Origin of the sequence: Mycobacterium sp. MS1601 (assembly GCF_001984215.1) — a bacterium.
Lineage (GTDB): Bacteria > Actinomycetota > Actinomycetes > Mycobacteriales > Mycobacteriaceae > Mycobacterium.
The window spans coordinates 3,297,696-3,355,127 of sequence record NZ_CP019420.1; the positions used below are offsets into that span (position 1 = coordinate 3,297,696).

Here is a 57,432-nt window from a genome sequence, read left to right on the forward strand (position 1 = left end):
CCGCCGGAGCGCTGGCACAGGCCGTCGGCAGCGCCGTCGGATACGAGCGCACCGCCCTGATGTTCCTGGAGCGCAACACCGCCACGCTGTCAGTGGTGGACACCTCCGACGGCTCGATCGTGAGGGTGCAGAGCCACGACCTGCACACCACCGACGCCCTGGCAGAGCTGGCCTCGATGGTGGCCGGACTGGAAACTCTCGAGTCGCCTCCGCAAGGTGTCTTTGTGGTGGGCTCGGGCGTTGCTGTCGGTGCCATTAAACTGCAGCTGGAATCGGCCACGTCACTGCCGGTCAGCGCGCCCGAGGAACCCGAAGTCGCGCTCGCCCGTGGAGCCGCGTTGGCCAGCGCCAATGCGCCCCGTTTTGAAGCATCCACCGTTGGCCTGGCCTACTCCGAAGACGGTGTGGACGGCACCACCGCCGGCGCCGCGCTGGCCGGAATGGCCGCCGCCGACGTCACCCAGGTTGCCGGCATCGGTTACACCGGCGCCCCGGCCGCGCTTGCCTACAGCCAGGCCGATCCCGATTCGCAGGTGTTCCCCGCCTATACCGAAAGCGAGAGGCCCGAACCACCACAGCAGCAGGGAAGCAAGCCGTTCCTGCTTGTCGGCAGCGCGTTGACGTCGATCTTCGTCCTCGGTGTCACCGCTCTGGTGATTTCCCTGGCCGTCAGCATCCGCCCCACCGTCGATCAGCGCCCCAGCCCGGCCGAGAGCGTCATCGTGCCCACTCAGGTGCCCGAAGCGCTGCCGCCCGCACCGGAAGCCGCAGTCCCGCCGCCGCCCGCGCCCGAGACCATCCAGGCTCCCATGCCCGTGGTGCAGCAGGCCCCGCAACCGCAGGCCCCGCCGCGCACCGTGTACGTGGAAGCCCCCGCGGCACCCGCGCCTGCACCGGCTGCTCCGGCGCCGGCTCCAGCACCTGCTGCCCCCGCGCCTGCTCCGGCCCCGGCGGCGCCGCCCGTGGTGGCCCCGGTACTTCCGCCGCCGGTGATCCAGCTGCCCCCGCCGGTGATCCAGCTGCCGAACATCTTCCGGCCGCCGTGGGACCAGCCGCGCAACAACTGGCCGGACTGGAATCCGCCGCGCAACCAGCCCGACGATGATGACGACGTGCCTCGGCCGACGCAAACCCAGACGCCCAGGCCGACCCCGACCCAGACGCCGCGGCCCACGCCGACGCAGGAGCCGCAGCGGCCGGATCCGCCGGTGGTGACGGTGCCCACCGTCCCGCAGGTGCCCGTCGTCGAAGCGCCGTCACGCCCGACGGTTCCGCCGGTGCCGCAGGCACCGTCGATCCAACTGCCTCAGCTGCCGCAATGGCCGGGCTCCGGGGGCTCGCAGAGCTCCGGTGGTTCGGGCAGTTCGAGCTCCGGTCGTGGCTCCGGTGATTCCAGCGGCTCTGGCTCAAGTGGTTCAGGTGGCGGCTCCGGTGGGTCGGGTAGTGGCTCCGGCAGCGGTGGAGGTGGCGGCGGCGAACCGCTGCTGCCCCTGTGGCCCTTCGAGTGACCCACTCGGCATCAGTTGTCACCCCGGGTTCGTGGGGTGCTCAACTCTAGGACGCAGTGACGCCATGGCGTCGGGATAAATTGCCCTGTGCGTTGCACCGTGATCGGTACCGGCTATCTGGGCGCCACCCATGCCGCAGGCATGGCCGAGCTGGGCCATGATGTGCTCGGAGTCGACGTTGACCCGGACAAAATCGCCAAGCTGTCCGCTGGTGAGGTCCCGTTCTACGAGCCTGGACTGCGAAAGATGTTGCGCGACAACATCGAGGCCGGACGGCTGCGCTTCACCACCGACTACGCCGAAGCCGGTGCCTTCGCCGAGCTGCATTTCCTCGGGGTGGGAACCCCGCAGAAGAAGGGCGAATACGGCGCTGATCTGCGGCACGTCTACAGCGTGATCGATGAACTGGTGCCGCGCCTGGCGCAGTCGGCGGTGATCGCCGGCAAGTCGACCGTACCGGTGGGCACGGCCGCCGAACTGGCGCAGCGAGCAAAGAAACTGGCGCCCAACGGAATCGACGTGGAAATCGCCTGGAACCCGGAGTTCCTGCGGGAAGGCCACGCAGTCAAGGACACCCTGCATCCTGACCGCATCGTCATCGGTGTGCAGCCTGGCTCGCAGCGGGCCGAGGGCATGCTGCGGCAGATGTACGCCTCGATGCTCGACGCCGAGACCCCTTTTCTGGTGTCCGATCTGCAGACCGCCGAGCTGGTCAAGGTCTCCGCCAATGCCTTTCTGGCGACCAAGATCTCGTTCATCAACGCCATGGCCGAGGTGTGTGAAGCCGCCGACGCCGACGTCACCGTCCTGGCCGACGCGCTGGGTTACGATGCGCGTATCGGCCGTCGATTCCTCAACGCGGGCTTGGGTTTCGGCGGGGGATGTCTGCCCAAGGACATCCGCGCGTTCATGGCCCGTGCCGGTGAGTTGGGTGCCAACCAGGCGTTGACCTTCCTGCGTGAGGTCGACAGCATCAACATGCGCCGACGCACCCGGATGGTGGAGCTGGCGACCGCTGCGTGCGGCGGCTCGCTGCTGGGCGCCAATGTGGCTGTGCTGGGGGCGGCCTTCAAACCCGAATCCGACGACGTGCGCGACTCACCGGCACTCAATGTCGCCGGCCTGCTGCAACTCAACGGCGCCGCGGTGAACGTCTACGATCCGCAGGCAGTCGACAACTCCCGCAAGCTGTTCCCGACGCTGAACTACGCCACCTCGGTGCTGGAGGCCTGCGAGCGCGCCGACGTGGTGCTGGTGCTCACCGAATGGCAGGAGTTCGTGGACCTCGATCCGGCGACCCTGGCCGACACCGTGCGAGCCAAGGTGATTGTCGACGGCCGCAACTGCCTCGACGACACCCGCTGGCGCGAGGCCGGTTGGCGAATGCACTGCTTGGGTAGGCGCGTAGCCTGACCAGCGTGGATTTCGCTGCGGAGTTTCTGGCCGAGAACCAGGCTTTCGGTTCCCTGATCGCCGCGGGGGATCCCGACGCGGCGGTCCCTACGTGCCCGGGTTGGACGTTGCAACAACTGTTCCGGCATGTTGGCAGGGGAAACCGGTGGGCTGCGCAGATGGTGGCCGACCGCGCCACCGAGAACTTGGACCCGAGACAGGTCCGCGACGGCAAACCTCCGGCCGGCGAAGAGTTGGCCTGGCTGGACGAAGGCGGGCAGCTCCTGGTCTCCGCAGTGGACTCCGCGGACGACGACGTCTGGACGTTTCTGGGGCCGCGACCGGCGTCGTGGTGGCTGCGGCGACGTCTGCACGAGGTGCTGGTGCACGGCGTCGATGCGGCTCTGGCGCTTGGCCAGCCCGTGGCCGTGGAGCCGGAACTGGCCGCCGACGCCATCGGCGAACTGCTGGACATCCTCACCTACTTCGACACGGCCTCGGCGGCGCTGCGGGACGGCCAGTCCATTCATCTGCACTCGACCGATGCCGCCGGTGAGTGGACGGTGACACGCCGCGGGGACGCGGTGTCCTGGAGCGGTGATCATGGCAAGGCCAGCGTTGCGCTGCGGGGCACTGCGACCGATCTGCTGCTGGCCCTGACGCGGCGTCAACCCAGGGAAGAATCCGGGATCGAGACTTTCGGCGACCAGTCGGTCTGGCAGTCGTGGACCGACCGGGTGTCGTTTTAGGACTCGTCGCAAAAGGTAGGTTTTCATCATGAGCACATCCGAGATCGCCACCGTCCTCGCCTGGCACGACGCGCTGAACGCCAAGGACCTCGGCACGCTGGTGGACCTGTCCAGCGACGACATCGAGATCGGCGACGCCAACGGCGCCGCTCAGGGACTCGAAGCCCTGCAGGAATGGGCGCAGGGCTTCGCCGCTGACGCCACCGTGGGCCGGCTCTATGTGCGCGACGGGCACGTGGTGGCCGAGCAGAGCAACGGTGCGACGGCCTACCGCGTTGTCCATGATCAGGTGACGTCGGTGTTCCGGCACCCCGACCTGGCTGCCGCGCTGAAGGCCACCGACCTCACCGAGGACGACCTGGACGCCTGATGCGCGGCATCATCCTCGCCGGCGGCTCAGGCACGCGGCTCTATCCGATCACCCTGGGCACCAGCAAGCAGCTGCTGCCGGTGTACGACAAGCCGCTGATCTACTACCCGCTGTCGACGCTGATGATGGCCGGTATCCGCGACATCCTGGTGATCACCACCACCGCCGACGCACCGGGTTTTCACCGTCTACTCGGGGACGGCTCCGCGTTCGGCATCAACTTGACCTACGCCATCCAGGACACCCCCGACGGCTTGGCGCAGGCATTCGTCATCGGCGCCGATCACATCGGCAACAACTCGGTGGCATTGGCGTTGGGCGACAACATCTTCTACGGTCCGGGGCTGGGCACCAGCCTCAGCCGGTTCGCCGGCGTGGACGGCGGCGCCATTTTTGCCTACTGGGTGGCTGACCCTTCGGCATACGGGGTGGTGGAGTTCAGTGCCGACGGGGTGGCGCTGAACCTGGAAGAGAAGCCGCTGACTCCCAAGTCGCACTATGCGGTACCGGGGCTGTATTTCTACTCCGGCGACGTGGTCGACATCGCCCGATCGCTACGCCCCTCCGCCCGAGGCGAATACGAGATCACCGAGATCAACCAGACCTACCTGAACCAGGGCAGGCTGACCGTCGAGGTGATGGCCCGCGGCACCGCCTGGCTGGACACCGGCACCTTCGATTCCCTGCTGGACGCCAGCGATTACGTGCGCACCATCGAACGGCGCCAGGGACTGAAGATCTCCATCCCCGAAGAGGTGGCTTGGCGGATGGGCTTCATCGACGACGAGCAGTTGGCGCGGCGCGCACAGGGACTCATCAAGTCCGGGTATGGCGGTTACCTGCTGGAGTTGTTGGGGCGCCAGGGGTAGCCAGCACCGCGGCGATGGCGGTGGTCAGCGGCACCGACAACGCCAGGGCGATACCGCCAACGGCGGAGCGGGCAACCTCGATGGCCACGCTCTCACTGGTCAGCACATCCGACAGCGAACGGCCTGCCACGCTGAACAACAGCAGCAAAGGGAGTGAGCTGCCCGCATACGCCAGCACCAGCGTGTAGACGGTACTGGCGATGTGGTCACGGCCCACCCGCATGGCGCCGGTGAACACCGCCCGACGCGAGGTGTTCTCGATCGCGGCCAGCTCGAACGCCGTGGACGCCTGCGTCACCGTGACGTCGTTCAGTACGCCGAGGGAGCCGATGATGAAGCCGGCGAGCAACAGCCCGGTGATCGAGACGTGGCCCAGATATGCGGCCACCTCGTTGTTCTGGTCCTCCGACAGGCCGGTGAGCTGTGCCAGTTCGATTGCCGCCCAACTCAACACCGCGGCCAGCAGCAGCGACGTCAAGGTTCCCAGCAGCGCCGCAGAGGTGCGCAGGCTGACACCGTGGGCCAGGTAGATGACCGCATACAGGATGGCGGCCGAGGCCACCAGTGACACCGGCACCGCGGGTGCGCCGTCGCGTAGGGCGGGCAGCAGGAAGATCACCAGCACCGCGAACGCCACCACGATCCCGACGATGGCCCGCAGTCCACGCCAGCGGGCCACCGCCACGACGATCACGGCGAATGCCAAGGCCAGACCGATCAGCGGCCACGTGCGCTCGTAATCGAAGAACGCGTATGTCGTCGCACCCTGGGCGTCGACTGCCCGGATGATCCGGATGTCTTCGCCCGCGGCCAGATTGGGCTGCCCCGGAGTGAGGGTGAACTCCAGCAGGGTGGTGGCGCCGGCGTTGGGTCCGGAATCGATGGACACCACCGACTGCACACACTCGCCTGAGTCGGGCAGTCCCGGAGCAGGTGATGACGTCAACACCTGCCCGGCTGACGGGCTGCCACACGTGCCCAAAGCCGTCGACACCACGTGGCCGCCCTCGGTGGTGACCGCGCCGCCCGTCGCGTCCTGGAACGGCAGCGGGATGTCCACCTTCTGCTGGCTGGGCCACAGCAGCACCGCACCGGCGACCGTGGCGACGCCGATGATGATCAGCAGACCCACCACCACCTTGGCGGCCAGCGGTCCAAGGGGAGCAGGACCGCTCAGCGAATGCGAATGACCGTGTGCCATCAGCAGTCTGAGGGAGCTGGCTCACCGGCGAACCGGGCCGCCACCCAGTCATTGAGCGGCGCACCGGGATTCAGTTCATGTCCGGCGTCGTCCACCCTGGTGGCCTCGATGGTGTCACCGAGCTCGCAGGCCCGCAGCAAGGCTTCCTCCGTCCACTCCGGCAGCACCAGCTGGTCGTTTCCGCCGTAATACACCGCGATGGGCACCGCGGTGGGCTGTTGTGGCAGAGCGTAGGAGGCCAGCCGGTCGGTGAGGCGGGCGACGGCCTCGGGGGAGGCCTCTTTGGGTTCCACCCCGCCGGGTGTGCACGCTGTCGTCTCGTCGAAGCCCGCGGGGAGGTAGTCGGAGGGCACCACCTCGGGGTCGACGGCGGCCAGGCCCATGACGATCAGTGGAAACACCGTCTTCTGCTGGTCGGTGAGTTGGGTGGGGTTGCCGAGGTGGCTGACGTCCAGTGCCGGGGCAACCGCGGCCGCACCCAGCAGTTGCAGCCCGTCGCCATACTCCTTGCCGTATTCAGCCGCGGCGAACGCCGCCTGCCCGCCTTGGGAGTTGCCGACGGCGACCCATCGATCGGACAGGTCGGGGTCCACAGCGCGGGCCGCACGGACCGCGTCGATGACGTTGAATGCCGCCGATTTCGGCTCCAGGTACGGGTGCACCTGCTTGGGTTCTGCTCCGATCTCGCCCAGGCCCACGTAGTCGGTGTACGCCACGGCGTAACCCTGGTCCAGGATGCCGCCGACGAAGCTGATACTGCCGGCGAGTTCCTTGTCGCCGGTGGGGCCGCAGCCCGTCGACACCCCGGAGGTGAAGTGGGCGTAGCTGACCACCGGCCAGCCACCCGCTGGTGCGTCTCCCGGGGGGACGAAGAACGCCCCGCTGACCACCGTCGGTGCGCCGGTGATGCCGGACGTCGAGCGGTAGACCATCTTGGTGGCCGAGGAGCCCTGCGGCAGCTTGGACATGTCGAAGGACGTCTGGTCGGTGGAGGTGATCACCTGGCCCCGGGCTGCCCAGTCCGGCGGCGCGATGGCCGGCATTTCCCGGGTGTAAGCGATGGGCTGCTGCGCCCGTTCGATCGGAACGTCCGCTGAGAGGGCGGCCGACCCGCTACATCCGGCAGCGACAAGAACCGTTAGCAGTATTGCCGGCAGGATCCGGAAAGGAGAGCGCACCTATTGACGGTAGCTCGCCAGGAAGTTGCCCAGACGTTCGATGGCGTCGGCGAGGTCACGCGACCACGGAAGTGTGACGATTCGGAGGTGATCTGGTGCGGGCCAATTGAATCCTGTGCCCTGCACCACAAGGATCTTCTCCTGTAGAAGCAGATCGAGCACCAGTTGCTCGTCGTCGTGGATGTCGTAGACCTCGGGGTCCAACCGCGGGAACGCATAGAGCGCACCTTGGGGCTTCACACAGGAGACTCCGGGGATCTCATTGAGCTTGTTCCAGGCGACGTCGCGTTGTTCTCGCAGGCGCCCGCCCGGCAACACCAGGTCCTCGATGCTCTGATGCCCGCCTAGTGCCACCTGGATGGCGTGCTGCGCAGGCACATTGGGGCACAGTCGCATGCTGGCCAGCAGGCTGATGCCCTCGAGGAAACTGCTCGCGTGTTCTTTGGGGCCGGTGATGACCAGCCAGCCGGACCGGTAACCGGCCACGCGGTAGGCCTTGGACAGGCCGTTGAACGTCAAAGTGAGCAGATCGGGAGCCAGCGTCGCGAGGCTGGTGTGCTCAGCGTCGTCGTAGAGGATCTTGTCGTAGATCTCGTCGGCCAGCAGCAACAGCTGATGCTTGCGCGCCAGCTCGACCATCTGCTCCAGGATCTCGCGGCTGTACACCGCACCTGTCGGGTTGTTCGGGTTGATCACCACCAGCGCCTTGGTGCGGTCGGTGATCTTGGACTCCAGGTCCGCGATATCGGGATTCCAGCCCTGGGTCTCGTCGCACAGGTAGTGCACCGGGGTGCCGCCGGCCAGTGCCGTCGACGCGGTCCACAGCGGATAGTCGGGGGCCGGGATGAGCACCTGGTCGCCGTTGTCCAACAGCGCCTGCAGGGTCATGGTGATGAGCTCGGAGACACCGTTGCCGAGGTAGACGTCATCGATGTCGAACTTGGGGAACCCGTCTACCAGTTCGTAGCGGGTGAAGACCGCGCGGCGGGCGCTGACGATGCCCTTGGAGTCGGAGTAGCCCTGGGCGTACGGCAGCGACTGGATGATGTCGCGCATGATCACGTCGGGGGCTTCGAAGCCGAACGGCGCGGGGTTGCCGATGTTGAGTTTGAGGATCCGGTGGCCCTCGTTCTCCAGCCGGGTAGCGTGCTCGGCGATCGGCCCGCGGATCTCGTAGAGGACGTCCTGCAGCTTCGTCGACTGAGTGAAGACGCGCTGCCGGGTCCCCTGGCCGGTCTGATGCCAAGGAAGCTGGTGTGTGCTCACGCAGACGAGTCTCCCACGGTTGTCTATGCAATTTTGCGGCCGGACACCATGGGTCGTGCATGCTTGATTGCGATTCGCCTACAGTTCGGACACAGTCTCGCTGATTCCTGGATGACGACTGTTAACTTGCTGCGTCACTATCGGTCGGAAGGCGCAGGGAATGAACAAGCTGACAATCACGGGTGTGCTGGCGACGGTCGCGGCGTCAGCCGTCGTTGCTGGGAGCTTCGCTGCTCCGGCGCTCGCAGAGCCGGCTCCCTTCAACGGCACCTACGTCGGCGGTGACGCCGAGAACTACTGGACCGTCGCCACCGCCTGCGCCACCGAGGGCTGCACGGGCACCGTGTCCAGCAACCAGGGCTGGCAGGTGCCGACCAAGATGGTGGGGGGCCTGTGGCACTTCATCATCACCAAGCCGGACGGCGCCATCTGCGCCGACGGCAGCTACGCCCCCGCCTACATCGAGGTCGAGGTGGACCCGGCTTCACTGAACGGCATCGTCTCGCTCGACGACAACTACAGCTGCCCGGGCGGCACCGTCACGCACTCGCCGTTCAAGCTCACCAAGGTCGGTTAGCTCGATTGGTGAACTCGGCCCACTTCGCTTGGAACTCTTCGGGATTCAGCGTCGTCTCGACATGGGCGCCCACCTGGCGGAACGACGCCGGATCCAGCAGAGCCAGTGCCGTCGACTGATCCCAGAACAGGGTGCGCCCGCCGTAACCGGACTGCTCCCAGGTGTCCAGGGCCCAGCTGTTCGGATGGTTGAGCAGGATCTGCTTGAGGGTGTTGGGTAGCCCCTCGTCGCCCAGTGCGCGCACCATGGCCAGCGTCGGCCCGAACACCGTTGCCACGCAGCCGTCGCGGTTGGGGGTGAGGTCGCAGTCGCCGCGCGGGACGTCGACAAACACGTGATCCAGGCCCGGAAGTTGTTGACGGAAGGCTTGTTCGCAGGACGGCCGGTCGTAGACGCAGTTGAACGATTCGCCGGCTTCGAGTTCGGGATCACCCTCGAGAGGGCGGCCGGTGATGACGACGCGGCCGATTCGGTGGCGCAGGGTGGGGCTGTAGTTCACGAATGAGGTGAACGCGCCGATCACCAACACATCGACCGTCTGGCATCCTGCGGTGGCCTCGGCAACCTCGCGGACGTAGTCGGGCTGGACGGGCGCAGGTGGCAGCGCGGTGGGCAGGAAATTGTTCAGTCGGTTCATCAGGGTGCGGAACACCAGCACGTAATCGCCGAACGTTGCCGCGATATCGGGTTCGGGGCGGTGGACGCCCGCCCCGACGATCACCGGGATCTCGCGCCGGCCCGGTTCGGCGATCAGCCGTTTGACGGCCGAGGCGCCCAGTGCGGGCAGCGTGTAGCCCTCGGTGGTGACGATGGCCGCAACATCCCGGCCGCCGATGACGGCCGGGATGGTCATCAGGTCGTCGATGTCGAAATCGGTGTCGATCACAACGCAGTCGTGCGGCTCTGCGGCGGTGGGGGCTGTCGTGGCACCCGCCATCAGCAGTGCCGCGAGTGCACCCAATGCGAGTCTTCGGATTGGGTGCACTCTCGGCGTAGAGGGCTCAGCGCTTACCGGGGCGGCGGGCACCCTTGGCGATGCCCAGGCCCTTCACCGGCGGCTCGTCACCGACCACGCGGGTTTGGCCGTTGCCGGAGCCGGTGGGCGACGGAGCCGGTTCCTGCGCCGCGGGGGCTTCGGGTTCCGGGGTTGGCTCGGGAGCCGAGGCGGGCTTGGACGCCGGTGCCTTCTTGGCACCGGGGCGACGGGCACCGGGAGCGATACCGAGGCCCTTCACCGGCGGCTCCGGTGTGGCGGGCTCGGGCTCGGCAGCCGGTTCTGGTGCAGCCTCGACGACGGGCGCTTGCGCCTTGGGTGCGGCGGGAGCGGCCTTCTTGGCGCCGGGGCGACGTGCGCCCGCGGCGATGCCCAGACCCTTGACCGGGGGTTCGGCCTTGGGAGTCTCCGGAGCCTCGGCAGGTTCGGCTTCGGGGGCTGACGCCGGTGCCGCCGCGGCCGGGGCGGCCTTCTTTGCACCCGGACGTTTGGCGCCGGCAGCCAAGCCCAGGCCCTTGACGGGCGGAGCTTCGGCTTTGGGTGCCTCCTCGGCCTTGGCCGGTTCGGCCGCCGGTGCTGCGGCAGCCTTCTTGGCGCCTGGGCGTTTTGCGCCGCCTGCGATGCCGAGACCCTTGACCGGTGCGGCTTCGGTTTTGGCTTCGGCGGGAGCGGGAGCGGGGGCGGCCTTCTTGGCGCCGGGACGCTTGGCCCCACCGGCCATACCCAGACCCTTCACCGGGGCCTGTGTCTTGACCTCGGCCGGAGCTTCCTGGACTTCTTCTTCGACTTCGACCTCGGCGGGCGCTTCGGCTTCTGTCTGGGCCAGTGCTTGGGCCTTTTCGGAGGCACGCTTTTCGGCCTCCTCGGCGGCGGTGCCCTTGGCGGGCAACGTCACCGAACTCAGATCCAGCGAGTTCAGCAGCAACTGCGCCACGTCGAGAACTTCGACCTTCTCGATGTCTCGGGTGGCGGCCACGTCGTCGACACCGTCGGTCATCATGACGCGGCAGAACGGGCAGCCGGTCGCGATCTTGGAGGCGCCGGTGTCGATGGCCTCCTCGGTGCGCTCGACGTTCACACGTTTGCCGATGTGCTCTTCCATCCACATCCGGGCGCCGCCGGCACCACAGCACAGGCCCCGATCAGCGTGGCGCGGCATCTCCTTGAGCGTCGCGCCCGAAGCGCCCACCAGATCGCGCGGAGCTTCGTAGACCTTGTTGTGCCGCCCCAGGTAGCAGGGGTCGTGATAGGTGATGTCCTGAGACACGGAGTTCACCGGGATCAGTTTCTTGTCCCGCACCAGTCGGTTGAGCAGCTGCGTGTGGTGCAGCACGGTGTAGTTGGCGCCGACCTGGGAGTACTCCCGGCCCAGGGTGTTGAAACAGTGCGGGCAGGTGACGACGATCTTGCGGTCGACGGTCTCGACGCCCTCGAAGAGGTCGTTGATGGTCTCGATGTTCTGCGCGGCGAGCTGCTGGAACAGGAACTCGTTGCCCGAGCGTCGGGCCGAGTCACCGGTGCACGTCTCACCGTCGCCGAGCACCAGGAACTTCACGCCGGCCACGGCGAGCAACTCGGCGACGGCCTTGGTGGTTCTCTTGGCGCGGTCCTCGTAGGCGCCCGCGCAGCCCACCCAGAAGAGGTATTCGTAGCCGGCGAAGGAGTCGACGTCCTTGCCGTAGACCGGGATGTCGAACTCGACCTCATCGATCCAGGTCAGACGGTCCTTGGCGTTCTGGCCCCAGGGGTTGCCCTTGTTCTCCAGGTTCTTGAACAGCACGCCGAGTTCGGAGGGGAACTCGGATTCCATCAGCACCTGGTAGCGGCGCATGTCGACGATGTGGTCGATGTGCTCGATATCGACGGGGCACTGCTCGACGCAGGCACCACAGGTGGTGCAGGACCACAGCACGTCGGGGTCGATGACGCCGCCCTGCTCCAGGGTGCCCACCAGCGGACGCAGCGCCTGGTCCGGACCGGAGCCCATGATGCGCTCGAAACCGGACTCCGGAACATGCTCGTGCGAATGCTCTTCGGAATGCTTCTCCCCGCGGATCTCCTCGCCCAGCCCACCCTCGGGGGTGTTCTCCAGCGGGGTCTCCTTGTCGCCCAGGATGTAGGGCGCCTTCGCGAACAGGTGGTCGCGCAGGTTCATGATGACGAGCTTGGGAGACAGCGGCTTGCCGGTGTTCCAGGCCGGGCACTGTGACTGGCAGCGGCCGCACTCGGTGCACGTGGTGAAGTCGAGATAACCCTTCCAGGTGAAGTCCTCGATCTTGCCGCGGCCCAGGATGTCGTCCTCGCCCGGATCCTCGAAGTTGATGAGTTTGCCACCGGACTCCATGGGCAGCAGCGGACCCAGGCCGTCGGGCAGCCGCTTGAAGGTGACGTTGATGGGCGCCAGGCCAATGTGCAAGTGCTTGGAATGCAGCACGATCAGCAGGAACACCAGCATGACGCCGATGTGCGCGAGCAGCGCCACCGTCTCGATGACGTGGTTGGCGGTGTGACCCAGCGGCTCCAGCACGATCGCCAGACCGTGGGACAGGAAGGCGCCCCAGCCGTAGGGGAAAGCCTCACCGAGATTGTTGACCGCGGCGGCCCGGAAGATTGCGTAGGTCAGGATGACCAGGAAGATCATGAACAGGATCAGCCAGGCGCCGCCGGTGTGGGAGCCGTAGAACCGCGAGTCGCGGCCGTACTCCTTCGGCTCGGAACGCAGCCGGATGATCGAGAAGACGATGATGCCCAGCAGCACGGCCAGGGCGAAGAAGTCCTGTAGGAAGCCCAGCGCATCCCAGCGGCCCACGAGCGGGATGTGGAACTCGGGGTTGAACAGCACGCCGTAGGCCTCGAGGTACACCGACGCCAGGATGAAGAAGCCCCACATGGTGAAGAAATGGGCGATACCGGGCAGGTTCCACTTGAGCAGTTTCGCCTGACCGAGCACCTCAGTGAACTGCGCTTTGATCCGATCGGGTACGTCGTCCTTGCGCCCGGCGGCGTCGCTGATGGGCTGTCCGGAGCGAATCAAGTTAACGAGCCAGAGCACCCGCTTGACGGCCAGAGCGGCAACCACGGCCGTCGCGAGCAGGCCGATTACCAGCCTGATCCATTCCAAGGTGCCCACAAGTACCTCCCCAATCGAAGTTACTCGAAGGTAACTTATTGGATGTTACCGGTCGGTAACTTAAGCGCGATGCAGCTCATAGTTACATCCCGGCGCAAATGTCCGCTACGGAGGCTTACCTAACTTGGGCGCAAATGTGGTGCGGGTCTCACTGGGAGGGGGTGAGTAGAGCTCGCAACATCGACAGCATCTCCGACCGGGACTCGGCTCCGAGGCGACGCCGTATGCGTGCCACATGGTGCTCGACCGTTTTTGCTGAGATGAACAGCTGAGCACCGATATCGCGGTATGGCATCCCGAGTACCAGAAGCTCGGCGACCTCGCGCTCACGATCCGACAACGGCGACGTCGCGGGCGTGGACTCCACCTTCGGGACGGGGGTCGATGCGCCGTTCTCCTCGGGAGGTTCGGGGGTGCCGGAGGTGAGCTTCAGATCTCGGGCGACCTGCAGCATGGCTCCGGAAACGCGGGGATCGCCCGCTTGGAGAGCGGCCTGCCCGGCAAGCCGGGTGGCGTCCCAGGTCAGGCCGAACTGAGCCAGTCCCCGCGCGGCCGCTGTCACGTCGTCGACGTCGACCTGCCTGGCCAACACTCGCAACCAGGACCGACCCGCCACCGCGAGTGCGCGGGCGAAATCACTGTGCGCACCGGCAGCCGTCAACGCCTGACCGTGCGGGGCCAGCGATTCCGGCGAGTTGGCCAGGATCGCGGCGTGTACGCCGGCCCAGTGCAGGGGTAGCGACCACGCAATCGGATCGCCCAGCGCGCCCAGCACCGAGAAGGCCTGCTCCAGCACCGGGGACAACCGGTCGCCCTGCCGCAGCCGAGCGGCCGCCACCCACAACTCGCCGAGCGGAAGCAGCGAGTAGAGATCGACCGAGAACTCGGTCAGCACGTCCATGGCCGCCGACCACTGCGTCTGCAGTGCTCCGGCATCGCCGTTGCGGCGCGCCAGCCCGGTCCGCAACGCGGCGGCCCACAATGCGTCGCGGCGGTGCAGACCCACTGTGGGTACGGCCGCGGCGTCGGCCGCTGCGCTGGGCAGATGACCGTCCTGCATCTTCACCCACGCCGCCAGCAGGCGATGTCGCTGACTGAACATCGCCGGCTCGGCGGTGCGCACGGCGCGGCCCAGCACACTGCGGGCCCGCACGGCGTCACCGGCGTGCAGTGCCGCCAGGCTCACCAGCGCCGCCGGCGTGTCCGGCAGTGCCTCGGTGCTCGCCTTCTCCGGACCGAGCGCCTGTCCCAGCCGGATCACCGCCGCGGAATACGACTGATCCACCGTCAGCAGAAGACCGTCGGCCAGGCTGCGCGCCGCGCGCGCAGCGGCGGTCGGGGGGCCGATCGGTGTTCCCAGTGCCTCGCGTGCCCCCGCCGGATTTCCGGCGCCGACGAGGGCGACCACCGCGGCCGCGCTGAGCACCGCGTCGTCCTGAGGTCCGATCCAGCCGAACAACTCTGCGGCATGTGCCATGTCGCCGTCGTGCGCGGCCACCGCAGCGGCAACCCGCACCGCCGCCGTCCGCTGCCCGGGATCCGGTGAGGTGAGCAGCTCATCGGCCAACGCGGCGGCGGCCGCGCAGTCGCCGGTGAGGGCCAGCGCATCGGCCAGCGGCACCGTCGGCGCGTCGGCCCCGGCCGCCGCCGCGGCACGCAGCAGCCGCGCCACCACCTCGGGTCGGGCACGCACCCGTGCGGCTTCATCGCCCAGGACCCGCGTCAGGCGGGCATCCCGGACTCCGTGTTCGGCGAGCCGGAGCGCCAAGCTGGTGGACAGCGTGCCCATCTCGAGTTGTGAACGCAGCAGCGCAACTTCGACGTCGTGGTGCCGTGCGGTGCCCACTATTCGGGCCGTCGCGTCGTGCACCGAAGAACGGAAGTGGTCACCGTGACTCGGGTCCAGCAACCCGGTGGCATGCGCCGCCGCGGCCCCGCTGTGGGCGTCATCCGAGCTGATGTCCAGCGCCGCGGCGATGTCCGTCGGACCCAGATCCGGGCTCAGTGACGCGATCAGCAGCGCATGCAGGACGGACTGGTCGGTTCGGCGTAACCGCTCGGTGAGTGTGTTCACCGCGCCGTCGCCCGCCACGCCGTCAGCTCCTACCGCCGGTAGGAGAAACGGCAAACCCGCGGTAGCGGAAGCTATTTCCGCTACCGCGGCCGGTGTCGATCCGGGCAGATGAGCAGCGATCTCGGCCTGGGTCAGACTCCCCAGCACAAGGCGTGGGCGTTCCCGCTCCAGAGCAGCCATCAGCTCACGCAGGCCGGCGTTGTTCTCGCGCGCCTCGGTGGCCACCACCACCGTGCGGCGGGGATCGGCGACCGCGGTGGTGACAGCGGCGAGTTCGACGCCCGACAGCAGGTGGGCGTCGTCGATCACGAGCGCGGCGGCACCGCTGTCCTCTGCGGGGCGGCTGCGGACATCGATCCCGTTGCCACGCAACGTGTCACGAATCTCGGCGAGCGCTGAACTCTTACCTGTGCCGATGCCGCCGGTGATGAGCGCTTTCACCGGCGTGTCGGGGTGGTCCCGGATCGTGGCGAGCAGGGGCGACCACCGGCGAATGTCCGCGGGGCCGACCGGGTTCATCCCGCGTCCGGGAAGGTGGGGATCACCGGATCGTCGGGAACGTCAGGGACGTCAGGAGTGTCAGGGACGTCAGGGGTCACTGGGTCGGGGGTGGTCGGAGGAGGCGTCGTGGGCGGTGTGGTCGCAGGTGTGGTGGGAGGCGTGGTGGACGGCGTCGTGGTCCGCGTCGTCGTCGTGGTGGTAGACGGCGTCGTGGTGGTCGTCGTCGTTGTGGTTGTGGTGGTGGTGGTCGTCGGGGACGTGGTCGTGGTGGTGGTCGGCGGAGTGGTGGTAGGCGGCGGTGGTGGTGGAGGCACCTCGGAGGTGATGATCTGGCCGTTGTCGCCGGTGATGGTGACAGTCTCGGTGGTCAGTGGGACCTCCGGGCTGGGAGCACCGGATTCTGTTGGCAGTGTTGTGGTTTCGGTGACCGGACCGGTGTCGGTACTGGTTCCGGTCAAGGTGATGGCCAAGCCGCCGACAGCCAACAGTGCAGCGGCGGCGGCCGCGCCGAAGAGCACCGGAGGCCGTTTGTACCAGGCCAGCGGCGGCGGTTCCATCACGTAGGTCTCGTCGTCGCTGCGATCGAACTCCACCGCGGGACGCGCGCTGGTGGCCCCCTGCGGGGTGTAGGTGTCGAAGGTGTAGTCCTCGCCGGAGTACGGCACGGGGTCGCTGCCCGATGCGTCGTCGTCGGACCAGGCCAAGGCGCGGAACGTCGCCGAAGGTGAACCGTCGGAGGCTGATTCGGCGGCGGCAGCTCCTGCCGCACCGGCAGCCCAGGCAGCCGGGGCCAGTCCGGTGGGCAGGTCGGCGGCATCCACCGAGGTGGCCATCCCGGTGGGGGAATCGGGAGACGGGCCGGCAGCGGCCAGCAGTGCGGCGCCCACGGCCACCGATGCGGCGGGGTCGGGAGAGGTGATGACGGGAACTCGCAGCTCCTCCGACAGCCGTTGCGTCAGTAGAGGAATGGCTGCACCGCCACCGGTCGTCGCTACCGCGGACAGTGCTGCAGCGGGAATTCGGTTACGCTCCAGCAGATCTCCGAGCGCGTCGAAGAATCCGGCCAATGGCTCGGACAGCAGCCCCTCGAACTCGCTGCGGGTGAGCCGCACGTCAGAGGTGGAAGTGGGCAATTGGACCGGGATCACGGTGGCGGTCTCGGCGGACAGCCGCTCCTTGGCGAGCTTGCACTCTGCCCGCAGGCGGGTCAACGCCCCGACAGCCGCCGTGCCCGCCGTCTCAGCTCCGCCGGCATCAGCCACACCGGCCAGCACATGGCGCAGGATCGCCTGGTCCAGCTGCTCACCCGAGAGGTCCGGGTAGCGAACCACCTCACCGACGGGGGACAACTCGGCACCGGCATCCGCGAGAGCCAGAGTGGTGCCACTGCCGCCGAAGTCGCACAACGCGACGATCCCGGAGTCCGGCAGGCCCTGCTCCGCCTTCAATGCCGCCAAAGCCGCGGCGGCATCGGGAACCAACTCCGGCGGAGCGCCGTCGGAGAACAGGCTGGTCTTGGCACGCAGCGCGCCGCGCAGCGCACCGACCGTGGCCGGCCCCCAGTAGGCGGGCACCGCGATGGCCACCTGTTGCGGGGCAGGCCCGTCAGCCACCGTGCGGGCCATCGCGTCCAGCGCCTCGGCGGCCAGGACATCGCCGCGATGAGAGGAACCGTCCTGCGCCACCAGCGGTACCGGATCGCCGACCCGCTCGACGAATCCCCACATCACCATTCCGGGCTCGCCGAGGTTGGGGTTCTCACTGGGCAGTCCCACCTCCGGGGACCGGTGCTCGAACAGGGTCAGGACCGAACGGCGTACCACTGGTGGCCGGCCCGTGCGGGTCGCCACCAGGTTCGTCGCCCCGATGGACAACCCCAACGAGTCGGTCATGTCGCCTGCCTAATCTCTGGACGTGCCGTGCGTGAAGCCCTGTGCGGACCTCACCATAGCTGCCGGCCCACCGGTTCCCCGCGATGCGGGGCCGCAATCCCCCTATGGGTCCGAATCCCCTATTGGAACACCCCCTAACGGCGGGTCCGGGGTGGTGGGTATCGCACCGATCCGCACGTCGATTCCGCGCCATACGATCGCTCCAGAGTGAACCCATCGGACAACAGAGGAGCGCGGGGGAATGGCCAACGAATTACTGGACTTCGTGATGGGGCTGGTCCGTGATCCGGATGCCGCCGCACGATATGCCGCCGATCCGGCCCAGGCCATCGCCGATGCGCACCTGGCAGATGTCACCAGCGCGGACGTCAACAATCTGATTCCCATGGTGTCGGACTCCTTGTCGATGGCTGCACCGGCCTTCGGCGCCGACACCGCCGTGGGGGAGATGCTCGACGGCAACGTGTGGACCAGCGGTGCCGCCACCGAGGCATTCCAGGCGTTTGACCTGATCGCACCCACTGCCCCGGCTGATGCGGCCGTACAGATCCCGAATGTCATCGACACCGCGGCACCCGAGGTCGCCTCCGCGGTTCCGGACTTCGAACCGCTGGTGGATTCGGTGCTCACCGACGACTCCGCACTGCTGGGCAATACCCTCGCCGATCCCGCGCCGGCCCTGTGGGAACACGCGGACACCGACTCCCAGCCGCTGGATGAAGGGCACACCGCCTTCGACGTGTTCGACTGACTCACCCTGTCGACCCAACGAGGTCGTCTGCCCCGATCGGCACACCGCCGGCAATGCATCCGCATTGCCGGCGGTGTCGTTTTTGCACAGGTCAACGCGGCACAGAACGTGATCCCCTAGTGACCCCCTAATCCCCTAACGGCAGCGGCTACGCCAACCCGGACGACCCCCGTCGAGGCAGGGGTTTGCGCCCCGTTTCCGGGGGGTCGCGGCGCCCATAACGTAGTTCCCATCAGCCCCGGACACTCCGGAGCAAGCAAGCGAAAGGCACTCACATGAACATCATCGACTGGATCCTCGACCTCTTCCGCAGCGAAGACGTGGCTCGTGCCTTTGTCGCTGCACCCGAGCAGACGCTGCGTGACGCGGGCCTGGCCGGCGTCTCTGCCGCCCAGATGTCCACTGTCGCCGCCACCGCCGTCCCCGGCCTGGTGCTCGGCGGCGGCGACCCGGTGGTGGGTCTGCAGCGCGCGGTGTCCAACCACTACGGCTTCGCCCCGGCCACCGACTACTCGCCGTCGAACAGCTTCCTGTCTCCGACCTACGCGCCGTCCCCGACGTTTGCCCCGGAGACCAACACCGACCTGCTCAGCGGCAACAACGTCCCGATCGCCAGCCCCGACCAGAGCGCGGGTGCCAACGCCCAGAACGGTGCCTTCAACCTGGGCTTCGGTGACATCACCTTCGGCAACAAGACCACCAACACGGCCACCGACGGCGGCGTGGTGGTGGACGGCAACAACACCGGAGACATCGTGAGCGGTGACGGTGCTGTGCTCGGCAACGGCAACGATGTCAACAACGGTGACGTCATCGCCGGATCGGGCTCCAACGTGAACATCGGTGAAGGCAACATCGAGGACAACGGCAACACCAACACCGGCAGCGGCAGCATCATCACCGACAACGAGGCCCCCGTGTTTCAGGACGTCGACGCCTCCGGTGGCAACGGCGGCAGCGCCAGCGGTGGCGGCAGCCTGATCGGTATCGGTGGCGGCAACGACGGTGGCAACGCAGGCGGTGGTGGAATCATCTTGGTGGACAACCGAAGTGAAGAGACCAACGTCGGAGGCAACCAGACCGCCATCGAGGGTGACTTCGACAGCAGCACCTCCTCGTCGACCACGGTGATCAGTGACACCGACAGCAGCACCACCGCGATCGACAGTTCCGACCACTCGGACAGCTCACTGATCGACACCAGCCTGGCCAGCAACAACGACACCGCGCTGTCCAACGACCAGTCCTTCAACAACGAGCTGTTCAGCGGCAACGACACGGGGGTCTCGACCGACCTGTTCGCGCACAACGACTCGGCACTCAACGCCGACGCGACGCTGACCAGCGAGCCGCAGACCCACGTCGGGTTCTGACCTGATTGCCAGAAGCGGCGGGGACCGGCCAGGTCCCCGCCGCTTCGCGGCCTAACGTGGAACAGTGGACAGGAGGGTTTTCAGTGACGCAGCCGGCGGACCCGCGCAAAGTCAAGGTGATCGTCGAACTCATCGACCACACCGCCCGCATCGCCGAGCAGAACGATCGGGGGGACCTGCGGCAACGGCTGGCGGCGGCGAAAGAGCGCATCACTGATCCCCAGATTCGCGTGGTGATCGCCGGACAACTCAAGCAGGGCAAGAGCCAACTGCTCAACTCGCTGCTCAACATGCCGGTGGCGCGGGTCGGCGACGACGAGACCACCGCACTGGTGACCATCGTGTCCTACGGTGAGCAGGCCTCGGCGCGTCTGGTGGTTGCGCCGCAGCCAGGGGGCAGTGAACCCGAGGTGATCGAGATCCCGGTCGCCGACATCGCCCGCGATCTGCGCCGCGCCCCCCAGGCCGGTGGCCGGGAAGTGATCCGAGTCGAGGTCAGCGCCCCCAGCCCGCTGCTCAAGAGTGGGCTGGCGTTCGTCGACACGCCCGGTGTCGGCGGGCACGGCCAGCCACACCTGTCGGCCACGCTGGGACTGCTGCCCGACGCCGACGCCATGCTGATGATCTCCGACACCAGCCAGGAATTCACCGAACCCGAGATGCGGTTCATCCGCCAAGCTCACGAGATCTGCCCGGTGGGCGCCGTGGTGGCCACCAAGACCGACCTGTACCCCTACTGGCGTCAGATCGTCGACACCAACACCGGCCACCTGCAGCGCGCCGGGCTGGCCGGCTTGCCGGTGATTCCGGCGTCGTCGCTGCTGCGCAGCCATGCCGTACAGCACAACGACAAGGAACTCAACGAGGAGTCGAACTTCCCGGCCATCGTGAAGTTCCTCTCCGACAAGGTGCTCTCCCGGGAGAACGACCGCGTGCGCGACCAGGTGATCGCCGACATCGCCGCGGCCGCAGAACATCTGACTCTCTCGCTGAGTTCGGAACTGTCGGCCATCAACGACCCCGACGATGTGCGCCGGCTCACCGAGGACCTCGAGCGGCGCAAGGAGGAGGCCCAGGAAGCGCTGGCGCACACCGCGTTGTGGCAACAGGTGCTCAGTGACGGTATCGCCGACCTGACCGCCGACGTGGATCACGATATGCGCTCACGGTTCCGGGCCATCACCCACCACGCCGAGGGCGTCATCGACTCGTGCGATCCCACCGTGCACTGGGCCGAGATCGGTGCCGAGGTGGAGAACGCCGTGGCCACCGCGGTGGGGGACAACTTCGTGTGGGCCTATCAGCGGGCCGAGGCGCTGGCCGAGGAAGTCGCGCGCACCTTCGTCGAAGCCGGTCTGGAAGCGGTGAAGATGCCCGAGGTCAGCGCCCGCGAGATGGGCGCGGGCTTCGACGGACTCAAGTCGTTGACCCGCCTGGAATCCAAACCGATCGGCCTGGGGCACAAGGCCATCACCAGTATGCGAGGCTCCTACGGCGGCATCCTGATGTTCGGCATGCTGACCTCGGTGGCCGGTTTGGGCATGTTCAACCCCCTGTCGCTGGGAGCCGGACTGCTGCTGGGGCGCAAGGCCTACCGGGAGGACATGGAGAACCGGATGCTGCGGGTGCGCAACGAGGCCAAGACCAACCTGCGTCGCTTCGTCGACGACGTGATGTTCGTGGTCAGCAAGGAGTCCCGCGACCGGCTCAAAGGTGTTCAGCGCCAACTGCGTGATCACTACCGCGACATCGCCAACCAGGCCACCCGATCGCTGAACGAGTCGCTGCAGGCAGCGCTGTCGTCAGCGAAAATGGAAGAGGCCGAACGGAATACGCGGGTCAAGGAACTGGAGCGTCAGCTCAACATCCTGCGGCAGGTCAGCGACAACATCGAGAAGCTGCGCGCGCCGCGGATCACGGACTGAGAGTACGAGTCTCGTTGAGACGGGGCCGCTTTCGCGTCGTGGTGGTGGTCTGGTCGTCGTTCTGGCCACCGGGGCGCCGGGTGCTGCGTGTTGTCGATGACTCGCCGGAGCTGGTCTCCGAGCTCTCGGTGGTTGTCGACTCACCGGGAACGCCGATGTCGGTGGTGGACAGCCGCACACTGGTGGGGAACGTCGAGGAATCGTAGGTGGGTGTCGCGATGAAGGGCTCGGTGGTGCGCAGGGTCTGCTGCGTCGTCGGGATGCTGGTGGTCATCACCGTCGGCGTGGGCCTGGTCCACTGATCGGACATCCTGACCACGGTCACCACCAGGCCCGCCACCAGTGCCGCACCCACCACGCCGGCGACGGACACCGCGGTTGTGCTGCGGTACCACGCACCACGGTCTTCCGGGTCGGGTGTCGGGGGAGGAGCCACGGGCGCCGATACTAGCGAGCGATCGGCGGGCGGCAACTCGGGCCGTAGACTCAGGCGTCAATGAGCACGAGTGACCAGGTGCGCGCCATCCTGAACGGAACCATCCGCGCCTACCAGGGCGAGCCTGCCTACCACCAGCGTCCGGACGTGTTCAACGAACTGGACCGAATCGGCCGCCGGCTCAACCAGCCGATCCGGATCGCGCTGGCCGGCACCCTCAAGGCGGGGAAGTCGACGCTGGTCAACGCGTTGGTGGGGGAGACCATCGCGCCCACCGACGCCACCGAGGCCACCAGGATCGTCACCTGGTTCCGGCACGGCCCTACCCCTAAGGTGACCGCCAACCACGTCGGCGGACGCCGCACCAATGTGCCCATCACTCGCGACCCCGATGTGGGCGGCTTGACCTTCGACCTGGGTCGGCTGGACCCCGCCGAGGTCGCGGACTTGGACGTGGAGTGGCCGGCCGCCGAACTGATCGACGCGTCGATCATCGACACCCCCGGCACGTCGTCGCTGTCACGGGACGTCTCCGAACGCACACTGCGGCTGTTGGTACCCGACGACGGGGTGCCCCGAGTGGATGCGGTGGTGTTCCTGCTGCGCACCCTCAACGCCGCGGACATCGCGCTGCTCAAGCAGATCGGCGAACTGGTGGGCGGATCGTCGGGGGCGCTCGGAGTCATCGGTGTGGCCTCCCGCGCCGACGAGATCGGCGCAGGCCGGTTGGACGCCATGTTGTCGGCCAAGGATGTCGCCACGCGCTTCACCACCGAGATGGACAAAACCGGGATCTGTCAGGCCGTCGTGCCCGTGTCGGGGCTGCTGGCGCTGACCGCGCGCACCCTTCGCCAGAGCGAGTTCGTGGCGCTGGAAAAGCTGGCCGGGGTTGATGCAGCAGAGCTCAACAAGGCGATGCTGTCGGTGGACCGCTTCGTCCGTGAGGACAGCACCCTGCCGGTCGACGCCCATATCCGGGCCCAGTTGCTGGACCGGTTCGGCATGTTCGGGATCAGGATCTCGATCGCCGTGCTGCGTGCCGGTGTCACCGACTCCGCGGCGCTGGCCGATCAACTGTTGGAGCGCAGCGGGCTGGTGGCCTTGCGCGACGTGATCGATCAGCAGTTCGCCCAGCGTTCCGAACTGCTGAAAGCGCATACGGCACTGCTGTCGCTGCGGCGGTTCGTCGAGGTCAATCCGATCCGGGCGACGCCGTACATCGTCGCCGACATCGACCCGCTGCTGGCCGACACCCATGCCTTCGAGGAACTGCGGCTGCTGTCAGCGCTGCGGTCGCGGAAAACCACGCTCAACGAGGAGGAGATGGCCTCGCTGCGCAGGATCATCGGCGGCTCGGGAACGGATGCGATGAGCCGGTTGGGGCTACGACCGGAGGAATCTCACGACGGTCCGCGGGCGGCCTTCGCGGCGGCGCAACGCTGGCGCCGCCGCGGCGAGCATCCGCTCAACGATCCGTTCACTGCCAGGGCGTGCCGGGCCGCCGTGCGCTCGGCTGAGGCGATGGTGGCGCAGTTCGGCCTGAGTCCGAGGCTGGCGTGGGGGCACCCCGAGCCAGGTGAAGGAGCTCAGGCCAAGAGACCCGGACAGGCCGGCCGGGCTTAAGCGCCGTCTTCGGGGCCGGCTCGATCGGCGGCGGCTGGGTGACCGTTTCGGTCTGCGTCTCGGTCTCGGTCTGGGTGACTGTGCTGGGCGGGACCGTGGTGGTGGTTGTCGTGGTGGTGGGCGTCGTCGTTGTCGTGGTGGTTGTCGTCGTCGGGGTCGGCGTCGTGGTGGTCGTCGGTGCAGTGGTCTCGGTGGTGGACGGCGGAATGGTGACCGTCTCCGTCTGCCCCGGAACGGGTGCCACCGGTTGTGTGGTCGCCTCCTCGCTGGTGGAGGTCGTGGAGGTGGTCGACGTGTCGGTGGTGCTGGAGGAATCGCCCGTCAGCCCGGTGACCAGGTAGATGATGCCGGCGAGCACGATGACCGCGACCGCGCCCAGGCCCACCAACACCGGAGGCTTCTTGAACCATGGTGTGGGTTCCGGCGCCTGCTCGTAGCCGGTGGGGTAGCCGTAGTCGGTCTGGTTGTACTCCGGGCCCTGGTACTCGCTGTATGCCTGACCACCGGTGCCCCCGGTTCCGCTGTCACCGGTGTAGTTGGCGTACTGCGTCGGGTCCTGATCGGAGTACTCGTTCGGATCGTCGTTACGCGCCACGAGCCGATAGTAACTAGCTAACGCTCCCAGTTCGGGTTGCGGCCCGCGGTCGGGAAATTCTGCGTCGGGCGGTTGTTGCGCGTGCTACTGCCTTGGCCGCCGGGTTCCGGCGCCTGACGAGTCCATGTGCTGCGCGGCCGCTGGGTGTACTGCGGCACATACGTGTTGCGGTTCTCGGCCGACGGCGGCGGTGGAGGAGGGGGTGGTGGAGGCGGCGGGGGTGGCGGAGGTGCGCTGGTGGGAGCCAGGCGCGGTGTCGTGCTCGACGCCGGCGGGGTCGACTCCGCGGTGGGAGCCTCGGAGCTGGGGGCGGGGGCCACGGCTTCGTCCGGTTCGTCGCCGCCGCCACCGGCCAGGAGCAGGGAGCCGGCGACCACCAGGGCGATCACGGCCGCGCCGATGGCGACCAGCGCCAATTTTGCCGACGAGCTGCGATACCAGGCTTCCTCGGGGCGGTAGGCATTCGGGCCGAAGGGGTCGTAGTCGTCGTACGGGGGCGGTGCGACGAACGGCATCCGCATTTTCGGGTCGGTGTCCGCGTCGTCCTGGCCGGAATACCGCGTGGGTTCGGGGTCGGGCCAAGTGACGTCCGCAGGCGCCGATGTGGTGCCGGTGAAGAAGCTGGACGTGGTTTCCGGCTTTGGCTGTGGCGGTGGAGTCGGTTCCGGTTCCGGTTCCGGCTCGGGTTCCGGTTCCGGTTCGGGTTTGGGTTTGGGTTGCGGAAGTGGTGCGTCGGGAACCGCCGGCGCCGAGCCTCCGAAGAATCCTGCGCTGTCATCACCGCGATCGGAGCTGAAGAATCCGTGTTGCCCCTGCTCGGCGGGACGATCGGGCAACTCGCTGCGCCGCGGCGGCGGAGCGCTCTCGGGTGCCGCCTCTTCGGTGTCAGCGCGCCCACCGAAGAACCCGGCCCCCGGCTCGGGTTCGTGTGTAGCCACAGCTACCGAGCTTAACGGCCCCGCCAGCGCTGATGGAGCAGAAGTGCAGTTAGCTCCCCGGTGGCGGCCCTTCCTCGCCCTCGTTCCTCGGGCTCGTCGACCGCTTTAGGCGAACTGCCGGACCACACCGTCGGCGAACAACTCCAGGTGGTCGAGGTCGCTCATGTCCAGCACCTGTGCGTACACCCGCTGCACACCGGCGTCCAGGAAGGGGCCCAGCTTGTCCACGATCTGCGCCGGGCTGCCGATCAGCGGGGTGTTGGTGTGCAGTTCGTCGACCTCGCGGCCGATGGCGTCCGCACGGCGGGCCACCTCGGCGTCGTCGCGGCCGGCACACACCACGAAGCACGCCGAATAGAGCATCGACTCGGGAGCCCGGCCCGCGCCGGCGACCGCTTCCTTGACGCGGTCGAACTGGGTGGTGATCTCCTCCAGCGGGGAGAACGGCACGTTGAACTCGGCGGCGAACTTGGCAGCCAGACCCGGGGTGCGCTTCTTGCCCTTGCCGCCCACGATGATCGGCGGCCCCGACGGCTGCGCGGGCTTGGGCAGTGCAGGCGAATCGGTGATGGAGTAGTAGTTGCCGTTGTAGTCGAAGGTGTCGCCGACCGGTGTACTCCACAGTCCGGTCAAAATGTCGAGCTGCTCCTCCAGGCGATCGAAGCGTTCACCCAGCGGCGGGAACGGGATGGCATAGGCCTGGTGTTCCTTATCGAACCATCCGGCTCCGAGTCCGAAATCGACACGGCCGCCGCTCATTTCGTCGACTTGGGCCACGGAGATGGCCAGCGGGCCGGGGTGGCGGAAGGTGGCGGAGGTGACCATGGTGCCCAGCCGGATGGTCGAGGTCTCACGGGCCAGGGCGCCCAGCGTGACCCAGGAGTCGGTGGGGCCGGGCAGGCCGTCACCGCTCATGGCGATGTAGTGGTCGGAGCGGAAGAAGGCGGAGTAACCGAGGGATTCGGCGGCCCGGGCTACGGCGAGTTGATCGGCGTACGAGGCGCCCTGCTGAGGTTCAACGAATACGCGAAAGTCCACTCGCGCCACCTTAGGCTTTCCGTCTAGAAGGTCTCGACGCCCTGGACGGCGACGAACATCCCGTGGCCAGTGCTGTCATTGGTGAACCGGGTGCCGTCGCTGTCGGCGGCGATGGTCCAACCGGCGGCCTGATAGGTGCGGTAATCGATGGTCACGGTGGGGATGTTGCCCAGATTGCCCAGCACCCACTGAACGCTGCCGTCGGAGGAGATGCTCACGCCATTGGCGGGTGCGCCGTCCACCACGGGGGAGTTTTCGAACGCGGACTCGCAGCCGACGGTCTGGGCGTTGAGTTGGCAGCGCGTCTGGCCGGATTTGGTCTCGATGTAGACGTAGCCCTGCTCGTTGGTGGGGAGTTGTTCAACCTGGGGCGGTGGGGCGGCTGTTGCCGTGGGCAAGGGCGCCGCGGTGGTGGTCGGAGTGGTGGTCGACGGCCGCGGTGTCTGGGATGTGGGTTCGACGTAGGTGCCGGCGCCGTCCGAGGTGGGCTCACCGTCCGTGGTCGACGAGCACCCGGCCAGCACCGACGCGGCCAGCGCACATGCGCTGACCAACGCCCATTTCTTCGGAATCGCCACCATGTCGAGCGTATGCCCGCTGTTACGGATGTTCAGCCTGTGACTCGGTTTCGATTCGCTAACGGGTCGGCATCGGGGAGCCCATAGCCTGCGGTGGATACTCAGCGGACGTTGACGTAGACGGTCTTGACGTTGTCGGGGGCGAATTGGTTGTCGGCGTTGGGGCTGTAGCCGCCTTCGCTGCGGTTGTTGGCGTTGGTGTGCTGGAAGGTCGGGCCTGCACCGACGGAGACGACGCTGGCATCGGCCAACGGGGTGTCCGACAGGCGGTTGACGATCACCTTGTAGCCCTGGTCTTGCAGGCTGGAGATGGTGTCTTGGGCGTTGCCGGCTCCGGTGGGGGCGGCCATCGCGGGGGCAGCCAATCCCAGGAACGTCGCGGTGGCGGCGGTGGCGATGGCGGTGGCGAATCCGAACTTGGTCATGATCTCTGCTTCTCTCTGGGTGGTTCTTCTACGTGGTGTTCGGATCGGGGCGGGAGGGGTTTCTCGTTCCGGTCTGCCAGGCATAACCGCGCACGTCAGCACCCCATTTCCCGGTTGGCAGCCAATACACCAGGCTTGGCAGAAAGTGCTCGGTCAACGCGGAGTCGTCGATGTGGGAAGTCGCCGATCATGACAGTTTGGTCGGAAGGTGAAGTCCAACAAGCTGTCGGAATCCTTGAGCGGCTTGCCCCGATTTCCGGGAGTTGTTCTACAAGGCTTGGGGCGCTGGGCAGCCCACTGTGTTCGGCCGTGGATGGCAGGCATGCCATACGAGCCGGCGGCGTCGAAGCCGACATCCTGGCCTTCAGCTGGACAGTTCCGCCGCCAGAACGCGGTAGCCGGGCATCGGGCTGGCCCCGTCGGCGGTCAGGATCTGCACCCCCACGTGGTCGGCGCCCGCAGCCAGGTGCTCATGTACACGTGCCGCGACGTCCTCGACGGTGCCGTGCGGCGCCAGGTCGTCGATGAGACGGTCGCTGCCCTGGCCGTCGAGATCGGCGTCGGTGTAGCCGTACCGGCGCAGGTTGTTCGTGTAGTTGCTCAAGGTTTCGTGTAGTTGCTCAAGGTGAGGTAGGGGTTGGCGTCGTTGGTCCACATGTTCACGATCGCGGTCGCCACGATGATCGATTCGGTGGCTTCGAGGATTCTCTCGGCGAACGCCAGATCGGTGACGGATGCGGCGCCCAGGCCGAGCCACACCGTGGGATAGCCCAATTCCTCGGCCTCGGCGGCGAACTCGGTGCGTGCGGCGTCGCCGTAGCCGGGATGCAACCAAGCTCCGAACGTGCCGAGGCGGGATCGCAACGGTGTGGTCATGATGCCGCCGGCACGATGCGAAGATCGACGATACGGCCGTCGCGGATGGTGAAGGCGTTGACCAGGTCGACCTCACCGCCGGGGAAGTCGCCCCGTAGATGCAGGGTCACCTCGTAGCGCTGAGTGCCTTCGGCGGCTCCGACCACAGACCACCGTGTCAGCGTGGACGTGTAGTGGAATGTCGTGTCGACGTCTTCGCGCCAGCGGCGGATCTCGGTCATTCCGCGCCGCTGTACGCCCTCGTCGAGCACGGTGGCATCGTCGCTGAAGCACGCGACGGTGGCATCCACGTCACGCTTCTCGGAGGCCGTCAGGTATGCCGAAATCACGGCGGGCAGTGCCGATGGGGAGGCATTCGCGAGTGACCGGTCCATGGGCACCGATCAAACCGTCGCAGAGCTCGCGACGAACCCGCAGAAAGTACCGGTGCTGCGCTCAGTCCAACGAGATATCGCGGAGGTTTCGCCTCGACGAGACTCCGAGCTTGGTCAGGATGTGGCCCATGTGCCATTCCACGGTGCGCGCACTGAGGAACAGCTGACTGGCGATCTCGCCGTTGGTGTAGCCCTCCCGCGCCAGCCGGGCGATGTGCCTTTCCTGGGTGGTGAGCGTCGCGTTGGCCACGACGGCGCGCGCCGGTACCGTTTCGCCGGCGGCTTGCAGTTCGCGCCGCGCGCGGTCGGCGAAACCCGCAGCCCCCATGTTGGAGAACGTCTCATAGGCGGTTCGTAGCTGTTTCCTCGCGTCTGCTTTCCGGCGACGACGGCGCAACCATTCGCCGTAGACCAGCTGCGTGCGTGCGAGATAGACGACGTACCCGTCGCGGAGATGGCTTATCGAGCTCCGGTATTCGTCTTCGGCTCCATCGGTCTCGTCGACTAGGGCCGCGCACCGCGCGGCAAGGCCCAGCCCCAGTGCAGTTCCAGTGGAGGCCCCCAGTTCGGCGACTCGGCTGGCCGCCTCCCTCGCCGTCTGCATCTGGCCGCAGCGGCTCGCGGCCTCCACTGTCTCGACCAAAACGTACCCGTAGTATCCGACCTCGTCGAGCCTTGCGAGGGAGCCGCATGCCTCGAATGCTTCTGTGTACTGTCCTAAGCTGTTGTACAAGACGGCTTTTGCGCACAGGGCGAGGGTGACCTCCCCACCCTCGCCTCGGGACGTCGATTCCTCGACAGCGGATTCCACCAACGTGCGGCACAGCTGTTCCTGGCCCCGGTAGGCGGCAAGTATGGGGCGGATGGAACCGTGGGCGGGAGTTCCGGTTGCGGCGATGAGAGCATCGGCCTCTTCCAGCAACGTCGTCGCCTGGTCGAACCTACCGGCGTACACGCTCAGTCCCGCGCTCTGGAAGAGCGCGCTGGCAAGAACGGTCAGATTTCCTGCTGCACGCAACTTTTGGAGATGCCGCGTCGCCAACGCGGTGCAGGCCCGCGGATCGAAGAGGTCGAGGCTGACGGCATGGCTGACAGCGTGCCAGCGCGGGTCAGACGTGCCCTCGAGGTCCTCGCGGAGGTAGGCGTCCAGGGCCTTTCGCATGGCGGGTGCGGCGGCGGCGTATTCGCCGGTCAGCCGCAGGACAAGGGCGTCCAGGAGAAGATCGATCGCCCGCGGTTGCCATGTCGGACGCGGAGCGCCGCGAGCAGCAGCCGCGATCGCACGCGCCGAGGTGCTCTCGTCCGTTGCCTGATGGCCGACGAAGAGCGCCGCCATGATCGCTTGGAGATAGGTCTCGCGCGCCGCCGAGGCGTCGATCGTGCGCAGACCTTCGGCTGCGGCGAGGAGAAGTCCGGGAGCGTCGCGCCCGCGTCGGCTGCTCAGCGCGAGCCGGGCCCGTAGTAGATCGGTGTGAGCGGAAAGCGATTCGTCGCCTTGTGCGTCGTCGACGCCGTTGGCGAGTGCGATGAATTGCGACGCGGCTGCTGCAGCTCCGGCGTCCAGCGACGCGGCTGCTGCCTCGAGCAACCACCGGCGCCGCTGGTGTTGATCGCGCGTCAGTTCCGCGGCCCTGGCGTGGAATGCGGCCGCGACGGCGGCGCCTCCGCGGACCCGTGCAGGCGCCGCCGCGAGCGCCAATTCCGCCGCGAGTTGCTCGTCAGGGCCGGATGCCGCCTGCGCGCGATGCCATGCGTAGTCCTGTTCGCTCACCCCCGCTACTGCTGCTGAGGACAACGCGGCATGGGCGCGTCGTCGTTCCGAGGCGAGGGCGAAGCGATAGAGGGCTGATCGGACGAGAGGATGGCGAAAGCGAATGCCGTTGTCGAGCCGAATCAACTCAGCTGCCTCGGCGGGTTCGGCCGCGGTGGCGTCGATGCCGAGGCGGAGGGCGGCTGCCCATATCCAATCCGGGTTTCCGGCGGGTTCGGCTGCCGCGATCAACAGCAGTGTTCTTGTCGGCACCGGAAGTTGTTGTAGGCGTTGGTGAAAGCTCATCTCGATACCGGTCGCCCGGGTGGTGGAGTTACCGACGCCGTGGGAGGTGGCCAACTCGGTGAAATGCAGTGACTTCTGAAGTTCGAGAAGTGCCAGGGGATTTCCCCGCGCCTCGGACAGCAGGGTCTCTCGCGTGTATTCGTCGACCAACCACGGCACGGCGGCGTGCAGGAGAGCTTCGGAGTGCGGCCGATCGAGCCCGTGCAACTCCAGCTCGGGCAGGTTCCCCAGGGTGCGTTCGGCACCGTGGTCTCTCATCCCGAACACAACGGCGACATGCTCGGCCAACAGTCGGCGCGCCGCGATCGCGAAGGCCTGCAACGACGGGGCGTCGACCCACTGGGCGTCGTCGACGACGACGAGGGTCGGGCGGCGGCGGCCGGCCTCGGCGAGCAGACTCAGCGTCGCCAACCCGATCAGTAGGGGGTCGGGGGTGGCACCGGCAGGTGTGTCGAGGAGTCCGACGGCGGCCTGCATCGCCCGTCGTTGCGGTGAAGGGAGTTTGAACAGGGAACCGTGCAGCGCTGAGCAGAGCTGCTCCAAACCCGACCAGGTGAGGTCCAGTTCCGACTCCGCGCCGGTGATACGCACGACCTCGAAGTCGGACGCCCTCTCCGACACATCGTTGAGCAGCGTAGTTTTGCCGATACCAGGCTCGCCTCGTACCACCAGAACCCCGCTTCGGCCCGTGCGCGCGCCGTCGAGCAGGTCGATCAGCGTCTGCTGCTCACGATGTCTGCCGAGGAGCGCCTTTGGCCCGGCGTCGCTGGTCACGGGGCATATCGTCGCATGTCCAATCCCATGTGGCGAAGGATGTGAATGTGTCAGTCCGCCGGCATTATCAGGGGCTTGTCCTTGCGTAGAGCGTCGATCGTGGAGCGGCTCAAGTTCAGGGTGGCGCCGACGACGTCGGGCGGTGTCAGCCCGAGCCACTGGTTCGCCGAGACATCGGCGAAGTGGTCGCTGCGGAACAGTTCGAGCATCTGGACGGGTTCGTCGCCGACGTTCTCGAAGTAGTGGCCCATGGCGCTGGGAACGTATCCGACGTCACCGCCGTAAAAGTCAAACGTGCGGGCCTTACCGCTCGATCCGAAGACGGTCATTCGGGCATGCCCTGACACCCAGTACTGCCACTCGTCGTTGTCGGGGTGCCAGTGCATTTCGCGCACGGCGCCAGGTGCGAGTTCCACCCAGGCGGCAGCGATGGTCGAGGCGGCGGGGAAGTTGTTGCTGTCGGCGATGCGCACGCTTCCGCCGGGCACTTCGATGGGGTCTTGGGCCAAGAGTCGATGGCTCATCGGCTCGGCGGTCCCGTGGGGCGACTGCACAGCCGCGATGTCGTCTACCAGAGCCCCCGGCACGTCGCCGGGAAAGATGTAACGGGTGTGGTCGATGTCGCCGGCCTTGGGTATGTCGTCGAACGCCGACTCGGGCACCGCGAAGTTCTTGGCAAGTACGTGCTTCGGGGTGTGCGCGAACCAGTCGGTCACGAGGAAGGTTTCGTTCTCGGAGAAGTTGCCGTCGTCGAACACCAGCAGGAACTCGCAATCCTCGAGCGCCTGGATCGAGTGCGGGAATCCGGCGCGGAAGTTCCACAGATCTCCGCGGCCGATGTCGTCGATGAAGTTGCGACCCTGCGGATCGATGGCGGCGATACGCGCGCTGCCGGCGAGCATGAACGCCCACTCCGCCTCGCGGTGCCAGTGCAGTTCGCGGTAGGCACCCGCTCTCAACCGCATGTTGACGCCGGCCAGCGTGGTTGCGACCGGGAGTTCGCGCACCGTGGTTTCCCGCGCCCAACCTCCACTCAACAACCGATTGTGAGACGCGGCGAACGACCACTTGAGGTTCGGAAGGCTACCGGCATCGGTGTCCGGAGAGCCGGGGTTCTGGGCTCCGATCGCCACGTTGTCGGGTCCCAACACGGTGGCGCCTTCGTCGCCGCGAATGGTTGGCACCGGGTTGTCCTCCAGTGTCGTCATGGTGTTCCTCCGGATCCGTTGGTTGACGACGCTGCACCCGCCGACCTGACGTCCTGTAGTGCCGGTGGCGTCGCGCCGAGCCACCACTGCGGATCGGCGGATCCCTCGGTCGCCGCGCCGTCGGCGCGCATGAAATGACGTTCGTCGCGGCCGGGCTGGTCGAACTCGCCGTCGAGTGCCCGCAGAACCCAATCGGCGCCGAATGCGAAGACCTCGGCCGCCACCCCGCCGAGCGGGTGGAACTGCCCCTCGTACACCCGCATCTCCTTCGGGGCGGTGATGCGTTCGTAGGTCGCGATCGCGTTCTCCACCGGTGTCAGCTCGTCGAACTCGCCGATGCCAAGCAGGACGGGTTTGGTGATGCGGGTAACCAAGTCGCTCAACGGCATCCGCCTCTTGAGCTCCTCGTCGAAGGCATGTTCGTCGGTGTACCCCGCCATGTACATGTAGTTGTTCTTGAAACTGGGCTGGGCAGCCTCGAAGATGGTTTCGAAATCACCGGAGACAGCCTCGAAGGTCGCGGCGGCCCGTAGCTGGGTATCGGGTGAGGCCATCGCCCGCAGCGCCCAGTAACCGCTCATGCTGATGCCGAACATCCCGATGCGCGTTTCGTCGACCTCCGGCAGGCCGGCCAAGTAGGTTGCGTATCTCTCAATGGCCCGCTCGTAGTTGTCCAGGCCGACGGTCAGGCCCAACGACCGTGTCTGTCCCTGGCCCGGGCCTTCGATCGACAACGCCACGATTCCGCGGTTGGTGTAGAAGCGCTCCGCGGCGAGGATGTAGTCCTCCTTGATCATGTCCATCCCCGGGCCGAGGATGACCGCGGGCGCGTGGCGAACCGTCGCCGCGGGCAGGTGCAGAAGCCCGAACAGCGTCTTGCCGTCGAAGTCGAGTTCGACACGCCGCACCCGGTTGTCGCGCAGCTCGGCCAGTCGGGCGACGCAATGGTCGCAACGTTGGCGCAGAGCGGTTTTCCTGGCGTCGCCGCTGTCGAAGATCGAGTACTGCGCCCGTCCGTACATGACCGCCGCGCGCAGATAGAGGTCCGAAGCCGTGCGCCGGAAGCCGTGGGTCTCGTGGTGGTGGGCACGCGCCTGCGCCTGCCCGGCGATCTGTGCCCACGCCTTGGGCAGCATCGCGCCGCTCTGCACCAATGCGAAGACCTTGTCGAAGTCGGTGTGGTCGTGGCCGAGCAGTTCCAGGGTGCCCTTGGCTCCGGGGTGCAGCGCGTTGAATCCGCCTTGGGCCAGGGCGATGTCGAGTGACCAGCTCTGCTGTTCCGAACGCGTCGTCACGGTGGGTCCTTTTCTGGTCTCAAGTGAGGTGGTAGAGGCTCGAGACGTTGTCGTGGAGGTGGCGGGCCAGCGGCGGGTATTCGTAGGGGCCGGTGACGACCTCGATGTAGGCCGCGGTGTGGCCCGCCGCCGCGGTGCTCAATGCCGCGTCGAGTTCACCCAGGGTGGTGACGCGGGCGGTGAACCAACCCTCACAGCCGAGCGCGTGTGGCAGGGTGGCGTAATTCCAAGCAGCGACGTCGTTGTAGGCGATGTCGGGGTCGGTACACAACAAGCGTTCGATGAGATAGCCGGAGTTGTTGAGTACGAGGATGATCGGCCGTAAGCCGAGGCGATGGAACTGGCAGATCTCCTGTGCTGTCACTTGGTGGGAACCGTCACCGGTGAACAACAGGACCCGGCGCCCGGGTTCTGCGACGGCCGCGCCGAGAGCTGCCGGGGTGGCCCAGCCGATCGCACCCCATAGGGCTTGGTTGTAGAACCGCGCCCCGTGCGGTAGCTGATCGAACGCCAGCCCCATGGAGCACGTGCCCGTTTCGGCGATGACGATGTCGTCGGGTGCGATGAAGTTCGCCCACCGTGGGTAGAGCTGTTCGGCGGTGATGGCGTCATCGGCGATGCCGCCGACGGACCCTGCCGTGATCGGTCGAAGCTCTACGGGAGCATGGCGTTTGAGGTCGCGCTCGGCGATCTCGAGGAGTACATCGGCCATTTCGACGTCTTGGAAGACGGTCGCGCCGATACGGGCCGAGTGCAGCTGGATGTCGACGGTTCGGGCCGGGTCCAGATGCGCGGTGAACGCGCCGGTGTTGAAGTCGGTCTGCATCGTCCCGATCGTGACGACCACGTCGGCCGATTCCACGAATTCCCGTACGCTCTGGTCCATCAGGCGGCCGTCGTACATACCGATGTAGTGGGGGTGATCCTCATCGATCACCGACTTGTCGGCGAACATGGTCGCGAACGGCAAAGAGGCTGTTTCGATCAGCTGGATGGCGGCCTCGGTGATGCCGAGCCGGTCGAGCAGTAGTCCGGGCAGTATGCAGGCCGTGTCAGCCCGGTTCAGGGCATCTGCCACGGCGTCGGCCGCGGCAGCCAGTGCTCGTGGGTCGCTGGCGGGTCGGGGCAGGGTCGCCGATGATGCGGCGACCGGTTGGCCGACGACGTCGGACGGGAACGCCAGGTAGACCGGCCGGCGTTCGTACAGTGCTGTGGCAATGAGACGTTCGGTTTCGGCGATGGCGTTGGCGGGGTGATGATGGCCGACGCCGCAGTCACGGTGTCGGCCATCTGCTTGAACAGGTCGAACTCACCGTTGCCCAGGGTGTGGTGGACCAGCGCGCGGTCAGCCTGGGCGCTGCGGTTTGGCATTCCGGTGAGGTGGAAGACCGGTAGCCGCTCGGCGTAGGCGCCGGCCACCGCGCTGATGGCACCGAGTTCGCCGACACCGAACGTCGTGGTCAGCGCGCCCACCCCACGAAGGCGCGCATATCCGTCGGCGGCGAAACCGGCGTTGAGTTCGTTACAGCAGCCGATCCAGTTGATGTCGGGATGCGCGACGATGGCGTCGTGGACCGGAAACGCGTAGTCCCCGGGAACGCCGAAGATATCGGAGACGCCAATTTGATGAAGGCGTCCCAGTACGTACCCAATCACCGTTGGTATTTGCGCCATGGCGGGCTCCCGTCCTAACAGTCGTGGTGAGCCAATCAGCCACCTGGCAGTGTGCGAACCCGTAGAACCCCCGTGTGTTATCCGGATTCGCAGCACGGGTCGAGAGGCCAGGGTGAGAGCGGTGACTGTTCATAGGAAGGTGAGCAAGTCGATGGGGCACTTTGCGCGTACGGCGACCATGGGCGTTCTGTGCAGCGTCCTAGCCGTTGTTCTCATCACGCTGAGCGCCCCTGGCGTGCAGGCTGAACCACCCAGGCTCACTGTTGTTCTGGTGCACGGTGCGTGGGCCGACACGTCCAGCTGGGGTGGTGAGATGACGGCGCTGCAGGCCGAGGGGTACGACGTGCGAGCGATTGCGAACCCGTTGGAGAACTTGACCACCGACGCCGAGACCGTATCGATCTTCGTCGAGACGATCCCTGGTCCTGTTGTGCTGGTGGGACATTCCTACGGCGGTTCGGTGATCACCAATGCCGCCGAAGGCAACCCCAATGTCAAGGCGCTTGTGTACGTCGACGCCGCGGCACCCGACGTCGGGGAGACCAACGGCTCCCTGAGCGGCTCGGATTCGGTTCTGAAGCAGGAGTCCGACGAGGAGCTCTTCGACAAACTGACAGACCCCGGTGCGCCGCCCGGCACGGTCGACCTTTACCTGAAGAAGGACATCTTCGTTTCGCATTTCGGCAGCGACTTGCCTGCGGACGTGGCGGCCCGGCTGTGGGCATCCCAACGGGCGGCGTCCACCGCGGCATTCGACACCCCGTCGCGGTTCGCTGCGTGGAGAACGATCCCGTCGTGGTACTTCATCAGCAGTGGCGATCAGATCATCACCCCGACGTCCGAGCGAGCGATGGCCGCGCGGGCCGGGTCTCACGTGACCGAGTTTGACGGCGGATCTCACTTGACGCTGATCTCGCATCCCGATGCCGTCACGGCGGTCATCCTCGACGCGGCCCGGTCGGTCGGCTGAGCATGTGGGATTCCCGGCGCCGTCGTCCGCAATGGTGAGCCCGCGGCGCCTCCCACGTACCCCGTCGCGCGTCGTCCTGAGGGGTCCTGCCATGTCATGCGCTCCGCACGAGGTCTGCCAATTCATGACGTTCCAGCAGCTAGGCGGCAGTCCGACAAGTCAGCCGGAACCTTGCACCCGGGAACCGGGAACAAAGTCGAGAAGAAGCCCGTTGGTCAGAATGACACTAACTTGAGTGGATCAGACTCAACTCTGGTTTGACAGCAGACGGTCAACGGGAGCAATCTTGAGTCCGGTCCACTCAGACCCCAATGAAAGCTATTCAGGAGGCATCACTATGGCTCGTGCGGTCGGTATCGACCTCGGGACCACCAACTCTGTCGTGGCGGTTCTCGAAGGCGGCGACCCCGTCGTCGTCGCGAACTCTGAGGGCTCCCGCACCACCCCGTCGGTTGTCGCGTTCGCGCGCAACGGTGAGGTGCTGGTCGGTCAGCCCGCCAAGAACCAGGCGGTGACCAACGTCGATCGCACCATCCGGTCCGTCAAGCGCCACATGGGCACGGACTGGACCGTCGCGATCGACGGCAAGGACTACACCCCCCAGGAAATCAGCGCCCGCGTGCTGCAGAAGCTCAAGCGTGACGCCGAGAGCTACCTGGGCGAGGACATCACCGATGCGGTGATCACCGTTCCCGCCTACTTCAACGACGCCCAGCGTCAGGCCACCAAGGAAGCCGGCCAGATCGCCGGCCTCAACGTCCTGCGCATCGTCAACGAGCCCACCGCGGCCGCGTTGGCGTACGGCCTGGACAAGGGCGAGAAGGAACAGACCATCCTGGTCTTCGACCTCGGTGGCGGCACCTTCGACGTCTCGCTGCTCGAGATCGGCGACGGTGTTGTCGAGGTGCGTGCCACCTCCGGCGACAACCACCTCGGTGGTGACGACTGGGACGAGCGCGTGGTGACCTGGCTGGTCGACAAATTCAAGAGCACCTCGGGTATCGACCTGACCAAGGACAAGATGGCCATGCAGCGGCTGCGTGAAGCCGCCGAGAAGGCCAAGATCGAGCTGAGCTCCAGCCAGAGCACGTCGATCAACCTGCCCTACATCACCGTCGACGCCGACAAGAACCCGCTGTTCCTCGACGAGCAGCTGACCCGGGCCGAATTCCAGCGCATCACACAGGATCTGCTGGATCGCACCCGCCAGCCGTTCCAGTCGGTGATCAAGGATGCCGGTATCTCGGTGTCCGACATCGACCACGTGGTGCTCGTCGGTGGCTCCACCCGCATGCCTGCGGTCACCGATCTGGTCAAGGAACTGACCGGCGGCCAGGAGCCCAACAAGGGTGTGAACCCGGACGAGGTGGTTGCCGTCGGCGCCGCCCTGCAGGCCGGCGTGCTCAAGGGTGAGGTGAAAGACGTTCTGCTGCTTGACGTCACCCCGCTGTCCCTCGGTATCGAAACCAAGGGTGGCGTGATGACCAAGCTGATCGAGCGCAACACCACCATTCCCACCAAGCGCAGCGAGACCTTCACCACGGCTGATGACAACCAGCCGTCGGTGCAGATCCAGGTGTTCCAGGGTGAGCGCGAAATTGCTTCGCACAACAAGCTGCTCGGCTCCTTCGAGCTGACCGGTATCCCGCCGGCCCCCCGCGGCGTGCCGCAGATCGAGGTCACCTTCGACATCGACGCCAACGGCATCGTGCACGTCACCGCCAAGGACAAGGGCACCGGCAAAGAGAACACGATCAAGATCCAGGAAGGTTCCGGCCTGTCCAAGGACGAGATCGACCGGATGATCAAGGACGCCGAAGCGCACGCCGACGAGGACCGCAAGCGTCGCGAAGAAGCCGACGTCCGCAACCAGGCCGAGTCGCTGGTGTACCAGACGGAGAAGTTCGTCAAGGAACAGCGCGAAGCCGACGGTGGATCGAAGGTTTCGGAGGAGACGTTGACCAAGGTCGACGCCGCCATCTCCGACGCCAAGTCGGCGCTGGCAGGCACCGACATCTCGGCCATCAAGGCTGCGATGGAGAAGCTGGGCACCGAGAGCCAGGCTCTGGGCCAGGCCATCTATGAGGCCACCCAGGCCGAGCAGGCCGCCGGCGGCGACGCCACGGGTGGTGCAAACAAGTCCAACGACGACGACGTGGTGGATGCCGAGGTCGTCGAAGACGACCAGGAGCGCAAGTGAGCCAGAACGATTCGCAGGAGCCGGTGACAGTCACCGACAAACGGCGCATCGATCCGACCACCGGCGAAGTACGTGAGCCGTCCTCCGGCCCGGCGCCCGGCGCGCCGGAGCCGGAGGCCCCGGCGGCGACAGAGACCGACGAGGTCGCCGATCTGAAGGCGACGTTGCAGCGCGTCAAGGCGGAGTACGACAACTACCGCAAGCGGTCGGTCCGCCAGGAGCAGGCCGCATTGGAGCGGGGTAAGGCGGGCGTCATCCACCAGCTGTTGCCGGTGCTCGACGACCTGGATCGGGCCCGCAGCCACGGCGATCTGGAGACGGGGCCGTTGAAGTCGGTGGCCGACAAGCTGGCCACCGCACTGGACGGCGTGGGCTTGGCGGCCTTCGGCGCCGAAGGAGATTCCTTCGATCCCTCCCTGCACGAAGCTGTGCAGCACGAGGGCGACGGGTCGAATCCGGTGATCGGAACGGTGATGCGGCGGGGATATCGCCTGGGCGAGCAGGTGCTGCGGCACGCGCTCGTCGGTGTGGTGGACGCTCCATCCGAGACATCCACCGCGGATACCGCGCCCGACACGGCCGACAACCCCGGCGCGCCAGCCGATCAGGCTACAGAATAAGGAAGCAGATACGAGGATGCAGACAGGTGAGGAGGTGACGCGGCATGGCCCAACGCGAGTGGGTTGAGAAGGACTTCTACAAGGAGCTCGGCGTCTCCTCTGATGCCAGCCAGGACGAGGTCAAGCGGGCTGCCCGCAAGATACTCGCCGAGAACCATCCGGACCGGAACCCGGGTGACTCTGCAGCTGAAGACCGGTACAAAGCCGCGTCGGAGGCCAAGGAGGTACTCACCGATCCGGCCAAGCGCAAGGAATACGACGAGACTCGCCGCATTTTCGCGGGCGGCGGTTTCGGCCGCCGGTTCAACAACGGCGGCACGCCCGGTGGGGGGTTCCCGGGCGGATTCGGTTCCGACGGTGCGGAGTTCAACCTCGGTGACCTGTTCGACGCCGCCGGCCAGACCGGCGGCACGAACATCGGCGACCTCTTCGGTGGACTCTTCGGGCGCGGCGCGCAACAGCGGCCCACCCGGCCCCGGCGTGGCAACGACCTGGAAACCGAGACCGAACTCGACTTCCTGGAAGCCACCAAGGGTGTGGCGATGCCTCTGCGGCTCACCAGCCCGGCGCCGTGCACCAACTGCCATGGCAGTGGGGCACGTCCGGGTACCAGCCCGAAGGTCTGCCCGAACTGCAACGGCGCCGGCGTCGTCAACCGCAACCAGGGTGCCTTCGGGTTCTCCGAACCATGTACCGAGTGCCGCGGCAGTGGCTCGATCATCGAGAACCCCTGCGACGAGTGCAAGGGCACCGGCGTCACCACGCGGACACGCACCATCAACGTGCGTATCCCACCGGGAGTCGAAGACGGACAGCGGATCCGGCTGGCCGGTCAGGGTGAGGCCGGGCTGCGGGGAGCGCCCTCGGGTGATCTGTACGTCACCGTGCACGTGCGGCCCGACAAGGTGTTCGGACGCGACGGTGACGATCTCACAGTCGCGGTCCCGGTCAGCTTCCACGAGTTGGCATTGGGGACAACGCTTTCCGTGCCGACCCTGGAAGGCAAGGTTGGTGTCCGGGTGCCCAAGGGCACGGCCGACGGCCGAATCCTGCGGGTGCGTGGCAGGGGAGTGCCCAAGCGCAGCGGCGGACACGGTGACCTGCTGGTCACGGTGAAGGTCGCGGTGCCGAAGGACCTCGAAGGTGAAGCCCTGGAGGCGCTGGAGGCCTACGCGGCCGCCGAGCGGGCCAGCGGCTTCGATCCGCGCGCAGGATGGGCGGGTAACCGGCTATGAGCAAGGCAGATGACGCCGCCAGGACATTCCTGATCTCGGTGGCTGCCGAGCTGGCCGGGATGCACGCCCAGACTCTGCGGACCTATGACCGGCTCGGTCTGGTGAGTCCGCAACGCAGTTCGGGTGGTGGCCGCCGGTACTCCCAGCGCGACGTCGACCTGCTCCGTGAAGTTCAGCGGCTCTCGCAGGACGAGGGCGTCAATCTGGCCGGTATCAAACGGATCATCGAGCTGACCAACCAGGTCGAGGCACTGCAGTCGCGACTGGCCGAGATGTCTCAGGAGCTGGAGGCGGCGCGCAACAATCAGCGCCGCGATCCGGTGTCCAAGACCAGTACGGCGCTCGTGGTGTGGCAACCCCGAAGTCGACGATGACGCGCGAAGCTTGCGGAGTGCGGCTGAGGAGACGAGACATCGAGCCCCGCTCGAGGCGCTGAGAACACACGACAACTGCGCGACCGGCCTGCCCGGTCGCGCAGTTGTCGTTTTCACGCCAGCAGCGCTGCGGCCGCCCGCATCTTGGCGTGCATGCCCGCGAACGGAACAGACTGCGGCAGAAGCGCTTTGTGGATCTTGGTGACCGCGCTGTAGTTCACGTCCACCACATTGGCCAGCGGCGACAGACACAGTTGGGAGCACAGTTGGTAGGCGTCCATGGCGCCCAGGCCGTACAGCTCGCGCAGCCAGCGCACCATCTCCACTTGGCTACACCGCCACGCGTCTTCGAGTGGGCGCGCTGAGCCCACCGTGAGCAGGGCGTCATCGTGTTCGAACCGCGGCCACGCCGGCGCACCGCCCTTGATGAGGTCCACGATGAGCATCACGTTCATGGCGCCTTCGAGTGCGGTGCCGCAGGTTTCGCCCTCGCCCTGTCGGTAGTGACCGTCGCCCACCGAGAACACCGCGCCTTCGACGTTGACTCCCAGGTACACCGTGGTGCCTGCCCGCAACTCCGGAGTGTCCATGTTTCCGCCGAAGTAGTCCGGCACCAGCGTGGTGCGGACCTCGCGCAGGGCGGGCGCCACTCCGACGGTCCCGAGCATCGGCGCCAGCGGCACCTCCAACGAGAAGTCGGTTTCGTGGGCGGTGAACGTCGCCGTCGACGCCGCGCGATCCACCGTGTAGATCCAGGTCAGCTCGGGCAGTGGTGCCTGCAACCCCGCGGTGCGATCCGTGCCTGTCAGTGCGCCGAACAGCGGAATGGTGGTGGAGGCGGCCCAGTCTCGAGCCGGTTCCAGCGATACGACGTGCAGGGCCAGTGTGTCGCCTGGTTCGGCGCCGGTGACGTAGAACGGCCCGGTCTGCGGGTTGAGTTCCTTGGGGTTGAGTACCTCACTGGGTTTGTCCGACGACGACGTGACGCGGCCGGCGAAGGCGTCCTCGGTCCACAGCCGCAACGCTGTTCCCGGCGCCACCTCCATGACCGGTTCGGCTCCGCCGAATGTCCAGACGTACTGGTCGGGCGTCGGGGTGAACTCAACGATGCGCACTCAGCACCTCTGTTCTGTTGTCGTTACGGGTTATGCCGAGGACACGGGGCAACAGCACCGCGAACGCCGCGCCCATCACCAGCCAGAGGATGCCCTGGCACACCACGGTGATGATGCGGAAGTCGGCCAGCAGGTCGGCGGGAAAACCGGGGAACACGACGGTGCCGTCCGGTCCGGTGACGGGTTGCGGTGTCTCCCGGTACGACGGCAGCACGGTGATGGCAACGGAGACAGCCACCAGGTAACCCGCGATGCCGGTGGCGGCCGCGGCGTAGCCGCCGATTCGCGGAGCCAGTCGCAGACCGCCCACCCCGGCCAGTGCCGCCAAGACCAGCGATGTGATCAACAGAGCGAGATATGCAGTGGTGCGAGCCCCTGCGGTCTCGGGTTGCCCGACACCGGGCAACGTCGCGGGGTACGCGATCCACGGAACGACGCAGACAGCGATGAAGGCGACTCCGGCCAACACGGCGGCCACGGCGCGGGTATCGAAGGCAATCCGATGACGCCGCAGTGTGGCCAGCGTGATGCTCAGTGCGACGGCGAACAGGGCGCCGGTGATCACTGCGAAGGCGATGGTGCCCACGCCGGCGCCGAGGTTTTCCTGGACGGCGCGGGTGAAGACCTCCTGCTCATGCGAATGTCCGCCGCCTGCAGCCTCTTCGGCGTGAGAGCGGGCCTCCTCGTATTCGATGGCGCCGGCGATCAGTGGCGCCGCCTGGATTCGGGCATAGGCGAAAGAAGCCACGCCGGCGAGCAGTCCGGCGCCGAGGCCGAGGCTGATCAGTCGTTTCTCCATGGTCAGTTCTCTCGGTGTCTCAGTGGCACGGGAAGCCGAGGAGGTGGCGGGCGTCGTGCAGGAACTCGTGGACGTGGGTGTCGGACCCGAAGACCGACACCGCGCCCTGGTCGAAGGCCAGGAAGTAATAGGCGATCAACGCGAGCACCGTGGTGGTGGTGAGCCACAGTGCGGTGCTGGTGGTGCTGTCCGGCAGCTCGACGGCTGTGGTCCGTGAGGTGGCGATAGCTGAATCGGGTGTCGACATCGGGGTTCCCTTCTCGGAGATATTTCCATTGCACAAATATTGTGTGCTGCCGACAGTCTTGGGATCGTCGCAGGTGGTCGTCAACCCGGGGCGGCGTTCTACCTGGCTTGGAAACACAAACTTTACGGACGGAGGAGCTGGGTTAAAGCCATGTAACAGCTGCCTCGGCGGATTGCAAAGCTCCCGATTAGTGCGCATCCTTCCTTTTGGAAGTATTCCGAAGGTGAATCAAAAGATCGGAGGCATGATCAACGATGCATGGTCCGCACGATGTCGGAGGCCGCGACGGACTCGGCCCCATCGCCACGGAGTTCCTGGAACCAGGGATCCCCAACTGGCGGTACCCGTTCGAGGGCCGGATGCACGCGGTCACCGCGATGGCTTTGCAGCAGGGCGTATTCAACCTCGATGAGCAGCGTCACGGCATCGAGTTGATGAAGTGGAGCGACTACACCGACTCCACCTACTACTCGCACTGGCTGTTCTCGGTGGAAAAGTTGCTCAACGACAAAGGCGTGATCTCCCACGAAGAGGTCGATCAGCGGATGAGCGAACTGGGTGCGCCCTCCATGACGCCCCACCCGGCCAAGCCCGAGACACTCTCGAAGCTCGGCGAGAACATGATGGACTTTCTGTGGAACGGCACCCCGCACGACCTGCCCGCCACCACACCGCCCGTCTTCGAACTCGGTGCCACGGTCCGGGTGCGCAACATCCACGAGGTCACCCACAACCGATTGCCCGGCTACCTCAACCGCGCCACCGGCGAGGTGGTCAAGCAGTACGGCGCGTACCGCGATCCGGCGCTCAGCGCACACAAACAGGTGGAGGAGCCACACCAGCTCTACATGGTGAAGTTCAGCTCCACCGAGCTCTGGGGTGACACCGTCACCGAAGAATTCGACCTGTACGCCGACCTTTTCGAGGGCTACCTCGAAGCCGTCGGATCCTGAAAATCAAGAAGGAGTAAGCACAGATGGACTGGCTTTCGATGTCCGACGTCGAGGCGCGCGTCAACGCCCTGGAGTCGCTGATGGTGGAGAAGGGTCTCGCCGAGCACGAGGCCGTCGACGCCGTGGTGGCGTCGTTCGAGAATGACATGGGCCCGGTCAACGGCGCCAAGGTGGTGGCGCGGGCGTGGACGGAGCCGGAGTACAAAGAGTGGCTGTTGACCGATGCCACCGCGGCCATCGCCGACATGGGCTTCACCGGGCTGCAGACCGAACACATGGTGGCGGTGGAGAACACCGCCGACAAGCACAACGTGGTGGTCTGCACGCTGTGCTCCTGCTACCCCTGGACGCTGCTGGGTATCCCGCCGGCGTGGTTCAAGTACCCCCAGTACCGGGCCCGCGTCGTCAGGGAACCGCGCAGTGTGCTCGCGGAATTCGGTGTGACGCTGGACGATGACGTCAAGATCGACATCTGGGACAGCAGCGCCGAGATCCGCTACCTGGTGATTCCGCAGCGGCCCCCAGGCACCGACGGCTTGAGTGCCGAGGAACTGGTACCGCTGATCAGCCGCGACTCGATGGTGGGCACCGCGTTGGTGTCCGGCCCGCAGGGGGCGTGATGTCGGCGCCCACCATCGACCTGACCGACCTCGACGACCTGGGCAGCGACTGGGCGTTGCCGAGGTCCAACGGTGAGCTGGTGTTCGATGCACCCTGGCAGGGACGGCTTTTCGGTTTGGTGGTGCACATGTGCCAGTCCGGGGCCTTCGCCTGGGACGAGTTCAAGACGCACCTGATCGCCGTCATCGATTCCTCCGGCATCGACGACACGTGCGACCCCGCGGTCTACTACCGTCAGTTCGGCGAGGCGTTCAGCCGGCTGATGACCGAAAAGGAATTCGCCACTGCCGCAGCGCTCGACGAGCGCACCGAGGCGGAGGCGCGGCGGCTGTCCCACGCCGACCACGACCACGATCATGACCATGACCATGATCACCACCACTGAGCGGAGGCCGTGATGTCCAAGATGACCGCGCTCTCCATCAGCGTCGGGGTGTTCGGGATGTTGTCGACGCTGATGACGGCCACGGTGTGGCCATTGCCGGTGTGGGTGCTGTTCCTGGCCTGGGCGTCGTTCTTCTTTGTCGGCACCGGTGTGAAGGGTCTCCTGAAGTCGGTGGCGTGCAACTGGACTGGTATTGCCATCGCGACAGCCACCCTGTTGTCGGTACAGGCCAGTAGCAGCGCACTGCTGCTGTCGGTCGCCGTGGGCATCGGCAGTCTGGCCATGGTGCAGGTGTCACGCTTGCCGTGGATCTCTGCGACTCCGGCGATCGTGTTCGGATTCGCGATGACAGTGGGCACCATGGCCGCGACGGGCAACGGCATCACCACCTCGGGGATCTCGCATCCGGCATTGGTGGCAGCGATCACCGCGCTGGTAGGGGCAGGCTTCGGTGTTCTCTCGGAATGGGGCGCCGCGGCTGTTTTCAAGGTATTCGGTTCTCAGACAGCACCGCTCGCGCAGCCCGCGTGAGCAGTGCGTTCGGACCCGCACCGAGTTAGGCTTGCGAAACAACATTTCGCAATGGAAGCGATCATGTCAGGAGCAGGGGTGCCGATCTCGACCAGCATCGAGAGCGTGTCTGAAGTCTTCTTCCGGATCAATCGGTGGTGGACGGATGCGCTGTCGCAGGGACTGCTCGACAACGAAGTGAGCACCATCGAGGGGTGGCGGGTGCTCGGTGCGCTGCGCGGGGGAGACGGGTTCACCATGACGGAGATGTCGACCGCCATGGCGATCCCGCCGCCCACCCTGACACGCATTGTCGACAAGCTGGTGGACGGCGGTTTTGTCCTGCGGCGGGTGGACGCGACCGACCGCAGGCGAGTGTTGACCTATCTGTCGGCGCGGGGCAAGTCGAAGGTCCGCAAGCTGGCCAAGCAGGAGGCCGGGTTGAAGTCCGCACTCATCGACGAGTTCGGCGAGGACACCGCGATACACCTCATTCGCACGTTGGCGCGGGCCAGTGAGCTGCCAATACCCGGTCGCTGAGCCCGATCACTGCCGGATTGCAACTTTTTCACCGCCAGAACAGTTGTGCAATATCGCGGTAACGGGTGGCCGGTAGCGTGCCACTATCCCGGTTCTGGCCGGGCGGCAGGAAGGCGCAACGATGGACGCAAGCGTCGACATCGCGCTGGTGGTTCCCCGCACGGGGTCAGCAGGAATCTACGGCCCCTCGTGTGAGGCGTGCGCGGAACTGGCGATCGCCGATCTGAATGCCACCACCGGTCTGTTCGGCAGGCAGGTGCGGCTGCGGGTGGTGGACGGCAGTCGCGCGCCGGAGGTGGTGGCCGCCGACATCGCACGGCTGCTCGACCAGGGCCTGATCGATGCCGTCACCGGCTGGCACATCTCGCCGGTGCGTCAAGCCATCGCGCGGGTTACCGCCAACCGGGTGCCCTACGTCTACGGGCCACTCTACGAAGGGGGAGAGCACACCCCCGGGCTGTTCCTCACCGGTGAAACCCCGTCGCGTCAACTGCTTCCGGCGATGGACTGGATGCACACCGAGTACGGCATCGACCGGTGGATCCTGATCGGCAACGACTACATCTGGCCCAGGCAGACGGGCTCGGCGGCACGCCTGCACGCGCGTGCGGCGGGCAGGCCACTACTCGACGAGATCTACGTTCCCTTGGGAACACAAGATTTCAGTGCCGCCATCCGGCAGGTCGAAGAGACCGGGGCGGCGGGAGTGGTGCTGCTACTGGTGGGCGGCGACGGCGTGGCGTTCAACCGGCAGTTCGCGGCGACGGGCTTGGGCACGGTGGTTCCCCGGCTCAGCCCGCACGTCGAGGAGAACATGCTGCTGGCCAGCGGAAGTGAAAGCAACAACGGGCTTTTCGCGGCGGCGGGCTACTTCGAGGCGCTCAACACCACGTCGAGTATGGATTTCGCCTCGCACTACTACAGCCACTTCGGTCCGGCGGCGCCGGCGCTCAACAGCATCGGTGAGTCCTGTTACGAGGCGTTGACACTGCTGATCATGCTCGCGAGCCGGGCCGGGTCTCTGGACATCGCCGATCTGACCAGCGCGGCGCAGAACCTCACCTATCTCAGTCCGCGTGGAGAGGTGACCATGCGCGGCAACCACATGGCGCAGGACATCTATGTGGCCGAGGCCGTTGGATTGGATTTCGAAGTGCGAGAAAGGATCTCCGCGGCTTAGACCATGATGGAGAAGGACGCCACCCCCGGGCTTCCCGGCACGGCAGTTCGGTACCCACCCCGGGTCAGGGCGTCGGTGGGGGCGGCCATGGGCTCGAAACAGATCAGATCCTCCGCCGGCGGTGCGAAGATCTGGGCGGCGGGGTAGCCCTCGAGGAACTGCACCTCGATGCGTCGGCCGCCCGCGGACACCGCGAACACCGACCCGTCGCCCACCTGGTCGTAGCCGTCATCAAAGCCTGTGTCGCCCAGAAGCTGCTGCGCCGCGGGTTGACCGGTGGATTCGCCGGTGGGAAGTCCGCGTTCATCAACGGGCAGGTGCCGCAGGGCCGGCGTCTCGACCAGCCATTGCGCGCGGGGAACGCCGGGTATCTGCAGGTACGGATGGAAACCGAAGCACAGCGGCACGGCGACCTCACCAGTGGCGGTGACGGTGGTACGCAGCGTCAGGGTGCGGGCCGCGAGCGTCACCGCGATGTCCAGGGTATGCGGGTACGGGAAGCTGGCCAGCAGTTCAGGATGCGCAGCGAAGTCGAAGCGGGCCAGCAGCTCGCCGGGAGACTCGGTGAGTACCTGCCAGTCCGGGTGAGCGGCCAGCAGCCCGTGGATCGGCAGGCCGTTGGCGTCGGTGCGCACGCCTGCTGCATCCGCGGCGAAGGTGTTGACGCTCAACCGGTTCGCCCACGGATACAACAGCGGTAGGCCCATGGTCTTACCTGCCGAGATGTAGGTGTCGAGGCCGCGGCGCTGGCCCAGCAGTTCGACGCCGTTGTCGGTGAGCGAGATCCCGATCATGCCTGCGCAGGGGACGAACTGCGCCGATACGGGCCCGTCGGTGAGGGTGACGATGTGCACGTTCCTGAGCTTAGTACGGTGACTCGGGCGCTCCTAGCCTCCGAGGGGATCGTGCTGAATACGCTGTGGGGGAGCACCTTTGGCCATCAGCGCGGCACGCGCGCGGGACACCATCGTGGGGCCGCCGGAGATCAGGATCTGGCGGTCGCCCCAACCGCCGTAGCGGGTCACCACATCGGGTAGCAGACCCTTTTGCCGGACGTGCAGGCCGCGGGGCGGCTGCGGGTCCGGGTAGTCGCAGGCCCACGGCGGGTCGGTGTCGTATTCGGAGACCGGGGTGACCGACAGCCACGGGTTGGTGGAGGCGATCTCCCACAGTGTCTTCAGATCGTAGAGCTCACAGGGGTAGCGGGCACCGTAGAACAGGTGCACGCGGGGGTTCACCCCGAATCGGCACAGATCCATGATGATGGCCCGCAGCGGGGCCAGTCCGGTGCTGCCGGCCACCATCAGCACGTCTCCTGCGTCGCGATCGACCTCCATGGCGCCGTGGGGGCTGGACATCCGCCAGCGGGCCCCCGGGCGTGTCTCCTCCACCACTGCGGCGCTGACCATGCCTCCCGAAACTGCCCGAACGTGGAACTCGATGCCGCCGTCGGGCTGCGCGGGAATGGCGGGCGACAGATACCGCCAGCGCCGGGGCCATTGTGGCACTTCGATATTCACGTACTGGCCGGGGTGGTAGTCCATGGGCCGGTCCAGATGGAGCCGGACGACGGCCAGGTCGCGGGAGACGCGGTGGTGTTCCACCACGGTCCCCTCCCACCACGCCGGACCGTCCTCGGCGGCAGCGGCACCGCTCATGACACCGCCGATCAGGTTGATGGCTTGCCGGGCGGCATCCTCGACGGCCGGTGTCCATGCCGAACCGAGCTCACTGCTCAAGGTGGCGTACAGCGCATGGGCCAGCGATTCGTAGTGCTTGGGCGCCACCCCGTACTTGCGGTGGTCACGGCCGAGTTGGGCCAGGAACGCCACGGGCTCCTCGGCGCGTTGGGCGATGAACTCGCCGAGCAGCCAGTGCAGGGCGTGGGTGAAGACCGCACGCTGTCCGGCCATATCCGGTGGGAACATGTCGCGCACCGACTGGTCGATGGCGAACCAGGTGGTGTAGAAGCGGCCGATCATCGTGTCGGATGCAGTCATCGGGTCCACGGCGGCCTGCAGCACGGCGAGTGCTTCGCGATCTTCCAGGCCCACTCGGGCGATTTTAGGCCGTGCGCTGACGGCACCAGCGACCCAGACCGGAACCGCCTTTTCATTTATGGGTGAATTGTTTGGGCAGCGTAGGGGGCGTCGTGGAATATTTTCAACGCATATTGAAATGCTAGCGTGGCAGATATGCCCTCACCTGCCGAGGCAAAGCGACGCGGCCGCCGCCAAGGTGGCCCGGTATCCCGGGAGGCGGTGTTGGCTGCAGCCAAACAGCGCTTCGCCGAACAGGGGTACGACAAGACGACCCTGCGTCAAATCGCCACCGATGCCCACGTGGACGCGTCGATGGTGTTGTACTTGTTCGGCTCCAAGGACCACCTGTTCCGTGAGGCGATGCGGCTGATCATCGACCCACGCAGACTTGTCGATGCCATCGCCGCAGGCTCGCAGGAGGACCTGGGCGCCCGGTTGGTGCGTACCTATTTGGGCATCTGGGAGGACCCGGACACCGGCGCCAGCATGGTCGCGATGCTGGCGTCGGCGACCTCGAATTCCGATGCCAATCAAGCGTTTCGGGACTTCATGCGGGATTACGTGCTGACGACGGTGTCGGGAGCGTTGGGTGGTGGCCCGGACACGAGCCTGCGAGCGGTGCTGGCCGCCACCAACATGATCGGCACGGTCTTCCTGCGCTACATCGTGCGGGTGGGACCGTTGGCTGAGGTCAGTACCGAGGAGGCGGTCCGTATGATCGCTCCCAGCGTTCAGCGCTATCTCACCGCCGACGTCGACGAACTGGAACTACCGGACGGGTATCGGCCCTGAGCCGTCCGTGGCCGAGGTGCCCGACACCTGGCCGTAGTGATGGTGAACCTGGTTTCCACCAGAGTGTTTGGCGATGTACATCGCCACATCGGCGGCACGGATGAGGGCATCCAGAGTGGCCATGTGGGTGTCGGGGGCGCAGCGGTTGAACGGCGCACTGGCGGTGCCGATGCTGGCGGTGATCGGAAACGGAATGTCGGCGATGGCCTGCCGTAGGCGTTCGGCGAGCACCGCCGGATCTCCGACGGCACCGATGTCGACGATGACGAATTCCTCGCCGCCGACACGGCCGATCACCGCGGTCTCGGGACATTGTTCGCGCAGGGCCGTACCCACCGCGGCCAGCGCCTGATCGCCGGCGGCATGGCCGCGGGTGTCGTTGAGGTTCTTGAAGTTGTCCAGGTCGACGAGTAGGACGACGATGCAGGCGCTGCCGTCGCCGTGGTCGCGGACCAGCAGTTCGTAGGCGGTGTGCCCGAAGGCCCGGCGGTTCAGCAGGCCGGTGAGCGGGTCGTGTCCCGAGGTGCGCAAATCAGTGCGCAGTGCGTGCGTCAGCGAGTGGATGCCAAACGGCACCCCGACGTTGAGGCCGAGGACGATGAGCGCCGCCGACGCTGTCATGGCGATATCGCCGGTGTCCGTCAGCAGGCGGAACGCGGAGACAGTGGCGCATGTCATGGCGATGACGAAGTTGAAACTCACCAGGGCAAGAGTGTGAAAGTGCGCGACAAACCCGCCGATGACAGCGAACGTGGTGCAGCCCATCAACGCCGTGTAGGGGTCGGACTGGGCCGAGCATGAAGCGGCGATCGACGCTGACGCAAGGCCGGCGAACGCCGTCGACTGCCGTCGGGTGGGCCACCGTCGCAGCCACAGCAACGCGCCTGCCACGCCCACGACGGAGGCGACCAGGGACATGGTGATGGTGACCGCACTGTTCGGGCCCGCGGGGCTGAGCAACAGGGCCAGCGGTACCGCCGCCAGTGCGAACGTGAAGATGACGGTGGTGGTCCGCCACTGAGTCTGCAACCCGCGGTCGTTGATGTAGGCGGTGAACCAGTCGAACTGGTCGGGGTGCTGCCACCACCGGTGGCTGAGGCGATCCATCGTGGCCTTCTCCAGAAGCACGGCCCCCGCCATCCATTTCTACCGCCGCGACAATAACAGGGGTGTGCCGGCCAGCCGGCTCACAGGCCGTGAATCCCCTTGTAGAGCACCATGACGCCGATCACCACCAGGATGCCCGCCACCAGAACGGCGTTGTACTTCTCCATCCAGGCCTTCACCTGCGCCAGCGCGGGATCCAGCTTCGACCCCCATGCCGCGTACGCCAGGATGGGCAGCGCCACGGTGGACCCGGCCAACACAACGAAAACGACGACGGCAGCAGGGATGCCCGCGCCGAGGCCGGAGGTACCGATCGCCAGGCCCGCGGCCGCACAGATGAACAGCACCTTGGGGTTGACCACTGTGAGCAGGGCGCCGATCACCAATGCCTTGGCCGGTCCGGCCTCGGCGATGTGCCGGGTCCCCGGCATCTCGTGGGGTCTGCTGTGCCGCGTCACCCAGCGGAAGATGCCGAACACGATCAGCGCGGCACCCACCACGATCCGGATCCAGGAGGCCCACGCCGGAGGCTGACCGCCCATTCCGCCGAGCAGGCCGGAAATCCCGACGAACAGCGAGGTCAACACCGCCAAGGCCGCCATCCACCCAGCCAGGAACGCCAGACCGGTGGGTTTCGGCCGGGCCGTGTGCAGCACCAGTACGGCCGGAATGATCGACAGCGGTGACAGCGCCACCACCATCGAGAGCGGAATCAGTTCCGCCAGCGCTGAGCCCCAGCTGTTAGCCACGCCATGAAACTAGCGAATGACGTCGACGTTCGCGCATGACATCGCGGTCCAGTGCGGGAACAGCTGGTGAATCGGTTTGCTGATACGGCACTGCGGAGCATCCCGGGAGTCGGTAGTCTGCGGGCACCGTCGGCAACAGGGGAGTGCTTGTGAGTCAGGTTCATCTCGGCCACATCCTGCACATCGGCGGCAACCCAGCCGTGGACGCTGCGGCCGAGGCCTTGGTCTCCATACCCGATGGTGCTCTGCTGGTCGACGACGACGGCAGGATCACCTTCTGCGGACGGCGTTCCGATCTGCCCGACGATGACGGGCTGGCTCAGGTGCACGATCACCGGCCGGGCTTCCTGCTGCCCGGTTTCGTGGACACCCACATTCACTTCCCGCAGACCTACTCCGGGGACTCCTACGGCGGCGGCCAGCTTCTGGAGTGGCTCAATTCCTGTATTTTCCCCGCGGAGTCCCGCTTCGCCGATCCGGAGTTCGCCCAGCGAGCGGCCGTCGAGTTCTGTGACCGCCGGATTGCGGCGGGCACCACCGCGGCAATGGTGTTCGGTTCGGCGTTCCCGCACGCTCAGGACGCGTTGTTCACCGAGACCCACAAGCGAGGGCTGCGGATTGTGAGCGGCCGAGGTATCCAGACCGTGGGGCCGGACTCGGCCGCCGCGCTGATCACCTCGGAGGATGACGCCATCCGGTTGACCCGTGAAGAGATCGACAAGTGGCACGCCGCCGACACCGGTGACGTCGGCACAGCCTTGCTGCACGTGGCCATCGTTCCGAGATTCTCCCTGTCGGTCACCGTCGAGACGCTGAAAAGCCTTGGCGAACTGTATGACTCGGTGCGCGACCGCGGTGTCTACGTGCACACCCATCTCAACGAGAACAACCGCCCGGGCACAGGTGAAGTGGCCAGCGTGATCGAGAGCTACCAGGTGGACTCGTACCTGGACACCTACGATGGCAAGTTCCTGCCGGGGTCGGCAGTGGGGGGCAAGACCCTGCTGGGTCGGCGCACCATCTTGGCCCACGCTGTGCACTGCCAGGACGGGGAATTGGCGCGGATGGCCGAGACCGGTACCTCCATCTCGCATTGCCCGGTGTCCCAACTATTCCTCGGGTCGGGCACCATGCCGTGGAAGAGAACCGTGGCCTCGGGGGTGAACATCGCCGCCGGAACCGATTTCGGCGGCGGCGACGAATGGCTGATACCGCGGGTGTTGGGCGATGCGTTCAAGGTGCACATCAGCGAACCCGGCGACGACGGAGTATCCATGCATCCCGCCGAGATGCTGTTCTTGGGCACTCTGGCCGGTGCCAGGGCTCTGGACATGGAGGACCGCTTCGGTAACTTCGACGTCGGCAAGGAGGCCGACCTGGTGGTGGTGGATCCGCCCGAGTGCCGGCACTCGATGCGGCGCTACGGTACGGCGTGCGCTCTCATGAACCCGAAATGGCACGGGACCAGCTGCTTTTCGCGTTGCTCATGGGTTTGCGCGAGGACGCCATCGCCGAAGTTTACGTGCGCGGCAGGCGGGTGTCGGGGGGTTAGCACATGACCGCTGCCATCGTTGTCAGCGTGTTCCACCCGGCGGCCGACGGTTCGGCTTTCGACGCGTGGACCGCCGAGTTGATCGCGTGCGCGCAGGCCGCCGACGGGTTCCGGTCCGGACGTGCCTCACTGCACACCAGCAGGCAATTGGACTGGGCGGTGGCCATCACCTTCGAGGACGAAGACCTGCTGCATGCCTGGCTGGACAGCACTGAGCGAGCTGGGTCTCTGCGCAACGGTTCGGACCGGGGATACCGCCTGCGGACCACGGACATCGTGATGGTGGACGGCAAACCCGCACCCACCGGGGTCGGGGCCTTCCGACAGGTGGTCGCCGAGGGCAAGGAAGACGAGTTCGTGGCAGCGCAGCGCGGACTGAACGAAGCCAGCGCCGAGTACCCGGGATTCGAAGGTGCCGGGCTGTTTCCGCCCGTCGCCGGTGACGAGTGGTTGTCAATGGTGCGATACCGCACGGCCGAACAGCTTGGTGTATGGAGTGATTCGGCCGAGCGGGCCTCGGCGCTGGCTCCGATGCGTCGAGCGCTCACCACAGAGTTCGCTCCGCTGACTTCCACCACCCCCTTCGCGACCACCGTGCGCATCGAGAACGGCCGTACCCTGATGACGCCGAACTGGAAGTCGGCCATGATGGTGCTGCTGGTGCTCTATCCGACCGTGATGCTGCTGTCGCGTTTCGTGGGACCGGTTTTCGACGGGTGGGGCGCACAGCCCTGGCTGGCACTGTGGCTGAGCCAGGTGCTGAGTATCTCGCTGATGCAGTGGTGGCTGATGCCGTGGGCCACCCGGCCGTTCACCCGATGGCTGGATCCAGTGGACGGCAGAGGAACTCGGATCAGTGTGCTGGGTGCTGTCGTGGTGCTGGCCGGATACGCGGTGACGCTGGCGCTGTTTTCGACGGTGCACTGGCTGCAGTACTGGGACTACAACACCTGACCGTCAGGGCGCGTCGTCGGCCAGGCTCTCCGCGATCTGGGTGCGGCCGCCGTCGAGGTGGTGGCGCAGCAGTTCCACACACTGCTGATCGCCGGCCGCCCACGCGTCGAAGATCTGTTGATGCTCCACCACACCGCGGGGGGCCACCACCGGGTGGCGGTACATCCGGACCAGGTAGCGCTGCACGGCCTGCCAGACCGGTTCGAGGGTGCGCCGCGAGACCACCGTGGTGGCGGGCAGGACGAGCGCGGCGTGGAAATCGCGATGGGCGTTCTGGAAGGCCACTGGATCGGTCGCCGGATCCAGGTCCGACATCGCCTCCAGCGCACGCCGTGCCACCTCGACGTCGGCAGCCGACCTTTGTGTGCATGACCGTGCTATCAGCGCGGTCTCCAGAATCAATCGCAGGTCGTAGAGTCCGTCGATCTCTGCGGCGCTGAGGTCCGTGACGCGTGCGCCATGATTGGGCACGTTCTGGATCAGCCCTTCGCCCTCCAGCGATCGCAGCGCTTCCCGGACCGGGATGTGAGACACGCTGTAGCGCCGCCGGATGTCGTCGACCACGATCCGGGAGCCGGGCTCCAGATCGTTGGACAGGATGCGAGCCCGCAGCGCCGTCACCAGTCGCTGGGTGACGGTGGTGGCCCCGGCGTCAGGAGCCTTGTCCCTGGGGCGCCGGAGGTTCTCGGTGGCAGGCATCTTCGTATGATAAATGCGCTCGCCAGGTGCGGGCTCGGTCTTGACGCGGTGAGCGAACGGCTACTTCTTGACTTCGGACATCCGGTGCTTGCCCCAGTCACGCCACATGATCGGGGCGTACTTGGGTGCTTCACCGGGTTCGAGGCAGGTGGGGATGGTCTCGATGATCGCGTCGAGGTTGGGATGCTGGAAGAATGGCACGGAGATCCGTTCGGAACCAGCTTCGGCTTCCTCGGTGTTGCGCACGCGGTGCATGGTGGCAACCCAGCGGTCGTTGGTCCAATTGGCAAGCATGTCACCGAGATTGACGATAAAGGTGCCGGGGATTGCCGGTACCCGCAGCCAAGAGCCATCTCGACGCAGGACCTCGAGCCCACCCAGGTCGTTCTCCTGGTACAAGATGGTGAAGGCCCCGAAGTCGGTATGTGCGTGCAGGCGTTGCTGTCCGGCCAGCGGTGCGGAGTCCTGGGCCGGGTAGTAGTTGCCCAGGAGGTACGAACTCTGTCGCGAGAATTTGTCCTCGAACCAGTTCTCCGGGAGATCCAGCGCCAGGGCGGCGATCCGCATCAGGTAGTCACCCAGGTCGCGGACGCGGTCGAGGTAAGTGCGCCAAGCATTCTGGAAGTCAGCCGGTTCGCCCGGCCAGATGTTGGGTTCGAACTCGGCGGCGAATTCTTCGCTGTAGCCGGCGGTACGCATATCGTCAGCGGTGTCGAAAAGCGACACCTGGAAACCCTCTTTGAGATCCGGTGGGCCGTCCTGGTAGCGCGACTTGGCGGTGAAACCGCGGAACTGGTTGTCGAAGGGGGAGCGGTAGCGCTCCTTTGCCTCCGTCGGTAGATGGAAGAACGTGCGGGTGGCTTCGAGCATCGGGGTGATCACATCGTCGCCGATGCCATGCCCGCCGATCACGAGGAAGCCGAGATCTGCACAGGCCGAACCGAATTCGTCGACGACAGTCTGGTCGATGGCGGGTTCGCCGGCGCGGACGTCGATCACAGGGATGGCGCCGGGGCCGGCTTTGAGCGTGGCGGTCACGGGAGCTTCGATCCTTTCAGATGGGACGTTCGGGAATCAGATTATATTATAATCTTTGGAAGCGCACCTCGATCGGCTGATTGCCTTTCGAGAGGTGCTGTCAGGCAGCACTTCTCGAAATCAGTGACCGTACTGTTGATGTGCCGGCAGTCGGACGACCAGGAGCACGTGCGACATCGCGGCACTGTTGTTGGCGAACCGGTGTGGCGATTCGGCGTCCAGGCGGATCGAGTCGCCCTCGCCGAGTTCGAAAGTGTCGTCGTTGATGTGCACGGTGAGTTCGCCGGTCTGCACGGTCACGACTTCCTGGCCCTCGTGGCGGACGAACTCGTCACCGGTATGCGCACCCGGTTCCAGTTGCAGGGCGGCAACTTCCAGGCCGTGCTCGCGGCTGCGCTGGATGATCCGGCGGGTGACACCGGGGCCGATCGCCAGCCGTGGCTGCTCGTCCAGACGCACCAGTGAGGAGTCCGGGGTGGAGGCCGGGTGGAAGAGATCGCCGACCGCGACACCAAGGGCCGAGGCCACCGCGACCAGGGAGCCGACCGACACCCCGGTCTTGCCGCGCTCGAGCATGGAGAGCATCGACACGCTCAGGCCGGTGGAGGCGGCGATGTCGACGAGGGTGAGTCCCTTCTCGATCCGGTTGCGCCGGATCTCCGAACCCAGCCGGCGCGTGGCGATCTCCGAGATCGACTGTGGCGAGCCTGGCCCACCCAAGGGTGTCGTGCTCTCCAACGTCATGTACGCCCCCAAAACTGATGTCCGCAGATCCCTTCAATCTGACTGTCACTGCATTGTGCACTGCCGGGGTAAGCCTGTCACAACTTCAACCAGTCGTCCCCTTCAACCTGCGGATTTGCCTGGTGGTCACAGTCGTAATGAAGTTTTTACAGTATTCCAGGGGCTTTGGTCCCCGATCGTGATTACAGTCTGACTCAACTTCTTGGGGATGACCCCCAAGGGGCCGGCAATGAGTAACACGCCGACAGCGTCTGTCCGGCGTCGGCCGTCAGCGTCTGCGAGCACGGCCTCACAACAAGGAGTCTTGGTGTCTGAAGGCAAGATCGTCATTGTCGGTGCGGGTATTGGTGGGTTGGTGCTCACTCT

Annotated in this window: 55 protein-coding genes and 1 pseudogene (2 of these 56 running past the window's edge); 26 read left to right on the forward strand and 30 right to left on the reverse strand. The window is 66.4% G+C overall.

The features are described from left to right. From BVC93_RS16085 to rfbA, 5 genes are all read left to right on the forward strand, one after another. Positions 1 to 1,508 carry the 3' portion of a DUF7159 family protein gene (locus tag BVC93_RS16085; RefSeq protein ID WP_083738341.1) on the forward strand. It extends 307 nt beyond the left edge of the window, so 1,508 of the gene's 1,815 nt are visible here — the last part of the coding sequence; its start codon lies off the left edge, out of view; its stop codon occupies positions 1,506 to 1,508. A gap of 87 nt (positions 1,509 to 1,595) precedes the next feature. Next, a complete protein-coding gene (locus tag BVC93_RS16090) occupies positions 1,596 to 2,921 on the forward strand; it encodes a UDP-glucose dehydrogenase family protein (protein ID WP_083738342.1) in 1,326 nt (441 codons plus the stop codon). A 5-nt stretch (positions 2,922 to 2,926) separates the two neighbouring features. Then, positions 2,927 to 3,649 carry a maleylpyruvate isomerase family mycothiol-dependent enzyme gene (locus BVC93_RS16095; RefSeq protein ID WP_083738343.1) on the forward strand — a complete coding sequence of 241 codons (723 nt, stop codon included), beginning with the start codon at positions 2,927 to 2,929 and terminating at the stop codon, positions 3,647 to 3,649. Between the two features lie 28 nt (positions 3,650 to 3,677). Further along, positions 3,678 to 4,019 (forward strand): nuclear transport factor 2 family protein, encoded by a 342-nt coding sequence (locus BVC93_RS16100; RefSeq protein WP_083738344.1) that lies wholly within the window; start codon positions 3,678 to 3,680, stop codon positions 4,017 to 4,019. Then, entirely contained in the window at positions 4,019 to 4,888 is an 870-nt protein-coding gene (rfbA, locus tag BVC93_RS16105) for a glucose-1-phosphate thymidylyltransferase RfbA (protein ID WP_083738345.1), read from the forward strand. Before BVC93_RS16100 ends, rfbA begins: the two co-directional genes overlap by 1 nt. On the opposite strand, the gene BVC93_RS16110 is transcribed toward rfbA, so the two are convergent. Genes BVC93_RS16110 through BVC93_RS16120 form a run of 3 tightly spaced genes read right to left on the reverse strand, consistent with a single transcriptional unit; the run spans position 4,836 to position 8,560 of the window. Further along, complete coding sequence (locus tag BVC93_RS16110; RefSeq protein ID WP_083738346.1) at positions 4,836 to 6,089, reverse strand: YibE/F family protein; 1,254 nt, start codon at positions 6,087 to 6,089, stop codon at positions 4,836 to 4,838. The genes rfbA and BVC93_RS16110 overlap by 53 nt on opposite strands. Further along, positions 6,089 to 7,267, reverse strand: a complete 1,179-nt coding sequence (locus tag BVC93_RS16115; protein WP_157516951.1) for a lipase family protein — start codon at positions 7,265 to 7,267, stop codon at positions 6,089 to 6,091. The genes BVC93_RS16110 and BVC93_RS16115 overlap by 1 nt, the downstream gene beginning before the upstream one ends. After that, the gene (locus tag BVC93_RS16120; RefSeq protein WP_083738348.1) at positions 7,268 to 8,560 is read right to left on the reverse strand and encodes a pyridoxal phosphate-dependent aminotransferase; all 1,293 of its coding nucleotides are present in this window, start codon (positions 8,558 to 8,560) and stop codon (positions 7,268 to 7,270) included. A gap of 133 nt (positions 8,561 to 8,693) precedes the next feature. On the opposite strand from BVC93_RS16120, the gene BVC93_RS16125 reads away from it, so the two are divergent. Further along, entirely contained in the window at positions 8,694 to 9,110 is a 417-nt protein-coding gene (locus tag BVC93_RS16125) for a hypothetical protein (protein ID WP_083738349.1), read from the forward strand. Here the strand turns inward: BVC93_RS16125 and BVC93_RS16130 are convergent. From BVC93_RS16130 to BVC93_RS16145, 4 genes are all read right to left on the reverse strand, one after another. Next, positions 9,094 to 10,071, reverse strand: a complete 978-nt coding sequence (locus tag BVC93_RS16130) for a nucleoside hydrolase (RefSeq protein WP_083738350.1) — start codon at positions 10,069 to 10,071, stop codon at positions 9,094 to 9,096. The genes BVC93_RS16125 and BVC93_RS16130 overlap by 17 nt on opposite strands. Positions 10,072 to 10,111: 40 nt before the next feature. After that, entirely contained in the window at positions 10,112 to 13,234 is a 3,123-nt protein-coding gene (locus BVC93_RS16135) for a (Fe-S)-binding protein (protein WP_083738351.1), read from the reverse strand. Between the two features lie 148 nt (positions 13,235 to 13,382). Then, positions 13,383 to 15,827 (reverse strand): isoniazid response ATPase/transcriptional regulator IniR, encoded by a 2,445-nt coding sequence (gene iniR / locus BVC93_RS16140; RefSeq protein ID WP_083738352.1) that lies wholly within the window; start codon positions 15,825 to 15,827, stop codon positions 13,383 to 13,385. Beyond that, on the reverse strand, positions 15,824 to 17,701 hold the full coding sequence (locus BVC93_RS16145) for an Hsp70 family protein (RefSeq protein ID WP_083738353.1): 1,878 nt from the start codon (positions 17,699 to 17,701) through the stop codon (positions 15,824 to 15,826). The genes iniR and BVC93_RS16145 overlap by 4 nt, the downstream gene beginning before the upstream one ends. A 241-nt stretch (positions 17,702 to 17,942) precedes the next feature. Between BVC93_RS16145 and BVC93_RS33605 the strand changes: the two genes are divergently transcribed. From BVC93_RS33605 to BVC93_RS16160, 3 genes are all read left to right on the forward strand, one after another. Continuing rightward, on the forward strand, positions 17,943 to 18,452 hold the full coding sequence (locus BVC93_RS33605; RefSeq protein WP_083738354.1) for an Rv0340 family IniB-related protein: 510 nt from the start codon (positions 17,943 to 17,945) through the stop codon (positions 18,450 to 18,452). A gap of 275 nt (positions 18,453 to 18,727) precedes the next feature. Continuing rightward, positions 18,728 to 19,825 carry an IniB N-terminal domain-containing protein gene (locus BVC93_RS16155; protein ID WP_083738355.1) on the forward strand — a complete coding sequence of 366 codons (1,098 nt, stop codon included), beginning with the start codon at positions 18,728 to 18,730 and terminating at the stop codon, positions 19,823 to 19,825. Positions 19,826 to 19,908: 83 nt separating this feature from the next. Further along, complete coding sequence (locus BVC93_RS16160) at positions 19,909 to 21,750, forward strand: dynamin family protein (RefSeq protein WP_083738356.1); 1,842 nt, start codon at positions 19,909 to 19,911, stop codon at positions 21,748 to 21,750. Here BVC93_RS16160 and BVC93_RS16165 read toward each other — a convergent pair. Further along, entirely contained in the window at positions 21,740 to 22,186 is a 447-nt protein-coding gene (locus BVC93_RS16165; protein ID WP_083738357.1) for a hypothetical protein, read from the reverse strand. The two genes, BVC93_RS16160 and BVC93_RS16165, sit on opposite strands and share 11 nt — an antisense overlap. Before the next feature lie 60 nt (positions 22,187 to 22,246). On the opposite strand from BVC93_RS16165, the gene BVC93_RS16170 reads away from it, so the two are divergent. Further along, a complete protein-coding gene (locus BVC93_RS16170; protein WP_083738358.1) occupies positions 22,247 to 23,809 on the forward strand; it encodes a dynamin-like GTPase family protein in 1,563 nt (520 codons plus the stop codon). Between the two features lie 38 nt (positions 23,810 to 23,847). Further along, a complete protein-coding gene (locus BVC93_RS33150; protein ID WP_157516953.1) occupies positions 23,848 to 24,150 on the forward strand; it encodes a hypothetical protein in 303 nt (100 codons plus the stop codon). A gap of 271 nt (positions 24,151 to 24,421) precedes the next feature. Here BVC93_RS33150 and BVC93_RS33155 read toward each other — a convergent pair whose 3' ends face one another. From BVC93_RS33155 to BVC93_RS33790, 12 genes are all read right to left on the reverse strand, one after another. Beyond that, positions 24,422 to 25,342, reverse strand: coding sequence for a hypothetical protein (locus BVC93_RS33155; RefSeq protein WP_157516954.1), 921 nt, complete (start codon positions 25,340 to 25,342; stop codon positions 24,422 to 24,424). A gap of 105 nt (positions 25,343 to 25,447) precedes the next feature. Continuing rightward, positions 25,448 to 26,380: an LLM class F420-dependent oxidoreductase gene (locus tag BVC93_RS16190; RefSeq protein ID WP_083738360.1), complete on the reverse strand. Its 933-nt coding sequence runs from the start codon at positions 26,378 to 26,380 to the stop codon at positions 25,448 to 25,450. 23 nt (positions 26,381 to 26,403) lie between these two features. After that, positions 26,404 to 26,958 (reverse strand): hypothetical protein, encoded by a 555-nt coding sequence (locus BVC93_RS16195; RefSeq protein WP_236949986.1) that lies wholly within the window; start codon positions 26,956 to 26,958, stop codon positions 26,404 to 26,406. 101 nt (positions 26,959 to 27,059) lie between these two features. Continuing rightward, positions 27,060 to 27,383, reverse strand: a complete 324-nt coding sequence (locus BVC93_RS16200; protein WP_083738362.1) for a hypothetical protein — start codon at positions 27,381 to 27,383, stop codon at positions 27,060 to 27,062. A 364-nt stretch (positions 27,384 to 27,747) separates the two neighbouring features. Further along, a complete protein-coding gene (locus tag BVC93_RS34050; protein WP_236949987.1) occupies positions 27,748 to 27,987 on the reverse strand; it encodes a hypothetical protein in 240 nt (79 codons plus the stop codon). Further along, positions 27,984 to 28,259, reverse strand: a complete 276-nt coding sequence (locus tag BVC93_RS34055) for an LLM class flavin-dependent oxidoreductase (RefSeq protein WP_236949988.1) — start codon at positions 28,257 to 28,259, stop codon at positions 27,984 to 27,986. The genes BVC93_RS34050 and BVC93_RS34055 overlap by 4 nt, the downstream gene beginning before the upstream one ends. Next, positions 28,256 to 28,633, reverse strand: coding sequence for a nuclear transport factor 2 family protein (locus BVC93_RS16210; protein WP_083738363.1), 378 nt, complete (start codon positions 28,631 to 28,633; stop codon positions 28,256 to 28,258). Before BVC93_RS16210 ends, BVC93_RS34055 begins: the two co-directional genes overlap by 4 nt. 61 nt (positions 28,634 to 28,694) lie before the next feature. Then, on the reverse strand, positions 28,695 to 31,463 hold the full coding sequence (locus tag BVC93_RS16215) for a helix-turn-helix transcriptional regulator (protein ID WP_083738364.1): 2,769 nt from the start codon (positions 31,461 to 31,463) through the stop codon (positions 28,695 to 28,697). Positions 31,464 to 31,513: 50 nt separating this feature from the next. Beyond that, positions 31,514 to 32,671 carry a cupin domain-containing protein gene (locus tag BVC93_RS16220; protein ID WP_083738365.1) on the reverse strand — a complete coding sequence of 386 codons (1,158 nt, stop codon included), beginning with the start codon at positions 32,669 to 32,671 and terminating at the stop codon, positions 31,514 to 31,516. Then, a complete protein-coding gene (locus tag BVC93_RS16225) occupies positions 32,668 to 33,966 on the reverse strand; it encodes an alpha/beta hydrolase (RefSeq protein WP_083738366.1) in 1,299 nt (432 codons plus the stop codon). The genes BVC93_RS16220 and BVC93_RS16225 overlap by 4 nt, the downstream gene beginning before the upstream one ends. A gap of 19 nt (positions 33,967 to 33,985) precedes the next feature. Continuing rightward, complete coding sequence (locus tag BVC93_RS33785; RefSeq protein WP_197687497.1) at positions 33,986 to 35,044, reverse strand: thiamine pyrophosphate-dependent enzyme; 1,059 nt, start codon at positions 35,042 to 35,044, stop codon at positions 33,986 to 33,988. Continuing rightward, a complete protein-coding gene (locus BVC93_RS33790; protein WP_197687498.1) occupies positions 35,029 to 35,640 on the reverse strand; it encodes a thiamine pyrophosphate-binding protein in 612 nt (203 codons plus the stop codon). Before BVC93_RS33790 ends, BVC93_RS33785 begins: the two co-directional genes overlap by 16 nt. 121 nt (positions 35,641 to 35,761) lie before the next feature. On the opposite strand from BVC93_RS33790, the gene BVC93_RS16235 reads away from it, so the two are divergent. From BVC93_RS16235 to BVC93_RS16255, 5 genes are all read left to right on the forward strand, one after another. Beyond that, on the forward strand, positions 35,762 to 36,610 hold the full coding sequence (locus BVC93_RS16235; protein WP_236949989.1) for an alpha/beta fold hydrolase: 849 nt from the start codon (positions 35,762 to 35,764) through the stop codon (positions 36,608 to 36,610). A gap of 337 nt (positions 36,611 to 36,947) precedes the next feature. Further along, positions 36,948 to 38,810, forward strand: a complete 1,863-nt coding sequence (gene dnaK, locus BVC93_RS16240) for a molecular chaperone DnaK (RefSeq protein ID WP_083738368.1) — start codon at positions 36,948 to 36,950, stop codon at positions 38,808 to 38,810. Continuing rightward, positions 38,807 to 39,430 (forward strand): nucleotide exchange factor GrpE, encoded by a 624-nt coding sequence (gene grpE, locus BVC93_RS16245; protein WP_083738369.1) that lies wholly within the window; start codon positions 38,807 to 38,809, stop codon positions 39,428 to 39,430. Before dnaK ends, grpE begins: the two co-directional genes overlap by 4 nt. A 44-nt stretch (positions 39,431 to 39,474) precedes the next feature. Then, a complete protein-coding gene (gene dnaJ, locus BVC93_RS16250; protein ID WP_083738370.1) occupies positions 39,475 to 40,665 on the forward strand; it encodes a molecular chaperone DnaJ in 1,191 nt (396 codons plus the stop codon). Next, positions 40,662 to 41,039 (forward strand): heat shock protein transcriptional repressor HspR, encoded by a 378-nt coding sequence (locus BVC93_RS16255; RefSeq protein WP_083738371.1) that lies wholly within the window; start codon positions 40,662 to 40,664, stop codon positions 41,037 to 41,039. The genes dnaJ and BVC93_RS16255 overlap by 4 nt, the downstream gene beginning before the upstream one ends. 113 nt (positions 41,040 to 41,152) lie before the next feature. On the opposite strand, the gene BVC93_RS16260 is transcribed toward BVC93_RS16255, so the two are convergent. From BVC93_RS16260 to BVC93_RS16270, 3 genes are read right to left on the reverse strand one after another with little or no spacing between them, the layout of a single operon-like run. Next, positions 41,153 to 42,154 carry an acetamidase/formamidase family protein gene (locus BVC93_RS16260; protein ID WP_083738372.1) on the reverse strand — a complete coding sequence of 334 codons (1,002 nt, stop codon included), beginning with the start codon at positions 42,152 to 42,154 and terminating at the stop codon, positions 41,153 to 41,155. Beyond that, the gene (locus BVC93_RS16265) at positions 42,141 to 42,953 is read right to left on the reverse strand and encodes a CbtA family protein (RefSeq protein WP_083738373.1); all 813 of its coding nucleotides are present in this window, start codon (positions 42,951 to 42,953) and stop codon (positions 42,141 to 42,143) included. Before BVC93_RS16265 ends, BVC93_RS16260 begins: the two co-directional genes overlap by 14 nt. A 19-nt stretch (positions 42,954 to 42,972) precedes the next feature. Then, on the reverse strand, positions 42,973 to 43,200 hold the full coding sequence (locus BVC93_RS16270; protein ID WP_083738374.1) for a CbtB domain-containing protein: 228 nt from the start codon (positions 43,198 to 43,200) through the stop codon (positions 42,973 to 42,975). 254 nt (positions 43,201 to 43,454) lie between these two features. On the opposite strand from BVC93_RS16270, the gene nthB reads away from it, so the two are divergent. The 6 genes from nthB (at position 43,455) to BVC93_RS16300 (ending at position 47,389) form a co-directional block, all read left to right on the forward strand. Next, complete coding sequence (nthB, locus tag BVC93_RS16275) at positions 43,455 to 44,153, forward strand: nitrile hydratase subunit beta (RefSeq protein ID WP_083738375.1); 699 nt, start codon at positions 43,455 to 43,457, stop codon at positions 44,151 to 44,153. A gap of 23 nt (positions 44,154 to 44,176) precedes the next feature. Next, on the forward strand, positions 44,177 to 44,773 hold the full coding sequence (nthA, locus tag BVC93_RS16280) for a nitrile hydratase subunit alpha (protein ID WP_083738376.1): 597 nt from the start codon (positions 44,177 to 44,179) through the stop codon (positions 44,771 to 44,773). Continuing rightward, a complete protein-coding gene (locus BVC93_RS16285) occupies positions 44,773 to 45,159 on the forward strand; it encodes a nitrile hydratase accessory protein (protein ID WP_083738377.1) in 387 nt (128 codons plus the stop codon). Before nthA ends, BVC93_RS16285 begins: the two co-directional genes overlap by 1 nt. Positions 45,160 to 45,171: 12 nt before the next feature. Then, positions 45,172 to 45,690, forward strand: coding sequence for a DUF1097 domain-containing protein (locus tag BVC93_RS16290; protein ID WP_083738378.1), 519 nt, complete (start codon positions 45,172 to 45,174; stop codon positions 45,688 to 45,690). Between the two features lie 105 nt (positions 45,691 to 45,795). Beyond that, positions 45,796 to 46,209, forward strand: coding sequence for a MarR family winged helix-turn-helix transcriptional regulator (locus BVC93_RS16295; RefSeq protein ID WP_236949990.1), 414 nt, complete (start codon positions 45,796 to 45,798; stop codon positions 46,207 to 46,209). Positions 46,210 to 46,330: 121 nt separating this feature from the next. Further along, positions 46,331 to 47,389, forward strand: a complete 1,059-nt coding sequence (locus BVC93_RS16300; RefSeq protein ID WP_083738380.1) for a substrate-binding domain-containing protein — start codon at positions 46,331 to 46,333, stop codon at positions 47,387 to 47,389. Here BVC93_RS16300 and BVC93_RS16305 read toward each other — a convergent pair. After that, on the reverse strand, positions 47,386 to 48,243 hold the full coding sequence (locus BVC93_RS16305; protein ID WP_083738381.1) for an aldose 1-epimerase: 858 nt from the start codon (positions 48,241 to 48,243) through the stop codon (positions 47,386 to 47,388). The genes BVC93_RS16300 and BVC93_RS16305 overlap by 4 nt on opposite strands. A 33-nt stretch (positions 48,244 to 48,276) precedes the next feature. Beyond that, a complete protein-coding gene (locus tag BVC93_RS16310) occupies positions 48,277 to 49,443 on the reverse strand; it encodes an FAD-binding oxidoreductase (RefSeq protein WP_083738382.1) in 1,167 nt (388 codons plus the stop codon). A 141-nt stretch (positions 49,444 to 49,584) separates the two neighbouring features. Between BVC93_RS16310 and BVC93_RS16315 the strand changes: the two genes are divergently transcribed. Then, on the forward strand, positions 49,585 to 50,223 hold the full coding sequence (locus BVC93_RS16315; protein WP_083738383.1) for a TetR/AcrR family transcriptional regulator: 639 nt from the start codon (positions 49,585 to 49,587) through the stop codon (positions 50,221 to 50,223). Here BVC93_RS16315 and BVC93_RS16320 read toward each other — a convergent pair. After that, positions 50,200 to 51,330: a GGDEF domain-containing protein gene (locus tag BVC93_RS16320; RefSeq protein WP_083741092.1), complete on the reverse strand. Its 1,131-nt coding sequence runs from the start codon at positions 51,328 to 51,330 to the stop codon at positions 50,200 to 50,202. The genes BVC93_RS16315 and BVC93_RS16320 overlap by 24 nt on opposite strands. A gap of 80 nt (positions 51,331 to 51,410) precedes the next feature. Beyond that, the gene (locus BVC93_RS16325) at positions 51,411 to 52,079 is read right to left on the reverse strand and encodes a GAP family protein (protein ID WP_083738384.1); all 669 of its coding nucleotides are present in this window, start codon (positions 52,077 to 52,079) and stop codon (positions 51,411 to 51,413) included. 149 nt (positions 52,080 to 52,228) lie between these two features. On the opposite strand from BVC93_RS16325, the pseudogene BVC93_RS16330 reads away from it, so the two are divergent. Both BVC93_RS16330 and BVC93_RS16335 read left to right on the forward strand, forming a co-directional pair. Next, positions 52,229 to 53,631 (forward strand): annotated as a pseudogene (locus BVC93_RS16330) (amidohydrolase family protein). A gap of 3 nt (positions 53,632 to 53,634) precedes the next feature. Further along, positions 53,635 to 54,585: an antibiotic biosynthesis monooxygenase gene (locus tag BVC93_RS16335; RefSeq protein WP_083738386.1), complete on the forward strand. Its 951-nt coding sequence runs from the start codon at positions 53,635 to 53,637 to the stop codon at positions 54,583 to 54,585. Between the two features lie 3 nt (positions 54,586 to 54,588). Here BVC93_RS16335 and BVC93_RS16340 read toward each other — a convergent pair whose 3' ends face one another. The 3 genes from BVC93_RS16340 to BVC93_RS16350 form a co-directional block, all read right to left on the reverse strand. Then, entirely contained in the window at positions 54,589 to 55,284 is a 696-nt protein-coding gene (locus BVC93_RS16340) for a GntR family transcriptional regulator (protein ID WP_083738387.1), read from the reverse strand. 60 nt (positions 55,285 to 55,344) lie between these two features. Then, positions 55,345 to 56,322, reverse strand: a complete 978-nt coding sequence (locus BVC93_RS16345; protein ID WP_083738388.1) for an isopenicillin N synthase family dioxygenase — start codon at positions 56,320 to 56,322, stop codon at positions 55,345 to 55,347. Between the two features lie 120 nt (positions 56,323 to 56,442). Further along, positions 56,443 to 57,066: a cupin domain-containing protein gene (locus tag BVC93_RS16350; protein WP_083738389.1), complete on the reverse strand. Its 624-nt coding sequence runs from the start codon at positions 57,064 to 57,066 to the stop codon at positions 56,443 to 56,445. 307 nt (positions 57,067 to 57,373) lie between these two features. Here BVC93_RS16350 and BVC93_RS16355 point away from each other — a divergent pair, with 307 nt between their 5' ends. Beyond that, a protein-coding gene (locus BVC93_RS16355; RefSeq protein WP_192860008.1) for an FAD-dependent oxidoreductase crosses the window boundary here: on the forward strand, positions 57,374 to 57,432 show its beginning. The gene runs 1,150 nt beyond the window's last position; 59 of the gene's 1,209 nt are visible here — the first part of the coding sequence; the start codon lies at positions 57,374 to 57,376; the stop codon falls past the right edge of the window.

Excerpts from the sequence above, each read along its gene's own strand:
- BVC93_RS16100 (WP_083738344.1), top strand. The coding sequence starts at position 3,678 with ATGAGCACATCCGAGATCGCCACCGTCCTCGCCTGGCACGACGCGCTG.
- rfbA (WP_083738345.1), top strand. The coding sequence starts at position 4,019 with ATGCGCGGCATCATCCTCGCCGGCGGCTCAGGCACGCGGCTCTATCCG.
- BVC93_RS16110 (WP_083738346.1), bottom strand. The coding sequence starts at position 6,089 with ATGGCACACGGTCATTCGCATTCGCTGAGCGGTCCTGCTCCCCTTGGA.
- BVC93_RS16125 (WP_083738349.1), top strand. The coding sequence starts at position 8,694 with ATGAACAAGCTGACAATCACGGGTGTGCTGGCGACGGTCGCGGCGTCA.
- iniR (WP_083738352.1), bottom strand. The coding sequence starts at position 15,827 with ATGAACCCGGTCGGCCCCGCGGACATTCGCCGGTGGTCGCCCCTGCTC.
- BVC93_RS16145 (WP_083738353.1), bottom strand. The coding sequence starts at position 17,701 with ATGACCGACTCGTTGGGGTTGTCCATCGGGGCGACGAACCTGGTGGCG.
- BVC93_RS33605 (WP_083738354.1), top strand. The coding sequence starts at position 17,943 with ATGGCCAACGAATTACTGGACTTCGTGATGGGGCTGGTCCGTGATCCG.
- BVC93_RS16155 (WP_083738355.1), top strand. The coding sequence starts at position 18,728 with ATGAACATCATCGACTGGATCCTCGACCTCTTCCGCAGCGAAGACGTG.
- BVC93_RS16170 (WP_083738358.1), top strand. The coding sequence starts at position 22,247 with ATGAGCACGAGTGACCAGGTGCGCGCCATCCTGAACGGAACCATCCGC.
- BVC93_RS16200 (WP_083738362.1), bottom strand. The coding sequence starts at position 27,383 with ATGACCAAGTTCGGATTCGCCACCGCCATCGCCACCGCCGCCACCGCG.
- BVC93_RS34055 (WP_236949988.1), bottom strand. The coding sequence starts at position 28,259 with ATGACCACACCGTTGCGATCCCGCCTCGGCACGTTCGGAGCTTGGTTG.
- BVC93_RS16210 (WP_083738363.1), bottom strand. The coding sequence starts at position 28,633 with ATGGACCGGTCACTCGCGAATGCCTCCCCATCGGCACTGCCCGCCGTG.
- BVC93_RS16220 (WP_083738365.1), bottom strand. The coding sequence starts at position 32,671 with ATGACGACACTGGAGGACAACCCGGTGCCAACCATTCGCGGCGACGAA.
- BVC93_RS33790 (WP_197687498.1), bottom strand. The coding sequence starts at position 35,640 with ATGGCGCAAATACCAACGGTGATTGGGTACGTACTGGGACGCCTTCAT.
- dnaK (WP_083738368.1), top strand. The coding sequence starts at position 36,948 with ATGGCTCGTGCGGTCGGTATCGACCTCGGGACCACCAACTCTGTCGTG.
- dnaJ (WP_083738370.1), top strand. The coding sequence starts at position 39,475 with ATGGCCCAACGCGAGTGGGTTGAGAAGGACTTCTACAAGGAGCTCGGC.
- BVC93_RS16255 (WP_083738371.1), top strand. The coding sequence starts at position 40,662 with ATGAGCAAGGCAGATGACGCCGCCAGGACATTCCTGATCTCGGTGGCT.
- BVC93_RS16265 (WP_083738373.1), bottom strand. The coding sequence starts at position 42,953 with ATGGAGAAACGACTGATCAGCCTCGGCCTCGGCGCCGGACTGCTCGCC.
- BVC93_RS16270 (WP_083738374.1), bottom strand. The coding sequence starts at position 43,200 with ATGTCGACACCCGATTCAGCTATCGCCACCTCACGGACCACAGCCGTC.
- nthB (WP_083738375.1), top strand. The coding sequence starts at position 43,455 with ATGCATGGTCCGCACGATGTCGGAGGCCGCGACGGACTCGGCCCCATC.
- nthA (WP_083738376.1), top strand. The coding sequence starts at position 44,177 with ATGGACTGGCTTTCGATGTCCGACGTCGAGGCGCGCGTCAACGCCCTG.
- BVC93_RS16285 (WP_083738377.1), top strand. The coding sequence starts at position 44,773 with ATGTCGGCGCCCACCATCGACCTGACCGACCTCGACGACCTGGGCAGC.
- BVC93_RS16290 (WP_083738378.1), top strand. The coding sequence starts at position 45,172 with ATGTCCAAGATGACCGCGCTCTCCATCAGCGTCGGGGTGTTCGGGATG.
- BVC93_RS16300 (WP_083738380.1), top strand. The coding sequence starts at position 46,331 with ATGGACGCAAGCGTCGACATCGCGCTGGTGGTTCCCCGCACGGGGTCA.
- BVC93_RS16315 (WP_083738383.1), top strand. The coding sequence starts at position 49,585 with ATGCCCTCACCTGCCGAGGCAAAGCGACGCGGCCGCCGCCAAGGTGGC.
- BVC93_RS16320 (WP_083741092.1), bottom strand. The coding sequence starts at position 51,330 with ATGGATCGCCTCAGCCACCGGTGGTGGCAGCACCCCGACCAGTTCGAC.
- BVC93_RS16335 (WP_083738386.1), top strand. The coding sequence starts at position 53,635 with ATGACCGCTGCCATCGTTGTCAGCGTGTTCCACCCGGCGGCCGACGGT.
- BVC93_RS16340 (WP_083738387.1), bottom strand. The coding sequence starts at position 55,284 with ATGCCTGCCACCGAGAACCTCCGGCGCCCCAGGGACAAGGCTCCTGAC.
- BVC93_RS16350 (WP_083738389.1), bottom strand. The coding sequence starts at position 57,066 with ATGACGTTGGAGAGCACGACACCCTTGGGTGGGCCAGGCTCGCCACAG.